Origin of the sequence: Pseudoalteromonas sp. MEBiC 03485 (assembly GCF_004195145.1) — a bacterium.
In the GTDB taxonomy this organism is placed as follows: Bacteria; Pseudomonadota; Gammaproteobacteria; order Enterobacterales; family Alteromonadaceae; genus Pseudoalteromonas; species Pseudoalteromonas apostichopi.
In genome coordinates, this window is the sequence record NZ_SGBT01000001.1 from 3542765 (window position 1) to 3600435 (window position 57671).

The 57671-nt window shown below is 41.0% G+C and carries 60 protein-coding genes and 1 tRNA gene (2 of these 61 running past the window's edge); 14 read left to right on the forward strand and 47 right to left on the reverse strand.

What is annotated here, in order from left to right; translation table 11 throughout:
* The 11 genes from flgJ to EVU92_RS16325 all read right to left on the reverse strand — a co-directional run.
* Positions 1-56, reverse strand: the start of a protein-coding gene (gene flgJ, locus EVU92_RS16275; protein ID WP_130052104.1) for a flagellar assembly peptidoglycan hydrolase FlgJ. 913 nt of this gene lie to the left of the window's left edge; 56 of the gene's 969 nt are visible here — the first part of the coding sequence; the start codon lies at positions 54-56; its stop codon lies beyond the left edge, outside the window.
* 193 nt (positions 57-249) lie between these two features.
* Entirely contained in the window at positions 250-1344 is a 1095-nt protein-coding gene (locus EVU92_RS16280) for a flagellar basal body P-ring protein FlgI (protein ID WP_130052105.1), read from the reverse strand.
* A gap of 12 nt (positions 1345-1356) precedes the next feature.
* Positions 1357-2040 (reverse strand): flagellar basal body L-ring protein FlgH, encoded by a 684-nt coding sequence (gene flgH, locus EVU92_RS16285; protein WP_130052106.1) that lies wholly within the window; start codon positions 2038-2040, stop codon positions 1357-1359.
* Positions 2041-2055: 15 nt separating this feature from the next.
* Complete coding sequence (gene flgG / locus EVU92_RS16290; RefSeq protein ID WP_130052107.1) at positions 2056-2844, reverse strand: flagellar basal-body rod protein FlgG; 789 nt, start codon at positions 2842-2844, stop codon at positions 2056-2058.
* A 21-nt stretch (positions 2845-2865) separates the two neighbouring features.
* Positions 2866-3630: a flagellar basal body rod protein FlgF gene (locus EVU92_RS16295; RefSeq protein ID WP_130052108.1), complete on the reverse strand. Its 765-nt coding sequence runs from the start codon at positions 3628-3630 to the stop codon at positions 2866-2868.
* A gap of 161 nt (positions 3631-3791) precedes the next feature.
* Positions 3792-5144, reverse strand: coding sequence for a flagellar hook protein FlgE (flgE, locus tag EVU92_RS16300; RefSeq protein ID WP_130052109.1), 1353 nt, complete (start codon positions 5142-5144; stop codon positions 3792-3794).
* A 51-nt stretch (positions 5145-5195) separates the two neighbouring features.
* Positions 5196-5876 carry a flagellar hook assembly protein FlgD gene (locus tag EVU92_RS16305; RefSeq protein ID WP_062566777.1) on the reverse strand — a complete coding sequence of 227 codons (681 nt, stop codon included), beginning with the start codon at positions 5874-5876 and terminating at the stop codon, positions 5196-5198.
* Positions 5877-5889: 13 nt separating this feature from the next.
* Positions 5890-6321 carry a flagellar basal body rod protein FlgC gene (gene flgC, locus EVU92_RS16310; protein ID WP_130052110.1) on the reverse strand — a complete coding sequence of 144 codons (432 nt, stop codon included), beginning with the start codon at positions 6319-6321 and terminating at the stop codon, positions 5890-5892.
* Between the two features lie 2 nt (positions 6322-6323).
* Positions 6324-6734: a flagellar basal body rod protein FlgB gene (gene flgB / locus EVU92_RS16315; RefSeq protein ID WP_130052111.1), complete on the reverse strand. Its 411-nt coding sequence runs from the start codon at positions 6732-6734 to the stop codon at positions 6324-6326.
* Positions 6735-6869: 135 nt separating this feature from the next.
* Positions 6870-7700: a protein-glutamate O-methyltransferase CheR gene (locus EVU92_RS16320; protein WP_130052112.1), complete on the reverse strand. Its 831-nt coding sequence runs from the start codon at positions 7698-7700 to the stop codon at positions 6870-6872.
* A gap of 21 nt (positions 7701-7721) precedes the next feature.
* Positions 7722-8654, reverse strand: coding sequence for a chemotaxis protein (locus tag EVU92_RS16325; RefSeq protein ID WP_130052113.1), 933 nt, complete (start codon positions 8652-8654; stop codon positions 7722-7724).
* Between the two features lie 142 nt (positions 8655-8796).
* Here EVU92_RS16325 and flgA point away from each other — a divergent pair, with 142 nt between their 5' ends.
* The 3 genes from flgA to EVU92_RS16340 all read left to right on the forward strand — a co-directional run bounded on the left by flgA (position 8797) and on the right by EVU92_RS16340 (position 10324).
* Positions 8797-9501 (forward strand): flagellar basal body P-ring formation chaperone FlgA, encoded by a 705-nt coding sequence (flgA, locus tag EVU92_RS16330; protein ID WP_130052114.1) that lies wholly within the window; start codon positions 8797-8799, stop codon positions 9499-9501.
* A gap of 78 nt (positions 9502-9579) precedes the next feature.
* The gene (gene flgM / locus EVU92_RS16335) at positions 9580-9900 is read left to right on the forward strand and encodes a flagellar biosynthesis anti-sigma factor FlgM (protein WP_054553314.1); all 321 of its coding nucleotides are present in this window, start codon (positions 9580-9582) and stop codon (positions 9898-9900) included.
* Positions 9893-10324 carry a flagellar protein FlgN gene (locus tag EVU92_RS16340; protein ID WP_130052115.1) on the forward strand — a complete coding sequence of 144 codons (432 nt, stop codon included), beginning with the start codon at positions 9893-9895 and terminating at the stop codon, positions 10322-10324. The genes flgM and EVU92_RS16340 overlap by 8 nt, the downstream gene beginning before the upstream one ends.
* A gap of 113 nt (positions 10325-10437) precedes the next feature.
* Here EVU92_RS16340 and EVU92_RS16345 read toward each other — a convergent pair whose 3' ends face one another.
* On the reverse strand, positions 10438-10896 hold the full coding sequence (locus EVU92_RS16345; RefSeq protein ID WP_130052116.1) for an LPP20 family lipoprotein: 459 nt from the start codon (positions 10894-10896) through the stop codon (positions 10438-10440).
* 109 nt (positions 10897-11005) lie between these two features.
* Here EVU92_RS16345 and EVU92_RS16350 point away from each other — a divergent pair, with 109 nt between their 5' ends.
* Positions 11006-12196, forward strand: coding sequence for a flagellar assembly protein FlgT (locus EVU92_RS16350; protein ID WP_130052117.1), 1191 nt, complete (start codon positions 11006-11008; stop codon positions 12194-12196).
* Here EVU92_RS16350 and EVU92_RS16355 read toward each other — a convergent pair.
* Positions 12179-13078: a LysR substrate-binding domain-containing protein gene (locus EVU92_RS16355; protein ID WP_130052118.1), complete on the reverse strand. Its 900-nt coding sequence runs from the start codon at positions 13076-13078 to the stop codon at positions 12179-12181. The genes EVU92_RS16350 and EVU92_RS16355 overlap by 18 nt on opposite strands.
* 110 nt (positions 13079-13188) lie before the next feature.
* On the opposite strand from EVU92_RS16355, the gene EVU92_RS16360 reads away from it, so the two are divergent.
* The 3 genes from EVU92_RS16360 (at position 13189) to EVU92_RS16370 (ending at position 16837) form a co-directional block, all read left to right on the forward strand.
* Positions 13189-13917 (forward strand): glutathione peroxidase, encoded by a 729-nt coding sequence (locus EVU92_RS16360; protein ID WP_130052119.1) that lies wholly within the window; start codon positions 13189-13191, stop codon positions 13915-13917.
* A 234-nt stretch (positions 13918-14151) separates the two neighbouring features.
* Entirely contained in the window at positions 14152-15585 is a 1434-nt protein-coding gene (gene nhaD, locus EVU92_RS16365) for a sodium:proton antiporter NhaD (protein WP_130052120.1), read from the forward strand.
* 187 nt (positions 15586-15772) lie between these two features.
* Positions 15773-16837, forward strand: coding sequence for a zinc-binding dehydrogenase (locus EVU92_RS16370; RefSeq protein WP_130052121.1), 1065 nt, complete (start codon positions 15773-15775; stop codon positions 16835-16837).
* 27 nt (positions 16838-16864) lie between these two features.
* Here the strand turns inward: EVU92_RS16370 and EVU92_RS16375 are convergent.
* The 12 genes from EVU92_RS16375 to rppH form a co-directional block, all read right to left on the reverse strand.
* Positions 16865-16939, reverse strand: a tRNA-Arg gene (locus EVU92_RS16375).
* A 224-nt stretch (positions 16940-17163) separates the two neighbouring features.
* Entirely contained in the window at positions 17164-17817 is a 654-nt protein-coding gene (locus tag EVU92_RS16380) for a FlgO family outer membrane protein (protein ID WP_130052122.1), read from the reverse strand.
* Between the two features lie 3 nt (positions 17818-17820).
* Complete coding sequence (locus EVU92_RS16385) at positions 17821-18495, reverse strand: FlgO family outer membrane protein (RefSeq protein ID WP_130052123.1); 675 nt, start codon at positions 18493-18495, stop codon at positions 17821-17823.
* 14 nt (positions 18496-18509) lie between these two features.
* The gene (locus EVU92_RS16390; RefSeq protein ID WP_130052124.1) at positions 18510-19103 is read right to left on the reverse strand and encodes a FlgO family outer membrane protein; all 594 of its coding nucleotides are present in this window, start codon (positions 19101-19103) and stop codon (positions 18510-18512) included.
* Positions 19104-19326: 223 nt separating this feature from the next.
* The gene (locus tag EVU92_RS16395) at positions 19327-19731 is read right to left on the reverse strand and encodes an SPOR domain-containing protein (RefSeq protein WP_130052125.1); all 405 of its coding nucleotides are present in this window, start codon (positions 19729-19731) and stop codon (positions 19327-19329) included.
* Positions 19732-19803: 72 nt separating this feature from the next.
* A complete protein-coding gene (locus tag EVU92_RS16400) occupies positions 19804-20367 on the reverse strand; it encodes an SPOR domain-containing protein (RefSeq protein WP_130052126.1) in 564 nt (187 codons plus the stop codon).
* 345 nt (positions 20368-20712) lie between these two features.
* Positions 20713-21594 carry a UTP--glucose-1-phosphate uridylyltransferase GalU gene (gene galU / locus EVU92_RS16405; protein ID WP_130052127.1) on the reverse strand — a complete coding sequence of 294 codons (882 nt, stop codon included), beginning with the start codon at positions 21592-21594 and terminating at the stop codon, positions 20713-20715.
* 26 nt (positions 21595-21620) lie between these two features.
* A complete protein-coding gene (locus EVU92_RS16410; RefSeq protein WP_054562236.1) occupies positions 21621-22472 on the reverse strand; it encodes a thymidylate synthase in 852 nt (283 codons plus the stop codon).
* Between the two features lie 13 nt (positions 22473-22485).
* The gene (gene lgt, locus EVU92_RS16415) at positions 22486-23289 is read right to left on the reverse strand and encodes a prolipoprotein diacylglyceryl transferase (protein ID WP_130052128.1); all 804 of its coding nucleotides are present in this window, start codon (positions 23287-23289) and stop codon (positions 22486-22488) included.
* Positions 23290-23303: 14 nt separating this feature from the next.
* Positions 23304-24113: a sulfite exporter TauE/SafE family protein gene (locus EVU92_RS16420; protein WP_130052129.1), complete on the reverse strand. Its 810-nt coding sequence runs from the start codon at positions 24111-24113 to the stop codon at positions 23304-23306.
* Between the two features lie 338 nt (positions 24114-24451).
* Positions 24452-26728 (reverse strand): phosphoenolpyruvate--protein phosphotransferase, encoded by a 2277-nt coding sequence (gene ptsP, locus EVU92_RS16425; protein ID WP_130052130.1) that lies wholly within the window; start codon positions 26726-26728, stop codon positions 24452-24454.
* A 33-nt stretch (positions 26729-26761) separates the two neighbouring features.
* Positions 26762-27280 (reverse strand): RNA pyrophosphohydrolase, encoded by a 519-nt coding sequence (gene rppH, locus EVU92_RS16430; protein ID WP_054554350.1) that lies wholly within the window; start codon positions 27278-27280, stop codon positions 26762-26764.
* Positions 27281-27820: 540 nt separating this feature from the next.
* On the opposite strand from rppH, the gene mutH reads away from it, so the two are divergent.
* Positions 27821-28492, forward strand: a complete 672-nt coding sequence (gene mutH, locus EVU92_RS16435) for a DNA mismatch repair endonuclease MutH (RefSeq protein WP_130052319.1) — start codon at positions 27821-27823, stop codon at positions 28490-28492.
* Between the two features lie 58 nt (positions 28493-28550).
* Here mutH and eno read toward each other — a convergent pair whose 3' ends face one another.
* The 5 genes from eno to rlmD all read right to left on the reverse strand — a co-directional run bounded on the left by eno (position 28551) and on the right by rlmD (position 36033).
* Positions 28551-29849 carry a phosphopyruvate hydratase gene (gene eno / locus EVU92_RS16440; RefSeq protein ID WP_062566760.1) on the reverse strand — a complete coding sequence of 433 codons (1299 nt, stop codon included), beginning with the start codon at positions 29847-29849 and terminating at the stop codon, positions 28551-28553.
* A 99-nt stretch (positions 29850-29948) separates the two neighbouring features.
* Positions 29949-31583: a CTP synthase gene (locus EVU92_RS16445; RefSeq protein WP_054562242.1), complete on the reverse strand. Its 1635-nt coding sequence runs from the start codon at positions 31581-31583 to the stop codon at positions 29949-29951.
* 157 nt (positions 31584-31740) lie between these two features.
* On the reverse strand, positions 31741-32541 hold the full coding sequence (mazG, locus tag EVU92_RS16450; RefSeq protein WP_130052131.1) for a nucleoside triphosphate pyrophosphohydrolase: 801 nt from the start codon (positions 32539-32541) through the stop codon (positions 31741-31743).
* Positions 32541-34700: a GTP diphosphokinase gene (gene relA / locus EVU92_RS16455; RefSeq protein ID WP_130052132.1), complete on the reverse strand. Its 2160-nt coding sequence runs from the start codon at positions 34698-34700 to the stop codon at positions 32541-32543. Before relA ends, mazG begins: the two co-directional genes overlap by 1 nt.
* Before the next feature lie 7 nt (positions 34701-34707).
* Complete coding sequence (gene rlmD, locus EVU92_RS16460) at positions 34708-36033, reverse strand: 23S rRNA (uracil(1939)-C(5))-methyltransferase RlmD (RefSeq protein WP_130052133.1); 1326 nt, start codon at positions 36031-36033, stop codon at positions 34708-34710.
* Positions 36034-36113: 80 nt separating this feature from the next.
* Between rlmD and barA the strand changes: the two genes are divergently transcribed.
* Genes barA through EVU92_RS16475 form a run of 3 tightly spaced genes read left to right on the forward strand, consistent with a single transcriptional unit; the run spans position 36114 to position 39733 of the window.
* Positions 36114-38882 (forward strand): two-component sensor histidine kinase BarA, encoded by a 2769-nt coding sequence (gene barA / locus EVU92_RS16465; protein WP_130052320.1) that lies wholly within the window; start codon positions 36114-36116, stop codon positions 38880-38882.
* A gap of 35 nt (positions 38883-38917) precedes the next feature.
* Positions 38918-39400 (forward strand): energy transducer TonB, encoded by a 483-nt coding sequence (locus tag EVU92_RS16470; RefSeq protein ID WP_130052134.1) that lies wholly within the window; start codon positions 38918-38920, stop codon positions 39398-39400.
* A gap of 6 nt (positions 39401-39406) precedes the next feature.
* A complete protein-coding gene (locus tag EVU92_RS16475; protein WP_130052135.1) occupies positions 39407-39733 on the forward strand; it encodes a hypothetical protein in 327 nt (108 codons plus the stop codon).
* A gap of 85 nt (positions 39734-39818) precedes the next feature.
* Here the strand turns inward: EVU92_RS16475 and pdxJ are convergent, their stop codons facing one another.
* From pdxJ to rpoE, 10 genes are all read right to left on the reverse strand, one after another.
* Positions 39819-40550 (reverse strand): pyridoxine 5'-phosphate synthase, encoded by a 732-nt coding sequence (pdxJ, locus tag EVU92_RS16480; RefSeq protein ID WP_130052136.1) that lies wholly within the window; start codon positions 40548-40550, stop codon positions 39819-39821.
* A 43-nt stretch (positions 40551-40593) separates the two neighbouring features.
* Positions 40594-41280 carry a DNA repair protein RecO gene (gene recO, locus EVU92_RS16485; protein ID WP_130052137.1) on the reverse strand — a complete coding sequence of 229 codons (687 nt, stop codon included), beginning with the start codon at positions 41278-41280 and terminating at the stop codon, positions 40594-40596.
* Between the two features lie 17 nt (positions 41281-41297).
* A complete protein-coding gene (gene era / locus EVU92_RS16490; RefSeq protein ID WP_130052138.1) occupies positions 41298-42230 on the reverse strand; it encodes a GTPase Era in 933 nt (310 codons plus the stop codon).
* On the reverse strand, positions 42220-42897 hold the full coding sequence (gene rnc, locus EVU92_RS16495; protein WP_130052139.1) for a ribonuclease III: 678 nt from the start codon (positions 42895-42897) through the stop codon (positions 42220-42222). Before rnc ends, era begins: the two co-directional genes overlap by 11 nt.
* A gap of 2 nt (positions 42898-42899) precedes the next feature.
* Positions 42900-43835, reverse strand: coding sequence for a signal peptidase I (lepB, locus tag EVU92_RS16500; RefSeq protein ID WP_062566752.1), 936 nt, complete (start codon positions 43833-43835; stop codon positions 42900-42902).
* A 26-nt stretch (positions 43836-43861) separates the two neighbouring features.
* Positions 43862-45649 (reverse strand): translation elongation factor 4, encoded by a 1788-nt coding sequence (lepA, locus tag EVU92_RS16505; RefSeq protein WP_054554335.1) that lies wholly within the window; start codon positions 45647-45649, stop codon positions 43862-43864.
* 70 nt (positions 45650-45719) lie between these two features.
* Positions 45720-46169 carry a SoxR reducing system RseC family protein gene (locus EVU92_RS16510; protein ID WP_130052140.1) on the reverse strand — a complete coding sequence of 150 codons (450 nt, stop codon included), beginning with the start codon at positions 46167-46169 and terminating at the stop codon, positions 45720-45722.
* Positions 46170-46172: 3 nt separating this feature from the next.
* Complete coding sequence (locus EVU92_RS16515; RefSeq protein WP_130052141.1) at positions 46173-47126, reverse strand: MucB/RseB C-terminal domain-containing protein; 954 nt, start codon at positions 47124-47126, stop codon at positions 46173-46175.
* A 4-nt stretch (positions 47127-47130) separates the two neighbouring features.
* Complete coding sequence (locus EVU92_RS16520; RefSeq protein ID WP_130052142.1) at positions 47131-47757, reverse strand: RseA family anti-sigma factor; 627 nt, start codon at positions 47755-47757, stop codon at positions 47131-47133.
* 1 nt (position 47758) lies between these two features.
* Positions 47759-48340, reverse strand: coding sequence for an RNA polymerase sigma factor RpoE (gene rpoE, locus EVU92_RS16525; RefSeq protein ID WP_036969086.1), 582 nt, complete (start codon positions 48338-48340; stop codon positions 47759-47761).
* 393 nt (positions 48341-48733) lie between these two features.
* Here rpoE and nadB point away from each other — a divergent pair, with 393 nt between their 5' ends.
* Positions 48734-50356: an L-aspartate oxidase gene (gene nadB, locus EVU92_RS16530; protein WP_130052143.1), complete on the forward strand. Its 1623-nt coding sequence runs from the start codon at positions 48734-48736 to the stop codon at positions 50354-50356.
* Here nadB and EVU92_RS16535 read toward each other — a convergent pair.
* A complete protein-coding gene (locus tag EVU92_RS16535) occupies positions 50331-50738 on the reverse strand; it encodes a protein YgfX (protein ID WP_346654651.1) in 408 nt (135 codons plus the stop codon). The genes nadB and EVU92_RS16535 overlap by 26 nt on opposite strands.
* Complete coding sequence (locus EVU92_RS16540) at positions 50731-50982, reverse strand: succinate dehydrogenase assembly factor 2 (RefSeq protein WP_054562257.1); 252 nt, start codon at positions 50980-50982, stop codon at positions 50731-50733. Before EVU92_RS16540 ends, EVU92_RS16535 begins: the two co-directional genes overlap by 8 nt.
* Positions 50983-51102: 120 nt before the next feature.
* Here EVU92_RS16540 and ygfZ point away from each other — a divergent pair, with 120 nt between their 5' ends.
* Positions 51103-52014, forward strand: coding sequence for a tRNA-modifying protein YgfZ (gene ygfZ / locus EVU92_RS16545; protein ID WP_130052145.1), 912 nt, complete (start codon positions 51103-51105; stop codon positions 52012-52014).
* A 12-nt stretch (positions 52015-52026) separates the two neighbouring features.
* Positions 52027-52512 carry a peptidylprolyl isomerase gene (locus tag EVU92_RS16550; protein ID WP_130052146.1) on the forward strand — a complete coding sequence of 162 codons (486 nt, stop codon included), beginning with the start codon at positions 52027-52029 and terminating at the stop codon, positions 52510-52512.
* Positions 52513-52583: 71 nt separating this feature from the next.
* Here EVU92_RS16550 and EVU92_RS16555 read toward each other — a convergent pair whose 3' ends face one another.
* The 5 genes from EVU92_RS16555 to EVU92_RS16575 all read right to left on the reverse strand — a co-directional run.
* Positions 52584-53054, reverse strand: a complete 471-nt coding sequence (locus EVU92_RS16555; RefSeq protein WP_130052147.1) for a hypothetical protein — start codon at positions 53052-53054, stop codon at positions 52584-52586.
* Positions 53055-53068: 14 nt separating this feature from the next.
* Positions 53069-53878 (reverse strand): DUF481 domain-containing protein, encoded by an 810-nt coding sequence (locus EVU92_RS16560; RefSeq protein WP_130052321.1) that lies wholly within the window; start codon positions 53876-53878, stop codon positions 53069-53071.
* A 44-nt stretch (positions 53879-53922) separates the two neighbouring features.
* Positions 53923-54243: an HI1450 family dsDNA-mimic protein gene (locus tag EVU92_RS16565; protein WP_130052148.1), complete on the reverse strand. Its 321-nt coding sequence runs from the start codon at positions 54241-54243 to the stop codon at positions 53923-53925.
* A gap of 117 nt (positions 54244-54360) precedes the next feature.
* The gene (locus EVU92_RS16570) at positions 54361-57474 is read right to left on the reverse strand and encodes a multidrug efflux RND transporter permease subunit (protein ID WP_130052149.1); all 3114 of its coding nucleotides are present in this window, start codon (positions 57472-57474) and stop codon (positions 54361-54363) included.
* A gap of 9 nt (positions 57475-57483) precedes the next feature.
* Positions 57484-57671: the 3' end of an efflux RND transporter periplasmic adaptor subunit gene (locus tag EVU92_RS16575; RefSeq protein WP_240701327.1), read on the reverse strand. 1015 nt of this gene lie beyond the right edge of the window; the window shows 188 of its 1203 coding nt (coding positions 1016-1203); its start codon lies beyond the right edge, outside the window; its stop codon occupies positions 57484-57486.

The window sequence follows — 57671 nt, forward strand, 5'->3', positions numbered from 1 at the left end:
GAGTCTAAGTTACCTAAATCAAAAAAGTTTTGCTTGTCGAGATGATTAGTATCCATCAGCTTTTTGACACAATAGTTAATAATGAAAAATAAAATGCAAAAATTGCGCCAATAAAAAACTTTATAAATGAATAGCTAATAACTGATAGTGGAATGAAGTAACTTCAGAACAAAGATTTGACTGATATCTGTGAGCTAAATGATTTAATAACTACTAGAAACAAAAACGCGCTCGAAAGCGCGCTTTAATTTAAATGATAACCAGTTGCCCGTTTATCGCCCCCGCTTCTTTTAAAGCTTCTAGAATCGCCATTAAATCACCCGGTGCGGCTCCAACCTCATTGATGGCTCGAACGAGATCATCAAGATTAACACCTGGGTTAAATACAAAAGCACGTGAGTCATCTTCATTAACATCAATAATGCTTTGATTTGTGACAGCTGTTTCACCTTCACTTAAGGCATTTGGTTGTGACACATTTTGCTGCTCAGCAATAGTGACCGTCAAACCACCGTGCGTAATAGCCGCAGGCTGCAGCTTCACATTTTTACCAATCACAATTGTACCAGTGCGCGAGTTAACAATAATTTTTGCAGCGGTGTCTGCCGGCTTAAACTCTAAGTTTTCAAGAGTAGACAAATACGCAACACGTTGAGATGCATCACGCGGTGCCAATACACGAACTGAGGCTGCATCGATTGCCTGCGCGCTATCAGGGCCAACTAAATCATTAATTGTTTGCTCTAAGCGTTTTGCCGTTGTGAAATCAGGGCGGTTTAAATTAAATGTAATGTAGTCACCTTGCATAAACGGGCTCTTAATAGCACGCTCTACAATGGCACCGTTTGGAATACGACCTACCGTTGGCGTGTTAATAATGACCCGGCTACCATCAGCTCCTTCAGCACCTAGACCACCAACAACTAAGCTGCCTTGTGCAATCGCGTACGTATTACCATCAACCCCTTTCAAAAAGGTTTGTAATAAGGTACCACCGCGTAAACTACCTGCACTCCCGATAGACGAAACCGTAATATCTATGGTTTGCCCTGGTTTTCTGAATGCCGGTAGCTCTGCATGAACAGCAACGGCTGCAACATTTTTAATTTTAGGTTTTAAGCTATCTGGTAAAGTAATACCAAAGCCATTTAACATGGCTTTAAAGCTCTGTTGAGTAAATCTGCTTTGTTCACCTGTGCCTGGCAAACCTACAACCAAACCATAACCGACTAATTGGTTTGCACGAACACCTTCAACCATAGATACATCTTTGACTCGCTCAGCCTGTGCAGAAAACTGCAGGCTAATTAAGCAAAGAGCGATGATGTATTTAAACCCATTCATGACTTTGTTCCTCTAAAATGGGAAAAGCGAACTACTAAAGAAACGAGACAGCCAACCTGCGCTTTGTGTTTCTTGAATTTGCCCTTTACCTGAATATTGAATTCGCGCATTGGCAATTCGGTTTGATGTTACTGTATTACTAGCTGAAACATCTTCTGGACGAACTAAGCCTTCAAGGCGAATAAACTCTTCGCCAGTGTTCAACGTAAGCCATTTTTCACCGCGAATAACTAAGTTTCCATTGGGTAAAACACGCATCACGTTGACAGAAATATCACCAAATAAGCTGTTTGATTGATTAGACTTTGAGTCACCTTTAAACGATGCCCCCGAGCCAATACCAAATTGAATACTATCACCACCAATGTTAACTGGATTACCTCCCAGACCAATTACTGGATCTAAACTCGCATCCGTTTCTTTATCTGTTTCGGTTTTAGCTGCTTTGGTCGCTTGAGTAGACTCTTGCAATTTAACAGTGATGATATCGCCAGCGCGTAGAGCCTTTTTATCTGAGTACAAGTCATTTGATGAATAACTATCAAACAACGACCCCGTTGGTACCATAGGCTCTGTTGTAGGCTCCGGGTACATAGGCGCATAGTAAGGGTCATCCTGAACCACATGATGATTTTGCGTTGTCATACAACCACCCAGCATTAATGCTGCCGATGTGACTAAGATAATATTACGCATGCTGCCTCCTACCCATTAAAGCTGCTGATTAATGTAACTAAGCATTTCATCAACCGCTGAAATCACTTTTGAATTCATTTCATAAATTCGTTGTGTTTCAATCAAGTTAACGAGCTCTTCTGTCACATTCACGTTAGACGTTTCAAGAGAACCTTGAACCACACTGCCTAAACCATCGATACCTGGGTTACCTTGCACAGGCGCACCACTAACAGCGGTTTCTGTGTATAAGTTTTGCCCCATGGGCTCAAGACCCGATGGATTAATAAAATCACTAATAGTTAGCTGACCAATTACCACATTGTCTGGTTGCCCTGCGATACGAACTGACACTTCACCGTCTTGCGAAACAGTGATTGATTGTGCATCATCTGGAACATTCATTTCAGGCTGCAACGGAAAACCCGCTCCCGATGTCACAATTCGACCATCTTCGTCAGTCGTGAATTGACCATTACGTGAATAGGCAATATTGCCATCAGGTAATTGCACTTCAAAAAAACCAGGACCTGAAATCATCCAATCCAATGAATTTTCTGTGGTAAGCATGTTACCTTGTGAAAAGTTCTTTTGGTTAGCAACCACTTTGGCACCGGCACCTAGCATTAAGCCCGATGGCATTTCAGTGTCTTGTGACGAACGACCACCTGGTTGGTTAATGTTTTGATATAGTAAATCTTCAAATACGGCGCGGCTTTTTTTGTAACCGACCGTGCTGGCATTCGCGAGATTATTTGAGATCACCGAAATATCGGTTTGCTGGGCGTCAAGCCCGGTTTTACTGATCCATAATGCAGGATTCATAACTCTACCCTCTCAGTCATCTTAAACAATGCGTAACAGCTGATCTTGACGCTCATCGAGCTCTTCGGCTGTTTTCATCAATTTAACTTGTAATTCAAATTGGCGTTGATTGCTGATCATGTCGACCATTTCATGCACTGGGTTTACATTCGACATCTCAAGCGTTCCCGACAGTACTTTCACGTTAGGTGAAATATCACAAAAACCACATAGATCATTTACCAACATATCTTCTTTTGGTCGGAATAATCCGTCATTGCCTTTTTCGAGCATGGTGTTATCAGCCTCAATCACTTTCAGCCGATCAACTACTTCTAAAAAGTTAGCAGGCGCACCTTGTGGGCGAACCTGAATAGCGCCATCTTCACTAAACTCAACTTTCTCGATAGGTAACGGCAAAATAATTGGACCACCTTCGCCAATTACTTGACGGCCGTGGCTAGTGATCAACGCGCCATCTGGAGTAATGTTTAATGTGCCAGTTTTGGTGTACGCCTCATTGCCTGATGCATCTTGTACACTCAACCAACCACGGTCACTCATCGCGATATCAAGCTCGCGGCCAGTTTCAACAAAGCCACCCGATTCCATATTAGATCCAGGGCGTTCTTGCATTGCAAACACCCTAGATGGCAAACCTTCACCGAAGGCTTGCATAGAGCGAGCTTGTGCAAAATCAGCTTTAAAGCCAGTGGTGTTAGCATTAGCAAGATTGTTGGCCTTGAGTTCAAGACCTCGCAAACTTTGCTTTGCACCCGACATGGCAATGTAGACCATTTTGTCCATAACATTGACTCACTAAAAATACGATAACTAAGAAATGCAATAAAAGTGCCAAAGTAAAATTGACGCTAAAATAGGAAAGAAAAATGAGGTCGGTAAAATGAAAAAAGGCTGCCAATAGAGGGAGCAGCCTTCGTGTCGGATTTAGCTTAGAGCCGCTAAAATTAACGGATCTGTAGGATATTTTGTTGTAGTGTTGAGTTAACCTCAAGCGCACGTGAATTTGCCTGGAAGTTACGCTGCGCACTGATCAAATCAACAAGTTCACTAGTTAAGTTAACATTCGACTGCTCAAGCGCAGATGAGTTAATTGAACCTAAAGTACCTGAACCTGGTTCGCCAGCAATCGGCTCACCTGATGTTAAACTCTTCTTCCAAGCAGTATTACCTACTTGTTGCAAGCCTTGTGAGTTCGAAAAACGTACCATCGCAACTTGGCCAAGGAAAGAAGTATCACCATTACTGTATGAAGCAACAATTTTACCATCGGTACCAATATCGATACCTGATAGACGACCAACAGTCGCACCATCTTGCTCAAGCGCTTTCACTTCAAAGTTACTTGCATATTGAGTCGGTATTTTATTCGTTGTACCAGCTTCATCGCGCCAGTTAATGTTTACATCATCAGGGAAACTCGCACCATTAGACAGTAAACCAGATATACCGCCTGAAGGTATTGTTAATGGATTAAACGTAGCATCCGTATTTGCAGTCCCATCTGTGCTTTGTGGTAAACCACTTGAGTCAAACTGAAAAGTTGAAATAGGTGTATATGGCGACGCAGTTTGCTCAGTACCATTAGCAGCAAACGGCTTTTCATCAAGTGTTGCAAACACTTGCCATTCATTATCATTACCAGTCACTGCTGCGTCAGTTTTAACAAAGAAGAACTGTAAAATGTGTGGCTCACCTAAAGAATCATACACCGTGGTTGATGTTGAACTGTTGTACGACGCACTTGTCTCTGGGTCAAATGGTGTAACTGCTGGCGTTAATGCACGAGAATCTAAGTTAAACGACGAATAAACATTGGTCGTAGCGCGTGGAGAACCTGATGCATCAGGAATTTGTAGCGCAGAAGATGTGCTTAAACTAACAGAAGTTGTATCACCCGTTGCTTCATCAACAGGGAAACCTTGTAAGTAGTTTCCGCTAGCATCCACAATAAAGTTGTCTTTATTAAGTTTGAACGCACCAGCACGAGTATATGTAAAATCTTGTGCACCTAGGTCATTTGCCATGGCAAAGTAACCTTCACCAGTAATTGCTAAGTCCAGTGAGTTATTAGTGAAAGATAATGAACCTTGGTGGAATTGCTGTGCCACCATTGTTGTTCTTACACCGTCACCATTTTTTGTTTTACCAGAACTAAATACTGATGATGCGTACACATCAGCGAACTCTGCACGAGACTCCTTAAAGCCCGTGGTATTGACGTTAGCAATATTATTTGCTGTAACGTCTAAATCTTTTTGCGCGGCTGCTAAGCCTGTTAATGCAATATTGAAGCTCATAACTCACCTCTAACCTATCTCTTAGCCTAAGCTAACCCAAACCTTTTTTACTTATGCGATTTCAGCTATATCAGTTAGCCTAACCGCACCCTCTTTTGTATTTACGATAATGCCGCTGGCGCCATTAATATTGACACTTTCAATATTCTTAAAGGTCGCCATTGGCATACTGCTGTAGTCTCCATTTACGAAGCCTTCAGCACTAATGTCATACTCACCTTCAGGGAGTACATTGCCATCGTTATCTTTACCATCCCATTCAAAACGAAGAGCACCCGCTGACTGCGAACCTAATTCAATCGTGCGCACTAACTGGCCCGATGAATCGGTTATTCTTAACGTTAAAGACTCAACGGCAGTTTCTGCAACTACCGACCCTTTAGCGAGATTTTCACCATCAAAATCAATCGTGTCAGACTCAAGTAATGCTTGCTTACCAACAAGGGTAGAAGCCTGTAACGCAGAATTTGATGTCATTGAAGCAGTCAGTGATTCAAACTTCTCATTTAAGTTTGAAATACCCTCAGCCATAGTGAAGTTCGTCATCTGCGCAATCATTTGATCATTATCAGCTGGCTTGCTTGGGTCTTGAAACGACAACTGTTGTGTTAAAAGTGAGAAGAAGTCTTCTTGCGTTAAAGTATCATCTTTCTCTTCTGTTTTATTTTGATTGTCTTGCCAACGTAAATTATCTAAATACGTGGATGACGCACTGCTGATGTCGTTACTCATAACTTATCCTCGGTTACCGCTGCCCAAGCAACAGTGTTTTACTTAACATTTGCTTAGCTGCATCAGCAACTTGCACATTTGTTTGGTAAGAGCGAGAGGCAGAAATCATATTTGCCATTTCTTCTACAACATTAACGTTAGGCTTATAGATGTAACCATTTTCATCAGCACTTGGATGGTTTGGGTTATATTCAATTTGCAGAGGCTTATCACTCTCTACAATGCCTAGTACTTTAACGCCAACAGAAGAGCCCTGAGGATTGCTTTGTGATGCTGACGCTTTAGTCAACTCTGCAGCAAAAACAGGATGGCGCGCTCGATACGTCTGATCTTGGCTAGAACTAATCGAATTCGCATTCGAGATATTACTGGCAGTAGTATTTAAGCGGACATTTTGCGCGCTCATACCGGTTGCTGAAATATCAAAAACATTATACAAACTCATGATTAAGCTCCTTGACTACCGAGGGCTTTTTTAAGGCCTTTAATTTTACTACTCATAAATTGCAGGCTTGCCTGATACTCTAATGAGTTCTGTACATACAAGTTTCGTTCCACTTGTATATCAACTGAGTTACCATCACCTGTATCTGCTTGATTTGGCGTACGAAACATTTCTGCATTACCAACAAAACGACTGCCTCCGGCAATATGTTTAGCATCGGTTCTTACCATACTATTGCCACCTTGCTGGTTGCTTTTTGCCGCTTTTAATGCCGAGGCAAAATCGATGTCTTTCGCTTTATAGCCCGGCGTATCAGCATTAGCGATATTTGTCGCTAATAACTCAGCGCGTTGTGAACGGATCAACATCGCATGCGGATGAACTCCAAATGCTTTATCAAAACTGATAGCCATAACCATCTCCAAAAAATTGACTCTGCAGTGAACAATGCAAAAGATAAGCCAAAAATAAGGAGTAAGCTTTATTTGTATAACATACTGAAAAATAGATAAATTTAGCAACCTAAGGACTAGGTTGCTAAGGAGAGTTTACTTTTTTTGATAGATAATACCAGGGTTACAACGAACCATATCAAAGCTGTCACTAAGGCCCGCCATTGATTCAGATGCACCTAAAAATAGATAACCTTTAGGGTTTAAAGCTTGAGCAAATTGCGAAATGATTTTAGCTTTTACTTCTGGTGAGAAGTAAATTAACACATTACGACAAAATATAATGTCAAACTTGCCCATTAAGGCGTATGAATCTAGTAAGTTTAAATGTCTAAAGCTCACCATTTTGCGAATAGGTTCAACAACCTGAGCCATTCCATTACCGCTGTCCTTAAAGAACTTCTGACGTCGTTCCATCGACAAACCACGAGCAAGGGCTAACGAGTCGTACTCAGCGTTCTTACACATATCAAGCATGGTATTAGAAATGTCTGTGCCAATTATTTGCGCTCCCATCTTTAATACGCCAGGGTTTTTAGCCTGAAACTCAGCGACCGACATGGCAATAGAGTATGGCTCCTGCCCTGATGAACTTGCCGCTGACCATATTTTCAATGGTCGACGAACATCTTTAAGTTCAGGGAATAGCTTCGTTTTCAATAGCTCAAATGGGTATTGGTCTCGAAACCAAAGCGTCTCATTGGTGGTCATCGCATCAACCACAGCGGCACGAAGCTGCCTCTCATGAGGACTTAAGGTTTTACTTACCAACTGTGATAAAGACTCGACATTAAAACGTGCCATAAGCGGCGCTAGGCGACTTTTTACTAAGTAAAGTTTGTTATCACCAAGCACGATGCCACATTGTTGTTCTAAGAAAGAGCGGAATTGATCGTATTCGCTTTGTTGTAAATGCTTATTTTCCAAAGTAATACCACCTATAAATAATTAATCACAATGAACCCACTTTTTCACAGCTGTTGCTAATTCATCTGGGTTAAATTTTGCAATAAAATCATCGGCACCTACTTTTTCAATCATTGCTTGGTTAAATACACCACTTAAAGAGGTATGCAAGATCACATGAAGAGGTGATAATTTTGGATCTGCTTTAATTTCGGCGGTTAAGGTATAACCATCCATTTCCGGCATCTCTACGTCAGATATCAATAAGCCAACGCGCTCAGTAATATCATTTTTACAATCAAGCTGAGCAATCTCACGTAAACGTAATAATGCTTCTTTGCCGTTTTTAGCTAACTCAGTTTGTACACCTAACGGTTCAAGCGCACGTTTAACTTGGTTTCGAGCTACCGCTGAATCGTCAGCAATAAAGACAATACGCTCACCTAAATCACGCTGAATTTCACCCTCACCAACCACTTCAGCACTCACTTCAGTGTTAACTGGACAAATTTCGTTTAAGATCTTTTCTACATCAAGTATCTCAACTAACTCATTTTCAATCTCAGTGACCGCTGTTAAGTATGAATAACGTCCCGCACCTGAAGGCGGTGGCATTATTTTTTCCCAGTTCATATTAACGATGCGCTCAACTCCGCCAACTAAGAATCCTTGCACTGAACGGTTGTACTCAGCAATGATGATAAAACTGTCTTTGATATTTTCAATTGCCGGACCACCTACGGCCATCGATAAATCAATAACAGAGATAGTTTGGCCACGAATGTGCGCAACGCCGCGAATATACGCGTTTGATTTTGGCATGTTAGTAAGTGGTGGGCATTGCAAAACCTCTCTTACTTTAAACACGTTGATACCAAAGCGTTGTCGCCCTCTGAGTTTGAATAATAGTAATTCAAGGCGGTTTTGCCCAACCAACTGAGTACGCTGGTTAACTGAGTCTAAAATGCCTGCCATTTCAATCTCCTAAAGATAAACAATCAGAGCTGGAACAATAATTGCCTTCTTTGTGTTAAAGCTACATAAGGTTACGAAGCGTCTGTTTTTTGACGCAAAATATTTATACCTTGTTTTCAACCATAAGCATAGTCGAAACAATATGAGTTTGTTAAAAAAAAGCCGAAGATACAGTGTTTTTTATTTTCTTACTAGCCTGTTGTTTGCAACACAACTGCAGGCAGAAGTTTATAATAACGAGCAACTTCAACAAATCGCTATCGATTTTGTTAGCGAACAGCTCCCTGATCTGGACACCAAACCACAAATAAGTGCTTTACCATTAGATGGTCGCATTCCAGAGAGGTTTTGTGAGTCGCCAATAAACAAAGAGTTACCAACAGAACCTCCTTTTAATCGGCAGGTAACTGTACAACTTAAGTGCCAAGACCTAAATAGTTGGACCCAATACGTCCATGTCCGCATAATTGAGCTCGAACCTGTGGTTGTTGTAACAACCAACCTTGCTCGTGGTGAAGTCATCCGTCCAGAGCATTTACGTGTTGAAATGAAACCAAAGCAGTTTGTTAGAACGCAATACGTACAAGATGAGTCTATACTTATTGGCAGCCGTAGCAAACGTAACTTGCGTGATGGCAGCCCTATTGTAATGCGTCAGGTGTGTATGGTTTGCAAAGGCGATAATGTCACTATTTATGCCTCATTACGCGGTTTAAGAATTAAGACCACTGGGATTGCTTTAGAAGATGGCACGTTAGACGAATTAGTACGTGTAAAAAACAAAAAATCAGGTAAAGTATTAAATGCACGTGTGGATGGGGTCGAGTCTGTACAAGTAAATATTTAATTTTTTATATTTATGCTAAAGTATCCGCTGTGCCCGCCGATATAAAGGCATATGTTGGGTAATGTATAGGTCAAAATTATGGTAAGCAATGTCAATAATGGTCAACAACAGCCTTCTGTGTTGACAAATACCAAGCAAAAGAAGCTTGATTTACAAAAAGATAATGCTAATGCAGCTGCTGCAAAGTCAGCCGCACCTAAAGCAAGTGCAGATTCTGTGAGCTTAACACCTCAAGCTAAACAGCTTAAGTCTTTGCAAGAAAAAGCTGAGCAATCATCTGGCTTTGACAGCAATAAAGTAGCTGAGCTGAAAAAAGCAATCAGCGAAGGTAAATACCAAATTGATGCTGAGAAGTTAGCAAAGAACATTGCTGCATTCGAGTTTGATGTCTATGGCTGATCATAATCATTTAATTGCCAGTAAACTAACACAACAAGTTTCGTGCTTAGAGTCTATTGCTGCGCTGTTAGATGATGAATTGACAGCCATTGCTGCAAAACGTGGCGATGGATTAAAGAGTATTGCCCAACAAAAAATCTCTCTGTTACAACAAATCCAAACAATTGATAAAGAAGTTCATAAGCTTGTTGCGCACAATGATTCGCAAGATGACGAAGTGAGTTCACTTATCAAGCAAGTTAACACTTTACTATCAAGCTGCAAAAAGAAAAACGATGTTAATGCCCATGCAGCCCATCAAGCACAGCTGAGTGTTAAACAACTTAAGGATATTTTAATCGGTGCGCCATCATCGATGACCTACGACCAAGGCGGCAGTGTTATTCAAGGCGATAAGAAAATCGTTCACAACTTGAAAGCCTAAATGCTATTTCATTAAAAAAGCGCGATAACTAAGTTATCGCGCTTTTTTTATGCTTGCAGAATTTGCTGGACTTATGCGGCAAGCCAATAGGTTACAACTAGACTAAGTTGCACCTAATAATATGTTACTTTTTTCACTTGGCGCGGTTTTACTTCGCCGATGTATAAATCGTGCACTCGTTTCATATCGAGCTGTAATTCAGTTGCGTAGGTGTCCCCTACTGCATAGGTTTTAATAACCTGTGCACCTTTGATCACACCTTGTACTTGGCTTTGTAATTGATCATTATGAGCAATGCTGTTTTGCACTGTAGTGCCTGCGGAAATTCTTTGCCCGTAAACTTGCTCAGCAAGCTCGCGGTAAGCTTCAAGCTTTGAGGCTTTAATCGCAAGTAGAGTACGCTGCGATTCATTACTGCCAGGCTGAGCACTTATTGGCGCATAACCCACAGCTTTTAGCACCGGGTAGCTATCTGGCTCAATGTAAGTGTATTCTACATGTTTATCAAAAATACTACTGCAGCCTGTTAATGCTGCGCAGGCAACTAGCCCACCTAATAGAAGTACTCGCATAATTTGCTTCCGCTTAAAACTCTTGTCTACAAATATGCACGTTTAATGCCACTGTGGTACAGTCCTTGCTCATTTAGGTTATTCAATAGTTTTAATGCTAGGTGTCAGCATGAACAATAAAACAATAGCCTGCTTAAAAAGCCTTGGCTTAGCTTTTACAATTTTGTTTTCTAACAATAGTTTAGCGCAATGGTTTGAATCTACAGGCCATGCAGTTGTAAAAAATGGCGATACTAGCCAAGCCAAATCTGCCGCCATTAAAGATGCCATTACTCAGGCGTTAGTGTTTTCTGGCGCTCGAGTAAGCTCTGTACAGACTCTAGTTGACGGGGTTTTGACGCAAGATCAGCTGAAAATAAGTAGCCACGGTGAAATCCAGAAAATAGAATTAATCAGCGAAGATCGTCATAACGACACCTATGCTATTACGCTTCGCTTAGACATCTTTGCTCAAACAGAAGAGTGCCCTGCAAACCAATACACTAAATTTATTGCTGTTACGCAAAGCCAACTTGCCAATCGCGAGCAAGCACGTATGGGCCAAATTTTTGACGTAAACAAAGCAATAAGCGAACACCTATATAATAGCTTAAGCAATACACAAATGGCAGCTAAGCCAACGGCTTATTACAACATGCCGCTAAGGGTAGATCACTTTTTCACTCAGCAATACGATTATAGTAATGCACTACTTGAGGAAATCACTAGCCGAAGTAACTCGCAATATGTGTTACTAAGTCGTATTCGTGATTTGTCGGTCAACCATAAAATTAATAACGACTATGCATTTTGGCAGGATGACAGTTTTAAGCGCGCATATAAAGTTGATTATGTGCTCTTTGATGGCACAACTTACGAAAAACTTTGGCAAAAAAGCTACCAAACAGAAGGCATTTGGCCGTATAAAAAGACTGAGATCATCGATGTTTATAGTGACCGATTTTGGGCAACCGACTATGGCCAAGCTATTAGTGATATAAACCAAACTCTAACCTATGACTTACAAGCAGCCATGGCCTGTTTGCCCACGCAAGGTAAAATACTGCATATCGAAAACGATAGGCTGATTATAAACCTTGGTAAGGCTCATGGTCTCGAGCAAGGGCAAGTTTTAAATATTGCACACCATAATTACCTAACGGATGCACAGGGTAATAAACTTCCGCATAAAATCACGACACTTAATCAGGTAAAAGTGACTCAGCTTTATCAGCAATCAGCGGTTGCCGTGAGTATTGATCAGCAACCTCTGCCTAACATTCAAATTAATGATATTGTTGAATTAGCTGCTAGCGAGTAAATGTCTTTGTAACCCCTTGTGAGCATTTAGCCAATTAGCTAATTGCTCAACACCTGCTATGTGCGGGTAATGTTTGCGTGTTGTAATAACAATTTGCCGTTGCTGGTTAGGTGCAATCGCTAAGTACTTCACTCCTTCACGTGGTGTACATGCAAGCTTAGGAACAAAGGTTACCCCATCATCCATTGCTACCAGCGCGAGTAAGGTTTCTATACTGTTACCTTTATATTGATTCGAGACTTCAACCCCAGCTGAAAAACAAAATTGCTCTGCTTGCTCCTTAAAGCAATGCCCTTCGTTTAACATTAATAAATCACAATCCTGTAATTGAGCTAAAGCGACTTCAGTGTGTTCTGCTAATACGTGTTGCTCTGACACCGCGACCAAAAAATCTTCTTTATAAAGCGGTGAAACATGATAAGGCGCTAAATCGGCTACATCAGCAACAATTGCAATATCAATCTCTCCATTATCAAGGGCCAGCAGCGTTTGTGCTGTTTGCATTTCAGTAAATGAAAATTGGGTTTCACTGAAAGCTTGCTTCATTGATGTTAATAGCGTTGGCAGTAAATAAGGTGCGATGGTAGGAATAATCCCTACATTTATTTTACCTTTTAGTGGATCGTGTGAGCTGGCGGCAATTTCTTTGAGCACTTGCGTTTGCTCAAGAATAAATGTGATCTGTTTAAGTAATTGCTCACCTTGAGCGGTGATTGTGACCTGCTTAGTTGAACGGTCAAAAATAACAACACCCAATTCTTGTTCAAGCTTTTTAACTTGCCCGCTTAGCGTAGGTTGGCTGATATAGCAGGCATCTGCTGCTTTTCTAAAGTGCTTGTACTGTGCAACCGCTTTTACATATTCAAAGTCTTTTAAATTCATAACCGCACCTTTAATAGCTTTTATCTATCATATCAATACAAACAAACGATTGGAACTATCAAAAATTAAACCGCATAATAGCACTCAACAAATCAAGAGGAATCAAAACAATGTTAAACAATATCGAAGGCCAAAAAGTACCAAACGTTACATTTGCAACTCGTGTTGACGAGCAATGGAAATCCGTTACTACTGACGAAATCTTTAAAGATAAAACGGTTGTGCTATTTGCATTACCTGGCGCATTTACACCTACTTGTTCATCAACACATTTACCACGTTATAATGAGCTTGCTGCTGTATTTAAACAAAACGGTGTTGATGACATTGTCTGTATTTCTGTAAACGATACATTCGTGATGAATGCTTGGGCGCAAAACCAAGAAGCCCAAAATATTACCCTACTGCCAGACGGCAACGGTGAGTTTACTGACGGCATGGGTATGTTAGTTGATAAAAACGACTTAGGCTTTGGTAAGCGCAGCTGGCGTTATTCTATGCTTGTAAAAGACGGCGTTATCGAAAAAATGTTTATTGAACCGCAAAAGCCAGGCGACCCATTTGAAGTATCTGACGCTGATACCATGCTTGAATACATTAACCCTGCGCAAATAAAACCAGAGTCAGTGAGCATTATTACGAAACCTAATTGCCCATTCTGTACAAAAGCTAAAGCATTATTAGAAGCAAAGGGTTATGTGTACGAAGAAATTATATTAGGTCAACACGCATCATTAACCAGCTTAAAAGCTATTTCAGGTCGTGAGACAGTACCGCAAGTATTCATAGGCGGTGAGCACATTGGTGGCTCTGACGATTTAGAAAAACACTTTGCATAATTTTCAAGTTGGGGCTGCTGAATGCAGCCCTTATATTATTTAAACACCTACAACCTATTGATTAAAAAACAAATTAACCAACTGGTCTGCTCTCACCATCACCGATATTTATATTCAAAATACCAACATCTTAGTTACCAATTTATTACATAAAGCAAAGAATGAACCTAAAATGTCTGCAGCTACATTTACTTAAACCGTAACGAAATTAAGATGATTTAATTGGAATATAAAATGAAAAAACTAATACAAGGACTGCTCCTTTCCTTGCTATGTTTCGGTGGCCAAGCTCATGCTGCGTCAACTGGTACGATCGATTTACTCACCCACCCTGTTGGCATTATATGCCTTGTTATTTTTATCTTTGCTTATGTGCTCGTCATACTCGAAGAAAAAATTCACTTACGCAAATCAAAACCCGTATTGGTTGCAGCCGGGATTATTTGGACACTTATTGCTTGGCAGTACAGTGCACAAAACTTATCCGATCTGAGCACTAACGCGTTTCGTCACGCCCTGTTAGAATTTTCAGAGTTAATGCTATTTTTGCTCGTTGCGATGACCTACATCAATGCACTAGAAGAGCGCCGTTTATTTGATGGCTTAAGAAGCTGGCTGGTTGCGAGGGGCTTTAGCTACAAGCAATTATTTTGGATAAGCGGTGTACTGGCATTTTGTATTTCACCTGTAGCCGATAACTTAACTACTGCCCTACTTTTATGTGCAGTTGTAATGAAGGTAGCAGCAAATGATAACCGCTTCATTGCTATGTCGTGCGTCAATATTGTAATAGCCGCAAATGCCGGTGGCGCATTCAGCCCATTTGGTGACATCACGACACTGATGGTTTGGCAAGCCGATGTTGTTGCCTTTACCGAGTTCTTTGTTTTATTCCTACCAGCTTTAGTCAGCTATATTATTCCTGCATTTGTTATGTCTTTATTTATCAATAACCGTCACCCGGATACGGCCGATGAAGATATTGAACTTAAACGGGGTGCGCTTCGCATATTGTGCTTATTCTTACTGACTATTTTAACCGCCGTGGTGCTAAAAACAGCCTTTGGTTTACCGCCGGTTGTGGGCATGATGATGGGCCTTGGCTATTTACAGTTTTTTGGCTACTTCTTACGCGTGACACTCCCCGGCTCCCTTGCCAGAAAACGCGCTATGGCAGAGCGCGAAGGTGACAAAGAACGCTTATCTCGCTTAGGTAACGTTGTTCCTTTTGATGTATTTAGCCGTGTATCAAGAGCCGAGTGGGACACGCTCTTGTTCTTCTATGGCATTGTAATTTGTGTTGGTGGCTTAGGGTTTATTGGCTACTTAGCACTGCTTTCTGACTTACTTTATAACAACTGGTCTGCTACCGGTGCGAACATTATTCTTGGTTTAATGTCAGCGGTAGTCGATAACATTCCTGTGATGTTTGCGGTGTTACAAATGATGCCTGATATGTCGCACGGTCAATGGCTGCTTATCACCTTAACAGCAGGTATAGGTGGCAGCCTGTTATCAATTGGCTCTGCGGCAGGGGTTGCACTAATGGGTCAAGCCCGAGGGATCTACACCTTTAATAGCCACTTAAAATGGTCACCGGTTATTTTACTCGGTTACTTTGCAGGTGTATTAACTCACTTATATCTCAATACTGCCTACTTCAGCTAAACCTCTGTAATGTTAAAGTTAAAACCCTAATCGTTTTTAGGGTTTTAACTTTGAACACTCCACAATGAGCGGTTTATAAACAGCAATGTCGCAATAAGCGGTGTTTTTGTCGCAAAAAGTCAAGATTAAGGCAGGTACTTTACTTTAGTCTAATAATTCACAAATAAGGTGAATTGAGGACACACATATGAGCCAAATGAATTCTGTTGCCATGCAAAATGGCAAGTTGCATGTAAAACAAATTGATATTCCCACTCCTGGACCCGGCCAAGTATTAGTAAAAAGCCTAGCTTGCGGTATTTGCGGTTCAGATATTCATATTACACGCCACACCAGTGATGTATTCGATATCTATAAAAACCTTGGCATAATGGCTAATGATGCAGGTGACGACCAAGAAATATTATTAGGTCATGAGTACGCGGCAGAAATCGTCAGCTACGGCCCAAATACCAAAGGCGAACTTGCTAAAGGAACCCGTGTAACCTCAGTGCCAATCTTACTCTCTGCTGGCGGTGCTGGCGTAGGTGTAACTCCAGGGCTGTATGGTGCCTATTCTGAATACTTTATCGTTGATGAAGCTTTGTTGTTACCTATTCCTGATGCAGTTCCATCAGAAGCGGCAGCCATTACAGAACCACTTGCTGTTGGCCTGCATGCAGTGAACCGCGCACAAATGCATAATGATGATGTTGCAATCGTAGTTGGTTGTGGCCCAATTGGCCTTGCCGCGATTGCCGCATTAAAGTTACAAGGCGTAAAACACATCGTTGCCTCTGATCCGCAAGAAAGCAAAAAACAAATTGCCCTTGAATTTGGCGCTACTGAATATGTTAACCCTATGGCGGATGATGAAGTGGCTAAAGCCGCTGTGCTTGCAGGTAGCAACAAGGTAGTTATTTTTGAATGCGCCGGTGTCAGCCGCTTATTAAACGACTACATTTTACGTGCGCCAGCAAAAGCAAAAATCATTGTAACAGGTGTACATACTGCACCACTTAACGTTAATTTTGCCTATGCAACTGTCAAAGAGTTAGACCTTATTTTCTCTTATTACTATCAACCAGAAGAATTTGCTCAATCACTCGAGAACATCGCTTCAGGTAAAATTGCATGGCAAAAAATGCGCACAGGAAAAGTCGGCATCGACGGCGTACAAGGTGCCTTTGATACCTTGTTTAAACCAAACGACCATATCAAAATCATCATTGAACCATGGCGCACAGGTGAGCTTGAAAAAGTAACGGGTTAATTAAGCTTAGGGGGTGCTGAGGTAACTTGGTAGCCCCTACAGGAATCGAACCTGTAACTGCCCCTTAGGAGGGGGCCGTTATATCCATTTAACTAAGAGGCCACTCAAAAGCTGAGGGATTGCTTGTAACTTGTAACTTGTAACTTGTAACTTGTAACTTGTAACTTGTAACTTGTAACTTGTAACTTGTAACTTGTAACTTGTAACTTGTAACTTGTAACTTGTAACTTGTAACTTGTAACTAAAATTATAACGGTCTAAGGCTTTGCTAATCAAGGAGAATAAACCAATCGACTCGAGAATAGCCGATTGGTGTAATGCAAGAGCTAATTAACGCTAGCTGTTGCAGATTGGATTGACTCATTTTTTAGCACAAAATACGGGATCACTTTTTGTGCGCTGGCAATAACAAGTTTTGAGTTTAAATTAATCACTCGCGCATTCACTTCTACACCATTTGGGCGATATATAAGCGTGCCTGTAAGTACATGGCTGGCAATGCGACGCTCGGCTAACTCTTCTATATCACGCGACATCACAAAATCACCACGTGAGGTCACACTAATTACATCCATCGCTTTAAAATCAACAACCCCAAAGCCAAATTTCTGCAGCTGGTGCAGCATTGTTTCCGATAGTTGATTACCAAGTTGAGAGCTGGTTTTTAAGCTTGCATCTAAATCGACAAAAGAAGTAATAGCAATTCCTAACTCACTTTCTTGTTGCATAGTATCAACTAATTCAAGCGCCATTTGCTCGACATAATTGACAACTGTTTTATGATGTTGATATGGCACAAATAGACGATGGTTAGCGTTATCCTGCTGCATGTCGTTTTGTTCAACTGCTTGCAGCATAGCAACGTAATCTAACTGACCATTTGCTGAAGCCTGTGCGTTTTTCGGCTCTGCTGATTGCTCTGGCAGCAATTGGCAGCCGGATAGCGCGAGCGTTAACGATGCTAAGATAAAACCTTTCATAGCTTACTCACTTGCTTGTTTTAGTGTAATACCATCACTACGGTTGGTGCTATCAAGGGCATCAACCACTGATTGCGGGATAAAACCCTGCGCTGACCCTACAACCGCTTTACTTGCTAAGCCAACAATACGGGCATTAACGAGCACACCACTTTGATGATTAACCAAGGTACCTGCCAATACATAATTAAAATTTTGATCTTGGCTTAGCTCTAAATAATCACGACTGAAAACATAGTCACCACTTGGCGTGACACGCATATAATCAGTAGTTTTAAAGTCAATGACAGGTACACCAAATGCGTGCAGTTCATGAATGAAACTTTCGGCAATTTGATTACCTAGCAAATTCGTTGAGTTGTAATCAGCATCAAGGTACACAAAACTTGAAACAGCAACCGGCGTGGTATCGCTAACATATTGCAAATTTTCAACTAAGTCTTGCATGATGCCACGCACATAATGATTAATATTTTTACGCGTTGGTGCAGCGGTAAAAGTGCTGTTGTTCATCACCGCCTTATTAGTTTGGAACACACTGTCGTTACTATGCGGCGCGGCGACTTCTCTTTGCGCAGTTAACTGAGGCTCATTATCATGCTGTGTTGCATCACCTGTTAACATCGAAGAGCAACCAAAGCCTAAAGGCAAACATAAAGTTAAAATTAAACGTTTCATTAAATGAGTTCCTCTTAATATTCGCTTCGATACAACTGGCCATCACGCTGCTGAACTTTTTCAGCTCCCCACATGACATTAATGGGGATCTCGGTGCTTGCTGCTGACACTATTCGCAGATCTTTGGTATTTACCAATCGGGCGTTAACTATGTAGGCATGTTGTTGCCGCGTCAGTGTGCCGGTAATAACAAAGTCAATATTCTGACGTTGACGTAAGGTATTTACATCACGACTAAGTACACTATCGGCCGATTGCTGCAAATTTAAAGTATTTTCTAACCGATACTCGATAGTATGAAAACCAAGCTGAGTAAATTGCGTTAATAAACTTTCTTGAATTTGCTGACTTAAGCCACTGCCCTGATCTTCTGCTAAATCAGTTCCTAAGCCATCAGCCATATAAAAACTGGTAACAGCAATACGAGCATTACCTTTATAAGGGCCTTGAATACGGCTCAACTGACTGCTTAAATCAGCAACGTATTGATGCACCGTATATGGTGCCATTGGCGATTTTGGAGTTTCTCTAGGGGGCGCACTTTGTGGCTCTTCAGTTAAGCTACAACCCACCAACACTAAAAAAACTGAATAAAATAACAGGCGCATAATTGCCATCCTCACTAAACTTAGTAAGTACAAAGCAATAATTATGCCTAAGTATTATTATTTGCTAGATATAGCTAGATAATAGTGAAGCAAGAAACTCTGTGATTAAAGAAAGTAAGCCGCTTTGTAATGGATCTGTTTTAAGTTATTAATCGCTACTCAGACTGAGTATGTGAGGTTGTTAAAACAGGAATAGCAAAGTTAGTTGACGCAAAAGCAGTAGCTACAGTACCTGTCCAACAAAAGGAGCTGTCACACAAGTTTGCCCTAGCTTTTTTACTATTTCACAAAATGCAGTAGCTTGAGTATAGTTTGTAAATGGACCAGCTCTTAGTCCATACACGGTTACGCCTTTGTGCTCACGCTTTTTAAAACGAAAATCCAGGCCATGCAAAACATCAGGGTAGTCTCGCTTTAGCTCTAATACACGGTGACTTACTTTTGTCGGTGTTAAATATAAACCTAATTGCACGCCCGGTTCTACTGCTTTGGCTGCTGCAATAGCTGCGCTTTGTGAATGCGTAAATGGTTGCTCAGGCTGGCTATGCTCTTGGCTCATCATACAGGCTGTTAAAACAGTTAAGCTGATGGCTATCAATAGGTATTTAGAAAAAATAGAAAAATGCATGATTACGTCGATTCTCAAAAACAGGCTTAAAACATAGCAATAAAAATGCCACCTTTAGAATGAACTTTAACCCTAAAAATATATTCGGTTGTCAGTGTAGTTACCAACCCAGCAATCAATTCCTTGCCGCTTAATAGCCTCACAATCGGCTTTGGCATTTTTCAAGTACTTATAACGGCCAAACTTAAGGCGATAATAAGTATGCTCATTTACTTTAGTAACTTCGATATTAAGTATCGGTTTTCCTTGGAAGATATTCGGCGCACGCTTAACCATTTTTTTAAATGAATAGGCAAGGCTTTGTTCTGATTCAACAGACATAAGCTGTAAAGCAAAACTGTAATTGTGCTCAGGAAACTCCGTTTTGTTTGATGACTCAGAGACAGAGTTGAGATCGATATCTTGAATCTGCTTAACATTTTCAACTGATTTATAGTTTATTGCTGCTTTATCTGGGCTCGTTTGAATTAGTACACTAAAAGTATCTGATTGCTTAAACGCTTTGTTAAAAAGGTAAGTAATATTAATATTTTTATTTTTAAGAATAGAAGGCAATGGGTTATTACTACAGCCAGCTACAGCTAGTAACACCATCAGGTATAAACTGTAACGCAAAGACTTTAAGTAACATTTCATAATCAGGATTCTTTAAAGTACCATTAAAATTAGCTTCTTATTAAAAGAAGAGCATATTGTTAGTACTTACCTGTACATCAACACTTAAAAGATAATTTGAGATATAAAACGTAACCACTAACGAATTAACGTTTCGACTATAACCTTTGTGTTAGTTATTTTTGGAAAACAGCCATAAACGAAACTATTCATTTACATTCAATAGTAACAATGCGTTAAGACAAAGGTATATCAGAAAAATCCTTTATTGGGTAATGATCGACAATTGTAAGGTTTATGTAAATAATAAAAAAGTGCCATATAGGCACTTTTATGAAGTAATTTTTGACTAGAAATCTAAATTGCTTATTTTACCAGCGACTTTATGAAGTCTGTAAGCTCACCTTTGAATTCATCACGACGCAGTGCAAACTCAACAATCGCTTTTAAATAACCAATTTTACTGCCGCAGTCATGGCTTTTACCTTTCATTGAGTAGGCATCGACAGTTTCTTTTTCCATTAGCATAGCAATCGCATCTGTTAATTGGATTTCATCGCCTGCGCCTGCAGGAGTTTTTGCAAGTAATGGCCAAATATTTTTGCTCAATACATAACGGCCAACAACAGCAAGATTTGAAGGTGCTTGCTCAATCGGAGGCTTCTCAACCATGTTTAAAATTGCAGCACTTTCACCTTGCTGGATTTTTACATCACCTAAGTCCACTACACCAAATTTATCTACTTCATTTTGCGGAACAGGCTCCACCATAATTTGGCTCTCACCTGTGCTTTCAAAGCGCTGGATCATTTCGGCTAAGTTATCTTTTTTAAGGTCGCTGGCCACATCATCAATGATCACATCCGGTAAGATAACTACAAATGGTTCATTACCTATGATAGGTGCTGCGCAGTTGATAGCATGGCCAAGACCTTTAGCTTCACCCTGACGAACTTGAATAATCGTTACATCTTTCGGGCAGATTGATTGCACTTCTGCAAGTAACTGACGCTTAACACGCTTTTCAAGCGTTGCTTCTAACTCAAAACTGGTATCAAAGTGGTTTTCTATTGAGTTTTTACTTGAATGCGTCACTAAAACAATTTCTTTAATTCCTGCAGAAATTGCTTCATTTACAACGTATTGAATCAGTGGTCGGTCAACAATAGGAAGCATTTCTTTAGGAATTGCTTTTGTCGCAGGTAACATACGCGTGCCAAGACCAGCAACTGGGATCACAGCTTTCATTGATTTCTCCTTAAATTTTATTGTTCTTACACTGAAAACGGATACTTAATTGCATCGTGACACTGATAACCTACTACTTCAAAATCGTCTTTTGTAACCCAGGTTTCAATGTCTTCAAGTGATTTAATGTTTGGGTTTATTTTTAATTCTGGTGACGCGAAAGGCTCACGCTTTAGCTGCACATCACGCATCAACTCAAGTTGGTTTTCGTAAATATGTGCATTGGCTATCTTATGATACGCCTTACCTGGTTTATGTCCGGTAATTTGTGCAACTAAAGCAAGTAGCACAAAACATTGTATCTGATTAAAGTTTAAACCTAGCGGCACATCGCAGCTGCGTTGGTATGAAGTTAAGTATAGAGTATCACCTAACAAAGAAAAGGTGTGCGTGTGCATACAAGGGCGTAAACAGCCTAGCTCAAACTCACCTGGGTTATAAAAAGTGACTATTTCACCGCGATCATCTATGCCTTTAGATAAGTTATCGATAACTTTTTTAAGTTGGTCTAGGTGACTACCGTCAGGGCGCTGCCAGCTGCGGCCTTGAACACCATAGACACGCCCCATATCATCTTCACCACGACGATGTGGGTTTTCAAGCCAAGCTTTGTTTTCGTTTGCGTTTGCATTCCAAGTCATACAGCCGATATCACGAAACTGTGCAGCACTATCGTAACCTCGTAAATAACCAAGTAATTCAGCTATGGCGGCTTTGTAAAAGCTTTTGCGTGTTGTAATTAGCGGAAACTTGTTATTCGCTACATCATACTCAAGATCAGCGTTAATAACGGTTAAACATTTGGTACCTGTGCGTTTATTCTCAACCCACACACCTTCGTCAACTATGCGCTGACATAAATCTAAATACTGTTTCATTGATTAGCTCATATTATGCTTTGCTTGCCACGCTGTGTTGCGGCTTTTTATAGGCCCATATTAACAAACCAAGACCACCAATTACCATCGGCAATGACAGTATTTGCCCCATTGAAATAACGCCTGCGAATAAACCTAAATGGGCATCTGGCTCTCGGAAATATTCAACAATAAATCTAAACACACCATAGCCAAGCAAGAACACCCCAGCAACACTTCCCGCTGGACGAGGCTTTTTAATAAACCATTGTAAAATTAAAAACAGCACCAGACCTTCTAAAAAGGCTTCGTACAGTTGAGATGGATGACGAGGCTCTGGCCCACCAGTAGGGAAGATAAACGCCCAAGGTACGTCAGTTACTCGGCCCCACAGCTCACCATTAATAAAGTTACCAATACGTCCTGCTAATAAACCGAGTGGCACTAATGGCACCACAAAGTCACCTACTTCAAATAATGACTTTTTACGTGTCCAAGCAAATATGGCGATTGCGGTAATCACACCTAAGGTACCGCCATGGAACGACATACCACCTTGGTCAATTCTGAATAAATACAGTGGGTTTTCAATAAAATAACTGAACTGATAAAACAACACATAACCAATACGACCACCGAGTATCACACCGAGCATGCCGTAAAATAACAAGTCGCTTACTTGTTCTTTTGTCCAACCTGAGTTTGGTTTTTCAGCTTGACGATTAGCAAGCCACATTGCTAAAGCAAAACCAATTAAATACATCAAACCGTACCAACGTACGCTGAGCGGGCCTACCGAAAAAATAACCGGATCGATATCTGGAAATTGAAGAGCCATAAAATTAAAAACCTTTAACTAAACACCATTTTAAGCGCAATTATTACAAGTAATAGCGCGAATACTTTTTTTATTGTTGCCACTGGCAAGTAATGCGTGGCTTTGGCACCTATAGGCGCAATTAGCGACGAGGTAACCACAATCCCGACTAAAGCAGGTAAATACACAAATCCGGCAAATCCATCACTGAACGATGTTAATTGCCACCCAGCAGATACATAACCCACCGAGCCAAACAGCGCAATGACAATACCACATGCTGCAGCACAACCAATGGCCTTTTTAATATCAACAGAAAAATAATGCAGTAGCGGCACAATCAGCGCCCCACCACCAATACCTATTAACCCTGACAACGCCCCCATTATGGCACATAAAAAGCCAAGAATAGGTCCTGAAGGAAGCGGCTTTTCACTGGCAGCTTTGGTGCGTGTTGATAACACCATTCTCAAGGCTATAAACACAACGCTCCCAGCAAAAACAAAGCGCAATAGTTGTTCAGGAATAAAGCTTGCTGCAAATCCGCTTATTAATGCACCCAGTCCAACCCCAGTCATGACCCAAGGAGCAATTTCCCACGGTACGTTAGCATTACGATGATGAGCAAGGGCTGAAGATGTCGAGGTAAAAATAATGGATGCTAACGATGTCGCTATCGCGATAACTAATACATGGCTTGGGTCTGCAACATCAAACGAAACCAGTAGCGCACTAAGTACCGGTACGATAATAAGACCGCCACCAATGCCTAATAAACCTGCTAAAAATCCAACCACACAGCCCAAAATTGCGCAGTACACCATTAAAAGTATTACGTCATGCATAGCACACTCATATATTCAATTTGTTATATACATATACTAAACTAATATATATACCCAAACCACCTCAAGATGCGAGTTTCAGTTGGAATTAAAAGCGATTTAGGCAAGACATTGATTGCAAGTAATAGTGGTTCTATTGTTAAAATCAATAACGCAGTATAAATCGCTTTTAAACCAACCCTTTGGGCGCTTCACAGGCACTTACTCTCATCGTTGTTACTTCTTAAAAGGGGATGCCATTCTTGCAAAGTAACGCCTTGATATTAAGCTCCTGTGAAACGCTGAATTTTGCATCTTGAGGTGGCTTGGGTATAGGCGCTTCACAGCACAATTTTCCCTCATGATTGACCTTGGCTTGGGGTGTAAAATAGCTCACCGAGCTGATGTTCAATCATAAAGTTACGCGTTAACCTAAGTACATGTTTTGCAGTGGGTTGTAATAAACACTCGGCAAGTAACTTTTCCATATCGCTAACATTTAAACGTCTAAGCACAAACTTAATTTTACTAATCGAAGAATAGTTCATACTCAAGCTTCGATAACCCATAGCAATAAGCAGTAATGCACCTTCTGGGTCGCCGCCTAACTCACCACATAAACTAAATGGCAGCTCATGCTGCTGACACTCTTGGGCAATTTTTAACAGCACCCGAAGTACACTTGGGTGATAAGGATTAAACAGCTCTGCAACACGCGCATTTGACCGGTCAACTGCAAGCATATACTGAGTTAAATCGTTACTACCCACAGAACAAAAATCGACTTTTTGCGACCACTCTTCAAGCATAAATACGCTCGAAGGAACTTCCAACATTACACCGATTTCTGGTCGTTCAATTGCCTGCTCAGGATATTGCTCACTTAGTTCAAAATAGGCTTGTTCGAGCAGTTTTAATGATTCATCCACTTCTTCTGAGCCACTGATCATCGGCAGCATAATTTTTAGATTACCTAAACCAATATTGGCTTTAAGCATCGCCTTGAGTTGATCTAAAAATAGCTCAGGGTGGTCTAAGGTCACGCGAATACCACGCCAACCTAAAAATGGATTTTCTTCGGTTATATTGAAGTAATCTAAAACTTTATCGCCACCAATATCGAGTGTACGCATCACCACTGGATTGGGGTGATAACTAGTAAGCACTTCACGATACCAATTTTCTTGTTCTGACTGTGAAGGAAACTGACCTTTTTGCATAAACCAAGCTTCAGTACGATAAAGTCCAACGCCATCACAGAAAGGTTTATTGTCATGCTCTATATTTAACTCAAGTCCAGCATTAACTAACAAGCTTATATGTTCGCCATCACATGTAACAGCATCTAAACTTTGCTCTGCAAAAAAGCGATCATTCAATAGCGTTTCTTGGTATTTAAGTTGGCTATATTCTTGATGTAACACTTGCGAAGGTGAAATATATAAACGCCCTGCATAAGCGTCTAGAATCATTGGTTTACCTTCAAATTGCAGTAAAGGTAAATCTTCTATACCCCATATTGCAGGGATCCCCATTGCACGCGTTAAAATTGATGCATGACTGTTTGCAGCTCCATTGACACTCACCACCCCAGCTAAATGACCTTTTGGCACTTCTGCGAGCATGGCTGGTGTGAGTGTACTGGCAATTAAAATAGTCTCTTTAGGATAAGGCTTTGCTGCATGCTCTGTATTGACTAAGTGATGCAAAACCCTCAATCCAATATCTTTAACATCAACTGCACGCTCTTTGATGTATGGGTCTTGCATAGCATTAAACTGTGAAATCAGTTTTTCGATGACTATTTTAAGTGCACTTTTAGCGCTCCAGCCCTGCTGAAGCTGCGCTTCTACATTTTGCCCTAAGCTTTTTGCATCCAGTAACTGTTGGTAAACATCAAACACAGCAAGGGCTTCTTGCGGTATCGAATCACTGAGGGTCATTGATAAAGTGCTAAACTCATTTCTAGTGGCAGCAACCGCTTGAGTAAATAACTTACGTTGAGTGGTGATGTCTTCATCTTTTTGCAACTCAATAGAAGTAAAGTCTAGCTTTGGAATTACTACAAAAGCTTCGCCGATTGCTATACCGGGAGCACCAGAAACACCTTTTAAAACAGAAGTTTGATGAGAAAACTCATCTACCCGTAACAGCTCTTTTATTTCTGCATGGGCTAACTGAGAGGCAAGCTGCGCCGATAAAGTAATTAAAAACGATTCTTCATCAGGGCTAAATACTCGCGCCAGCTTCTGCTGAACAACGATAACACCCAAAACCTTTTTCTGGTGCACCACTGGTACTGACAAAAACGCGTTGTAGCCTTCTTCATTAACTTCGGGTGAGAGTTTGAAACGTGGATGAGACTTTGCAAAAGCAATATTGATAGGCTCTTCGCGCTGCGCAACGAGACCTACAAGACCTTCAGTAAAGCCTATACGAAATTTACCGACCGCATCAGGGTTTAAGCCTTGAGTTGCCATCAGTACAAAATTGTCTTGACTATAATCTGCAAAATAAATCGAGCAGCACTGTGTTTGCATGGCATCTTTTACCATTTGCACAAAACACGCTAGCGCACTAGTTAAGTCCGCCTGTTGCGACACTGCCTCAGCAATTGATCTGAGCGTGGCTAACATGATGCTGCTCCTTTAATTTAAATAAGGTTACCCTTATCGTTTATGTCGCCAATGATCTTTGTGTTGCTCTCGTTTATTAAACGGCATTGCAAACGGGGCAAACTCTTTCATTACTCTACGATATACATCGCGCTTAAACGAAACAACTTGCCTAACCGGATACCAATAACTCACCCATCGCCAATCATCAAATTCAGGGTGATGAGTTTTAAGTAAATTTACATCTTCATCTTTACAACGAAGTTTCAGTAAAAACCATTTTTGTTTTTGCCCAATACACACAGGACTTGAGTCTCTGCGAATTAAACGCTTGGGTAATTTATAGCGTAACCAATGTTTAGAACTTGCGACGATCTCAACGTCTTCAGGAAGCAAGCCCACTTCTTCGTGTAATTCTCTGTACATGGTTTGCTCTGCTGTTTCACCGTCATCAACACCACCTTGGGGAAATTGCCAAGAGTGTTGACCATAGCGACGAGCCCAAAATACTTGTCCCTGATTATTGCAAATTACAATTCCGACATTGGCACGAAAACCTTCGGCATCAATCACCTTAGTGCCTCATTTGTAAGTCGATTTTTATTGATTGTTCCACATAACCTGCGATACAGCAAACACTTTACACCTAAGCCTAAATTAGATTGAAAATTTATTTTTTAACAAACATGTTTAATCAAGGCGTTACGATGTAATTATTATAAAAATACCCTATTTGATTAAAATAACTATTTACAACCGCATTTTTATCACCTTACCCACAGCTTGTGCATAACTTTTGTAAACCATGCCTAAATTGCAAACAAATCCACAATCCACAGTTAAAATATCCACTTTCTCCACAGAAACTGTGGATAAACATGTTTATATATCTGTATTTATACAAACAACTGACTAATTAATGAAATAGAAACAACACACAAAAACAATAATTAAATTAAATATCATATACTTAGACCTGGATATCCAAAAAATTAATTGGTTATTTTTAGCTCACACTTAACGTGCGCAAAAAACACTCAAACACAAAGATATCCACTAAGGCGCACATTTGCTATCATGATCCGGTTAATTAGACAATCAAATAAACGCCTTATGCGACCGATAAAACCCGCTTCTATAAATGAATTAATGCAACGTGTTGATGCTATAGCAGGCCTTACTTTAGGGCAATTAGCCGAGCAATATCATTTTAAAACACCTGAAGACTTGCTACGTGAAAAAGGCTGGACCGGGCAACTTATCGAATATGTGCTTGGCGCAACTGCAGGCTCAAAGCCAACGCCTGATTTTGAAGAATTAGGAATTGAGTTAAAAACTCTGCCCATTTCATTTAAAGGCAAACCACTCGAAACGACGTTTGTTTCTGTAACACCACTACTGAATGTAACTGGGATGAAATGGCAGCAAAGTACGGTTCGTAAAAAGTTGAATCATGTTTTATGGTTACCTATTTTAGGCGAACGCGAAATTCTACCTTTTCACCGCACCATAGGCAGCGGCTTCTTGTGGCAGCCAACGGCCGAGCAAGACGCACTCTTACAACGTGATTGGGAAGAACAAATGGAGCTAATAGCTCTAGGTCGAGTGGATGAGATTTCGGGCCACTTAGGCGATGTTATGCAAATAAGGCCAAAAGCAGCCAATAGCAAAGCGCTGACTGATGCAATTGGCCCTAATGGTCAAATAATACAAACCTTGCCTCGCGGTTTTTATCTAAAAACCAGCTTCACCGGCGAGATCCTAAAACAGCAATTTCAGCTTTAATTAAAATATAAAAAAACCTCCCGAAGGAGGCTTTTAAAGTCTAAATAGTTAAGGCTGATTACTGACCTTTAACTTCTTTAAGACCATTGTAAGGTGCTTTCTCACCTAATACTTCTTCAATGCGAAGTAATTGGTTGTACTTAGCAATACGGTCAGAACGGCTTAATGAACCCGTTTTGATTTGACCTGCCGCAGTACCCACTGCTAAATCAGCAATTGTTGCATCTTCTGTTTCACCTGAACGGTGAGAGATAACAGCTGTGAAGCCAGCATCTTTAGCCATTTTAATAGCTGCAAGCGTTTCAGTTAATGAACCGATTTGGTTGAACTTGATAAGGATTGAGTTAGCAATACCGTTATCAATACCACGCTTTAAGATCTTCGTGTTAGTTACGAACAGATCGTCACCTACTAATTGTACTTTGTCGCCAATTAGTTGTGTTTGGTGTGCGAAACCATCCCAATCAGACTCGTCTAAGCCGTCTTCAATTGAAACAATTGGGTATTGCTCAGTAAGGCCCTTAAGGAAGTGGTTGAATTCTTCAGAAGTGAATTTTTTACCTTCACCTTTAAGGTCGTAGATATTTGCTTCTTTGTCGTAGAACTCTGATGCCGCACAGTCTAGAGCTAGAGTGATATCTTTACCAAGCTCATAACCTGCATTTGCAACAGCTACCTTGATTGCAGCAAGTGCCGCTTCGTTTGATTCAAGGTTAGGAGCAAAACCACCTTCATCACCTACTGATGTAGAGTGACCTTCAGCTTTAAGTACTTTTGCTAAGCTGTGGAATACTTCAGCGCCCATACGTAACGCTTCACGGAAGTTTGTCGCGCCAACTGGCTGGATCATGAACTCTTGAATATCTACAGAGTTATCAGCGTGCTCACCACCATTGATGATGTTCATCATAGGTAATGGCATTGAGTAAACACCTGGTGTGCCGTTTAGATCTGCAATGTGCTCATAAAGCTCTACGCCTTTTGAGTTTGCAGCCGCTTTAGCTGTTGCTAAAGACACAGCTAAGATAGCATTCGCACCTAGTTTCTCTTTGTTTTCAGTACCATCTAAGTCAAGCATAACTTGGTCAACAGCTTTTTGATCAACTGCGTTTTGACCTTTAAGAGCTTCAGCGATTTCGTTATTGATATAGCCTACTGCTTTTAAAACACCTTTACCTAGGTAGCGTGCTTTATCACCATCACGTAATTCAAGCGCTTCGCGAGTACCTGTTGATGCACCAGATGGTGCTGCAGCACGGCCCCATGAACCATCAGCTAAATGTACATCAGCTTCAACAGTTGGGTTACCACGCGAGTCCATGATTTCGCGACCAATCACTTTTACGATTTCTGACATCTTGATTCCTCTTTTCCCGAAAATGGTGAGTTAGTGCCAGCTTTATTGCTGCTGGCTTTTAAAACAAATAAGCCGTGCATATAGCACGGCCTACTTAAATTACGATGACGCTTTTTGGTGAGTGTGTGCTGCTGCAACAAACCCTTCAAATAGCGGGTGACCATCACGTGGTGTTGACGTGAATTCCGGGTGGAATTGCGCGGCAATGAACCAAGGGTGATCTTTATTCTCGATAATTTCGACTAGTTTCTTATCTTCAGATAAGCCTGTGAAACTTAAGCCTGCTTTTTCAAGCTGCTCTACAAAGTGGTTATTCACTTCGTAACGGTGACGGTGACGTTCAACAATTTCGTCACTACCGTATACTTCACTTACTTTAGAGCCAGGTGTTAAGTGACATTTCTGAGCACCTAAACGCATAGTACCACCTAGATCAGATTGCTCATCACGGATTTCAACGTTACCGTCAGCATCTTGCCATTCAGTGATTAAACCAACAACTGGATGTGCTGATTTTGCGTTAAACTCAGTTGAGTTTGCATCTTCAAGGCCTGCAACGTTACGCGCATATTCAATAAGCGCTACTTGCATACCTAAACAAATGCCTAAGTAAGGAACTTTGTTTTCACGTGCATATTTAGCCGCTAAAATCTTACCTTCAACACCACGGCCACCGAAGCCGCCTGGTACTAAGATAGCATCAAGGTGAGAGAGTAACTCTGTACCTTTGCTTTCTAAGTCTTGTGAATCAACATATTCGATGTTCACGGTTAGACGGTTTTTCAGACCTGCGTGCTTTAATGCTTCGTTTACTGATTTATAAGCATCTGGTAGTTCGATGTACTTACCAACCATACCAATCGTCACTTCACCCGTTGGGTTAGACTCTTGATATAACACTTGTTCCCACTCAGATAAATCTGCTTCTGGGCACTCAAGGTAGAAACGACGACATACGAAGTTATCTAGTTCTTGTGATTTAAGTAACGCAGGGATCTTATAGATGCTTTCTACGTCTGGTAATGAAATAACAGCTTTCTCTTCAACATTAGTGAAAAGTGCGATCTTCGCGCGCTCGTTATTTGGAAGTTTACGATCAGAACGACAGATTAAGATATCTGGTTGGATACCAATCGAACGTAATTCTTTTACTGAATGTTGTGTTGGCTTAGTTTTAACTTCACCTGCAGGGCCTAAGAATGGCACTAGCGTTAGGTGGATAAACAATGCGCGCTCACGGCCAATTTCAGTGCCAAGCTGACGAATTGCTTCTAAGAATGGTTGTGACTCGATGTCACCAACTGTACCGCCAATTTCAACGATTGCTACATCGCGACCTTCAGCACCGTCATATACACGTTGCTTAATGTCGTTTGTGATGTGTGGAATAACCTGAATTGTTGCACCAAGGTACTCACCACGACGCTCACGTCGTAATACATCTTCATAAACACGACCTTGTGTGAAGTTGTTGCGGCTAGTCATTTTGGTACGGATGAAACGCTCATAGTGACCTAAGTCAAGGTCAGTCTCTGCACCGTCTTCAGTTACAAATACTTCACCGTGCTGAATTGGGCTCATAGTGCCTGGGTCAACGTTAATGTAAGGATCCAGCTTTAAAATAGTCACGTTAAGACCACGTGCTTCTAAAATAGCGGCTAATGACGCTGCTGCAATACCCTTACCCAACGAAGAAACAACCCCGCCAGTTACGAAGATAAATTTTGTACTCATGCGAACCCTAGAATATCAGGAATTAAAAGGAATAATATAGAATCAAGACGGGGCGAAATTATAGCAAAGGGGCTGCTATCAATCCAGATAAAATTAGCAAATAAGTGCACAAAAAACGAGCTTGGTTACACTGTACCCAAGCTGTATCAAAACAGGCTCACTTGGCCTGCTTTTTAATGGCTTCCCATGCGTTGTCCATTTCTTCGAGACTGGCCGTTTCTAAACTTTGACCACGTTCATCTAAGTAGGCAGCCACTTTTTCAAAGCGTGACGCGAATTTAGCATTGGCACTTCGTAATAATTGCTCAGGATCGCGTTTAATATGACGGGCTACATTTACCGTTGCAAACAGTAAATCGCCAAGCTCTTCTGCACTGTGTTCTGAATAAGGGTCATGAGCCAGCGCTTCTTTTACTTCGTCGACTTCTTCAGCGACTTTATCGAGGGCCCCATGATAACTTGGCCAATCAAAACCTAGGCTTGCTACGCGCTGTTGAATTTTCTTAGCTTTTGAAAGACCTGGCATCGCATCAGGAATATCCTGCCAAAGACTCATTTGAGGTGAAGTAGATTTTTCTGCTCGTTCTTGCGCTTTAATAGCCTGCCACTGCGCCGAAAGCTCTGCGTCCGACAGCTCACCTTGCTTTGCAAAGACATGCGGATGCCGACGAATTAATTTATCGTTTAGTATATTTGCCACATCTGCAAAATCAAATAAGCCCTGCTCTTTAGCAAGTTGGGCATAAAAGATGATTTGAAAAAGTAAATCGCCAAGCTCACTTTTAAGCTCAGTGAGTTCACCTTTTTCAATGCAGTCTGCTACTTCGTAAGCTTCTTCAAGGGTATGCGGCACTATCGATTTAAAGTCTTGTTTTAGATCCCACGGGCACCCAGATTCTGGGTCCCGTAGTTTGGCCATAATTGATAACGACTGCTCAATGGCATGTTTATCACTCATTACGAATGACCACGCTTTGCATCATGTACACCTTCGATTTGGTGTAACTTAGACAATAATCGGTTAGTACTCGATAAGTCATGTACTTCAACCTGCATTGAAAACAGCGCAAGCTGCTTATCTTCAACGGTGTTGACATTCATGTTAAGCACATTCACCTTTTCGTTTGCAAGGACAGAGCTGATATCTCTAATAAGGCCTGAGCGATCTGTGGCTTCTACTTTAATAGTTAGTGAGTAAGAGCCATTTACATCGTCTGACCAACTTACTGATATCACCCGCTCAGGATGTTTATCACGAAGTTTTTCAAACGAATCACAATCCTCACGGTGAACTGCAATCCCACGGCCTTGAGTAATATAGCCAATGATTTCATCGCCCGGCACAGGTCGGCAGCATTTAGCAACATGGCTCATTAAGCTACCTACCCCATCAACAACAATGCCGTTTTTATCACCTGTGACACTTTTTGGTTTTTTAAACTTAATTTGTGGTTCGTCATCATCACGGTCACTAATAAAGTTTAATAATTGGTTTAAGCGAACATCACCTGCGCCTACCGCAACCATCAGGTCATCAATGCCTTTAAGATTGAATCGCTCAATTGCTGGCGCAAGGTCTTTGGTTGTTAAGTCTAGTTTTTGCAGCTCGTTCTCTAATATTTCTTTACCGGCGCTCAAGTTTTTATCGCGATCAAGCTGTTTAAACCAATGATGGATTTTAGAGCGTGCTCGCGATGACTTAATATAACCTAGCGATGGGTTCAACCAATCACGACTTGGGTTAGGTTGCTTTTGGGTTAAAATTTCAACCTGATCACCAGTACTGAGCTGATGAGTAAAGGGCACGATTTTGCCAAACACTTTTGCACCAATACAACGGTGACCAACGTTTGAGTGAATGTAATAAGCAAAATCAAGTGGCGTCGCACCCAGTGGTAAATCGAAAATGTCACCTTTTGGTGTAAACACATAAACTCGGTCTTCAACTACTTGATTTTTGAGCTCTTCAGCTAAGTCACTACCATCAACTACTTCTTCTTGCCATTGTAGTAACTTACGTAACCAACTAATTTTTTGCTCATAGCCAGAACCACGTCCTGGCAATGCACCTTCTTTATACATCCAATGCGCAGCAACACCTAACTCAGCATCTTGATGCATTTCGCTAGTACGAATTTGGATTTCAACGGTTTTACCTTCAGGGCCAAATACCACTGTATGAATTGACTGATAGCCGTTTTGTTTAGGTGTTGCGATGTAATCATCAAATTCTTTATTTAAATGCCGCCAATTGGTATGCACGATACCTAATGCTGCGTAACAATCTTGTAGGCGTTCCACCACAATGCGCATAGCACGAATATCAAACAGCTGATCGAATTCGTAATTCTTCTGCGCCATTTTTTTGTAGATACTGTAGATATGCTTCGGGCGGCCATACACTTCACCCTCAATACCCGCTTCGGCCAAGCGTGCTTTTACTAAAGCAACCATATTTTCCATATAGGCTTCACGAGCAAGTCGCTTATCATCGAGCTGTTTTGCGATATTTTTATAGGTATCGGGGTGCAGGTAACGAAACGAAAGATCTTCAAGTTCCCATTTAAGCTGACCTATTCCTAAGCGGTTAGCAAGGGGTGCAAAAATGTCACGTGTTTCTTTAGCGGCAATTACACGCTCTTCTTCACTGGCGTCTTTAACCTCACGCAAATGGCATACTTGTTCAGCGAGTTTTATCACTACGGCACGCACATCTTCAACCATGGCTAGCAGCATACGGCGGATATTATCAATTTGAACAGTGCCCTTGCCTTGATGGGCTAAGGTGCTGATGGTAGCCATTTGGCTTACACCTGTTAGTAATAACGCAACGTGATCACCAAGCTTGTCGGTCACAGTTTCAATCGAGATTTTTTCGGCTAGGAAATAAGGTGTTAAAAAAGCCGTGGCAAGTGAATCTGCATCTAAATTTAGCTCGGCTAAAATCTCTACCATTTCAATGGCTGTGTTTTCACGTTTTGCATCATCGCAATGCAGACACAATTGGTGAGCTTGCTCTAATAAGGTATGTTTGTCTTCTGTTAGCGCTAACAGCTCGATACGGCTGGCAAAATCACTCGGCTTTGTAAGCTGATGTGACTGTCTAGTGGCTACCATGTGCGCTTTACCTCCTGTGAAATAACGCCATCGTTTCAATATGCCCAGTATGCGGGAACATATTCATAAGCCCAATTTTTTCAATGCTAAAGCCTGCTTGTAAAATAAGTGCACTGTCACGGGCTAAAGTAACAGGATCACAAGAGACGTATAAAATCGTTTTAAACTGAGTAAGTGGTAACTGCTCTAAAATTGCCATTGCGCCAGTACGTGATGGATCAAGCACTAACACATCAAGTTCGGCACTAAACCAAGCAGCTGATTGCATTGATTTTGTTAAATCAAAACAATAAAAATCGGTATTCGACAATGAGTTAGTTTGCGCATTTTGTTTTGCTAATGCAACCGCAGAATCGACCCCTTCAACACCAATAACATATTTAGCATACTTTGCAATCAATAATGAAAAGTTGCCAATACCACAAAATAAATCTAATACCTGCTCATGACCTTGTAAATCAAGCCACTGTTTTGCTTGATGAAGCATAGCTTGGTTCACTTGGGGGTTAACTTGAATAAAGTTTTCAAGGCCAAATTCAAAGCGTAAATCATAAGCTGGTATCTGGTAGTACGGCATTGGATGGTCACTGTGATCAATTTCACCACTGTGTGATTGCCACACAACACGCCAGCTATATTCATCACACGCCGCTACGACAATGGCTTTTAACTCTGCATTAATAGCTTTGGTATGCCTAATAACCACAAAGGCCGCATTATCAGCTTCACATAATTGTAGGTGACTAATACTACTAAGACCTGAATGGCTGTTGATAAGAACATCAAAAACTGAAAAAACGTCTTTAAAAGTACTACTCAGCACATCACAGCTTTCAATGCTCACCAATTGTTTAGACCCTTGAGCTCGATACCCTACGCGCATTTTCTTTGCGGCTTTGTCATGCATTACAGCAATACGCGCAGAGCGACGGTAATGGCGCTCTTCACTAAGCAGAGGTGCTTGCCAATTTAAGTCATCAACTTTGGCAAACTTGCTAAACAGCTGACTAACCGCAGCTTGCTTTTCAACCAATTGTTGTTCTGCATTAAGGTGCTGTAACTGACAACCACCACAAATCTGATAATGCTGACAAAAAGGAGTAACCCTATGCGCTGAGGCTGATAGTACTTTTTTACAATCAGCACTGGCAAAGCGTGCCTTATCTTCAATCAATAACGCTTTTACTTCTTCACCCGGCAAAGCACCATTAACAAAACAGACTTTACTTCCCTGCTTAGCAACGCCTCGTCCTTGATGGTCCATAGCAGTGACATTGAGGGTTAGCATTTTTTGCGAAACGGATTTCTTTTTGGCTTTGAAAATCTGTGCCATTGGGCAACACCTTAATTATTGATAAAGCGGGATTAAGTATATACTCTTAAACAACGATAATAATGATAACAACATTCTTTATGACTAAATTTGGCTTACGTGACTCAGTCTTAATACTTACACTTATACCGACTGTGATCATAGGCTTGTTGCTGGGCGGTTATTTTACAATAAATCGTTACATTGAGCTCGATGAAATTTTATATCAGCAGGGCGTTACTATTATTGAGCCCTTAGCCATTGCTGTTGAACAACCATTACTAAAGCGTGATAAAGCCTTACTAACCCGCTTAGTTAGCCATACTCATAACAAACACTCCCCTGCGATCCAATCAATTGCAATTTTCGATGAAAACAATGAGTTAGTGATTTTTAGTAAATATCAAAGTGAATTCAAAGAAATTGTTAAAAGCAATGTTAACAGTATGGATGGGATTCAAGTACACAACTCTGATCACTATCTAACATTTTCTACCGCCATTATTAATCATAGCCGTCAAGACACGATTTGGAATCATAATAGCTATCAAGCATCACTAGGTAATGTGGTGATCATGCTTAATAAACAACAAGCCATTATCGGCCAGCAACGCGCCTTACTGGTCAGTGGCGTGGTGATACTCATAGCACTAGTACTTGCGAGCGTATTAGCATTTAGGTTGACCCGCATGTTTATTCAACCACTTAATAAGTTAGTACTAGCTACCGACAAATTAATTGAAGGGAAAGTAGATACAGGTCTTGATAAAAAAATGTTTGGTGAGTTTGAGTTATTACGCACAGGCTTAAATACCATTTCAGAAACCATGGTAGTGCAACGTGATGAGATGCAAAAGCATATTGATCAGGCAACCTCTGATTACCGCGAGACCTTAGAACAATACGAAACTCAGAATATTCAGTTAAGTATTGCCAAAAAAGACGCGCAAGACGCTAACCGTGTTAAATCAGACTTTTTAGCCAAAATGAGTCACGAATTACGTACGCCTTTAAATGGTGTAATTGGCTTTACGCGTCAGCTTTATAAAACCCCGCTTAATAAGCATCAAAAAGATTACCTCGATACTATTGAGCTATCTGCAAATAGCTTATTAACGATTATCAGTGACATTTTAGACTTTTCTAAATTAGAAGCCGGTGCCATGGAGCTTGAGTCAATGCAATTCCAGCTCCGTGACAATATTAATGAAGTTATGACCTTGTTAGCACCAAGTGCACACGAAAAACAACTTGAGCTATCGATATTTATCCATCCACAAGTACCTGACAATCTAACTGGCGACCCGACCCGCTTTAAACAAATTTTGATAAATCTTATAAGTAATGCCGTTAAATTTACTGAAAAAGGCTCAATCAAGGTTGATGTTGGCTACCGCTTATTAGATGAAGAGCGCGCCTCTATTTTAGTGTCTGTCACCGATACTGGTGTGGGCATCCCAATGGATAAACAAGATGCCTTGTTTACACCATTTGGCCAAGCAGACTCAAGTATCACCCGTAAATTTGGTGGCACAGGTCTTGGTTTAATCATCACCAAACACATTGTTGAAGCGATGAATGGTCGTATTACCCTGAACTCTGCACCTGGTAATGGCACCTGCTTTACATTCAATGCCGTATTCAGAACGCCAAGTAACTCAATTACTAGTGACTTACCGACCCAATCATTGATTAATAAACGTATTCTTTACCTTGAGCCTCATGAGCATACACATCAAGCAACCTTATCGCTTTTACATGAATGGCAAACTCGCGTTACCGCTTGTATAGATGAAGAAAGCTTCTTAAATGAGATCAATAAAGACTTCAGTTACGATATTTGTATCATTGGTCATACCGCCACAATTGACGATATGCAGCAACTTAAGAGTTATGTAAAAGCAGTGCGCCCAGTCACTGATTATTTATATATTATGCTCAATACGGTCTCGCACAATATGCGCGAAGCCTTTGTGGGTAGTGGCGCAGATGCTTGCTTAAGCAAACCACTTAACCATCGTAAATTATGTGAAGTACTTGCTGCTCCTTATCGTCTTGACCATCCAGTGCATAACATTGAACAAGGCACTGAAAAGTTATTACCTCTAAAAGTACTAGTTGTAGACGATAATGATGCCAACCTAAAGCTTATTTGCACCTTACTTGAAGAACAGATTGAGCTAATTGATACGGCACACAACGGCTCACAAGCCTACAGTCTAAGTAAAAGCCATAAGTATGACTTGATCTTCATGGACATCCAAATGCCAATTATGGATGGTATTACCGCATGTAAACTTATCCGCGAGTCATCTCTCAATGAAGATACGCCAATCATTGCAGTTACTGCTCACGCATTAGCGGGTGAAAAAGAACAGCTGCTTAAAGATGGTTTTAAAGGTTACTTAACTAAGCCTATTGATGAAGATATGCTAAAACAAATAATTAGCGATCATAGCCCACAATCGCCGATTAATCGCGAACGAAGCAAAGCTGCCACAGTTGACTCAGAACCTCCATTTGAAAGTGCCCGCCTTGATTGGCAATTAGCGCTACAACGCGCTGGCGGTAAAGAAGAGTTAGCACTAGAAATGCTCAACATGTTGTTACTCAGTGTACCTGAAACCTTACGCCTACTTAATGAAGCTATAGAAAAAGAAGATTGTGAACATGTACTTAGCATAGTGCACAAATTCCATGGCGCGTGTTGTTACACCGGCGTACCAAAACTAAAATCACTTGCCGAAACACTCGAAACATCACTAAAAAGCGATTGCGATTTAAATTACATTGAACCTGAATTGTTTGAGCTGATTGATGAGCTAAATAATTTGTTAAGTGATGCAGGTATGGTTGAGCCGCAACGATAAAAAGCACTCAAAAAAAGATATAAAGGAGTATATTAATGAAAAACTATCTAATTCTAGCTGGCTGTTTACTTGTGTTTGGCTGTACTTCAACTACAAATAAACCAATGGAACTAGAGTATGCGGATTTAGCTGTTAGCTATGATGAATTAAAAGCAACAAAATGGCAGCAACTTGAGCGTTTTCCTGCCAGATATCCGAAAAAAGCGGTGCTCCAAGCAGCAGAAGGCTGCGCGACCATTGAGTATGTCATTACGCCAAAAAATGAGATTGAAGATATTCGAGTAATAGCCTCTACAAACCCTGTATTTGCCAGTGCGGCAAAAGATGTTATCACTAATTGGCATTGGAATGAGCTTGCGAAAAATATTACTGATAAAGCTGTGAAAACCCAAACCCGCTTTGATTTTTGTTTTGATACACCTGAGCAATCTTGCAAAGCACTCAAGCCTAACTATTCATGCCCTAGTAACGATATTATTTATTCTACGGGTACACGCGTTGTTAAATATACGAGGTAACTTGCTTTGTACTTTATCTTACTTATCGTCTTTAGTGCTATTTCACTCACTTGGTTTTTTCTCCGCTATAAAAAACTAAGTATTGAAGCTAATAATTACGTAAAAACCAATTACACAGAGCAGTGGCAAACATACGAAAGCCAAGCCCGCTTAATGAAAGTAAAACCTAACTCAATTGTGTTTCATTCAATCAAGAAAGGCGAATTGTCGGCAATAGATGATGGTGTTTTAAAAAATTTTAAGAAAAAACATCAGTATTTAGTCGCCCTACTTTGCCTTTCACCTTGGCTAGCTTCATTGCTTGCACAATTGATAGTTTACTTAAGTAAATAAAAAGCGCGGTGGATATCGCATCCATCGCGCTCTCGATTCAAAACTTGCCAGCGCCAATAAAGGGCTGACAGATTAAAGCGTATGTTTACAAACGCGCTTCAATCATCAGGCGCTTCATATCGCTTACTGCTTTTTCTAAGCCATCAATCGCTGCACGCGCAATAATCGCATGACCAATGTTTAATTCGTAAATTTCTGGCATTGCAGCAATTGGTTTTACATTGTGATAATGAAGACCATGACCTGCATTAACAATTAAACCCAAGCTATCGGCATATTGTACGCCATTACGAATACGTTCAAGTTCTGTGTGAAGTTCTTCGTCATTCTCTGCATCGGCATAAGCACCTGTGTGAATTTCAACGTATGGTGCATTACAAGCTTTTGCAGCGTCAAGTTGTGCATTGTCAGCATCAATAAATAACGAAACCTTAATTCCCGCAGCTGTCAGTTTTTCTGTTGCTGCTTTTACCTTTTCAAAATTACCCACAACGTCAAGACCACCCTCAGTAGTTAGCTCTTCACGTTTTTCAGGCACTAAACAAACATAAGCAGGTTTTACTTCAAGGGCGATGCCGATCATTTCATCAGTGACTGCAATTTCAAGATTCATACGTGTTTGAATCGTTTTTGCCATCACATATACGTCACGGTCTTGAATATGACGACGGTCTTCCCGCAAATGGATGGTGATACCATCTGCACCAGCATGCTCTGCAACAGCTGCGGCATGCGCAGGATCTGGGTAACTCGTGCCACGCGCTTGGCGTAAAGTGGCAATGTGATCAACGTTTACACCAAGAAGAATATCTTTCATTTTTTTACCTGTTTAAAACAACGATTCAAGGCTGCTCATCAGCCTACTTAATAAATAACTCACGGCTTTTTAATGGCTTTTTGCCAAGTAAAGGCTTGAGTAAGTATCGACTTAATTGCTTTGCCATATATAACACATCAGGGGCGCTAAAGTCATGAGCTGCTATAGCATTTAATTGCTTACCTGAAAAGCCACTATGGGGGTCGTCATGCAGCAAGAAACCGTATTCAGCAAAGTACTGATAATTTGCTGCATCGTTAATTACATCACCTTCAGCATCAACACTAAAATCTACGCCATATCCAAGCATCTCTAACAGTTGAAACTCATAAGAGCGTAGTACAGCTTGTAGGTTTTTAGTCGTTGATAATTCGTCGAGATGCTTCTTATAAAGATGATAAACACTTTCCATCGGCTCATTGATAGGTACGATACGGTTGGTTAATTCGTTCAAATAAAAACCGCAATAGAGTTGAGTACCCGACAGTACGGTCTGCCCGCCATGGGGCTCAAAACGATTGATGTATTTTAAATCTGACTTACCGCTGTATTGCACGAGCAGAGATTGAAAAGGTTGTAGTTGTGCTTTATGTTTAGTGGCCTGGCGACCACTAATGCGCGCCAGCATTCTCAGCTGACCTACGCCTTCTACCAGCATATCAAGCATTACTTGCGAGTCACTAAAAGGACGTCGGTGCAGCAAGTATGCTGTGTAGAATTCGCTGTCCATGGCGTGTAAGACTTTACTTAGTCTTCACCATAGCCAAGGCTACGTAGCGCACGCTCATCGTCAGCCCAGCCAGACTTCACTTTTACCCAAAGTTCTAAAAAGACTTTGTTATCCAGCATGTCTTCAAGGTCTTTACGAGCTTCACGGCCAATCACTTTCAACTTTTCGCCTTTATTGCCGATCACCATGCGTTTTTGCGTTTCACGCTCAACAAGGATCAAGCCATTAATTTGCCAAACACCGTTTTCTAGCCATTTAAACTGCTCGATTTCAACGGTGACTGAATATGGAAGCTCATCACCCATAAAACGCATCAGCTTTTCACGAATAACTTCTGCCGCCATAAAGCGCATTGAACGGTCTGTTACGTAGTCTTCAGGAAAGTAAAACTCACAAAGCGGTAAACGCTTTTTCACTTCATCTTTGATTAAATCAATATTTTTACCCTGCTTTGCAGAGACTGGAATAATAGCCACAAAATCAAATTTACCACCCAAAAACTGCATGTGCGGAAGCACTAAATCACGGTCTTTAACTTGGTCAATTTTATTCATAACTAATAACACTGGACGACCACTTTGACGTACTTTGTTTAGCACCATCTCATCATCTTCATTCCAGTGTGTGCCTTCAACCACAAAGATTATAAGTTCTACATCGCCAATTGAGCTTGATGCAGCACGATTCATTAATCGGTTAATAGCGCGTTTTTCTTCAACGTGTAAGCCAGGTGTATCCACATAAACAGCTTGGTATTTACCTTCGGTATGAATACCCATGATACGGTGACGTGTAGTTTGTGGCTTACGAGAAGTAATCGACACCTTCTGCTCAACAATATAGTTAAGTAAGGTTGATTTACCTACATTTGGGCGGCCAACAATGGCAACCATCCCGCAGTGCGTGTCTAGCTCTGCAGGTTCTTTGCTAATTAAATCATCAAGATTCATTTTTAAGTATCTTTAAGGCTTTTTCAGCGGCTTTTTGCTCAGCTTTACGACGAGAGCTACCTACTGAGATAATGCTATCCATCCCTTCAACAATACATTCAACCGTGAATGTTTGATTGTGCGCTTGGCCTTTTGTATCTATTACAGTGTAGCCAGGTAACGATAATTTGCGCGCTTGTAAGTATTCTTGAAGTAATGTTTTAGGATCTTTTTGATTTAAGCCCGGCGAAATTGCGTCAAGACGCGACTCGTACCAGCTTAAAATTAACTCACCACATTGTTCAATGTTTGAGTCTAAGAACACTGCCCCAATAATCGCCTCAACGGCATCAGCTAGGGTTGATTCACGGCGAAAACCACCGCTTTTAAGCTCACCTGGACCTAAGCGTAAGTAATCGCCTAAGCCAAATTCAAGGCCGAATTCAGCTAATGTTTGACCACGAACTAAGGTCGAACGCATACGGCTTAAATCACCTTCGCGTGCTTTTGGAAATTTAGTATATAGCGCATTTGCAATCACAAAGCTCAAAATTGAGTCGCCAAGAAACTCTAAGCGCTCGTTATGTTGGCCTTTATGACTACGGTGCGTCATTGCCTGCTCAAGCAAAGCTTGATCAGTAAATGTATAACCTATTCTGTTGTATAACTCTGTTACGTTTTTTTTCATCGTTACTGAATATTACCTAGGCGTTCAAAGCGAACACCAGTTGGAACCCAGCCTGGTAAAAAGTCATCTGGGCCATTTTCAAATTCAAAACTCATCCATATAAAGACGGCTTTACCTACCAAGTTTTCTTTAGGTACAAAGCCCCAAAAGCGACTATCTTGGCTATTATCACGGTTATCACCCATCATGAAATAATGATCGGCAGGAACAACCCACTCGTCTGAGCGTGTACCTGGTTGTTGATAATAACGGCCTTTCATTTCAGGAGCTTGCGGGTTAATCAAAATATTATGATTTACTGTGCTTAGGTTTTCTTCTAAACGCACTAAATTCATAGAACCCTGCTTGAACTCGTCACTATTGAGGATTTCCATATCAATTTTGTTGTATTCATTACACAGCAAATCACCTTGCTGAGTCACACCTTCGGCGCATTTCGGCTGAATATAAAGGTGCTTATTGCGATATACAATTTTATCGCCTGGTAAACCAATCGTACGTTTAATGTAATCCACACGCTCATCTAATGGGTATTTAAATACCACAATATCACCACGTTCAGGTTCATCAACGTCAACTAACTGACTACGCCAAATTGGATCTTTGATGCCATATGAGTACTTCTGTACCAAAATGAAGTCACCCACCAATAAGGTTGGCATCATTGAGCCCGATGGAATTTGAAACGGTTCAAAAATGAAAGAGCGGAAAATAGTAATTGCCGCAATCATTGGAAAAATTGATTTAGCCGTTTCAGTGATACTTGGCTCAGGCGCAATTAATGCAGCAGTTTCTTCGTCTAACTCACCACCTGCCGCGTTTTGAGCAAGGGCAATGCGTTGCTGACGCTTTGGCGCAAACATAAAGTGGTCAATTAACCAAATTAATCCTGAGCCTAGCGTTAACAACACTAAGAAAATAGAAAAGTAACCCGCCATGCATTAATTCCTTTATTTACTTCTAATTATTTACCAACTTTAAGGATAGCTAAGAATGCATCTTGAGGTACTTCAACGTTACCTAGTTGCTTCATTCGCTTTTTACCTTCTTTTTGTTTTTGTAGCAGTTTTTTCTTACGACTTACGTCACCACCGTAACATTTCGCGATTACGTTTTTACGTAATTGCTTAACTGTTGTACGCGCAATAACATGCTGCCCAATCGCTGCTTGAATCGCAATATCAAACTGCTGACGTGGAATTAAGTCTTTCAGTGCTTCAGCTAACTGACGACCACGTGATTGTGCAATATCGCGGTGTACAATAATAGCTAACGCATCAACACGCTCACCATTAATCAATACGTCAACACGTACCATGTCTGAAGCTTGGAAATGTTTAAAGTTATAATCAAGTGATGCAAAACCACGGCTTGTTGATTTTAACTTATCGAAGAAGTCCATTACTACTTCAGCCATCGGTAATTCGTACGTCACCGCAACTTGCTTACCATGGTAGCTCATTTTAGTTTGCATACCACGCTTTTCAACACAAAGCGTAATTACGTTACCTAAAAATTCTTGCGGTACTAATATGTTAGCTTCAACAATTGGCTCACGGATTTCAAGAATATTATTCACCGGCGGTAAGTCAGACGGGTTATCTATCTGTTTAGTTCCGTCTTTAGTCTCTACTTCGTAAATTACTGTTGGTGCAGTTGTAATAAGATCAATGTCGTATTCACGCTCAAGACGCTCTTGGATGATTTCCATGTGAAGCATACCTAAGAAGCCACATCGGAAACCAAAGCCTAGTGCTGTTGAGTTTTCTGGCTCGAAGAATAACGAAGCATCGTTCAAACTCAGTTTATCAAGCGCATCACGGAATGATTCATAGTCATCAGATGAAATTGGGAACATACCTGCGTAAACCTGTGGTTTAATACGCTGGAAGCCTGGTAAGCGCTCTGGAGCTGAGTTACGCTGTAAAGTAATAGTATCACCTACTGGTGCACCATGAATTTCTTTAATACCCGCAATTACGAAGCCAACTTCACCGGTTTTCAAGATGCCCGTGTTAGTTTGCTTTGGTGTAAAAATACCTACTTTATCTGCGATATGAACTTGATCATTCGACATGATCTTAATTTTATCGCCTGAGCGTAATTCACCGTGTTTAATACGTACTAATGATACAACACCTTGGTATGGGTCAAACCATGAGTCAATGATAAGCGCTTGTAGTGGCTTATCTTTGTCGCCTTCTGGTGGCGGGATATCTTTAACAATGATTTCGAGTACTTCTTCAATACCAATACCTGTTTTAGCACTACATTGCACAGCATCTAGGGCATCGATACCAATGATGTCTTCAATTTCTTCTGCTACACGAAGTGGATCAGCTTGTGGTAAGTCGATCTTATTTAGAACTGGAATAACTTCTAAGTCCATTTCAATTGCTGTGTAGCAGTTAGCTAAGGTTTGTGCTTCTACACCTTGACCCGCATCAACAACTAAAAGTGCACCTTCACAGGCTGCAAGTGAGCGTGATACTTCGTATGTGAAGTCAACGTGTCCTGGCGTGTCGATAAAGTTTAACTGGTATGTTTCGCCGTCTTTAGCTTTATAATTTAGCGTTACACTTTGCGCTTTGATGGTAATACCACGCTCACGCTCAATGTCCATTGAATCTAACACCTGCTGCTGCATTTCACGGTCTGTTAAACCACCACAAACTTGGATAAGACGGTCAGAGAGAGTCGATTTACCATGGTCAATATGGGCGATGATCGAAAAATTACGGATATGCTTCATAAACTGGATTCTAAACTTCTATATAAAATGGACTAAGTGTATAAAGCGGCAATTTTACATTTAATTGGCTTTAATCACCATCTATTTGAGTGAAAGGAATAGCAATTGGGTGAATTTTTATTACTTTAATATCATGCTTTAGGCTCTTAACCCTTGATTTAGCTATCACATAGCCCGTTAAGCCACCAATGACGGCTGCTAAAATTTGCCAGCCTTCAGCAAGCGAAAAAGCCGCAAATGCGATTAAAGCAAACCCTAAACTAAACAAAAGTGGTAGCATATAAACAGCCATTGCATGTTTGACCAAGTGGCTATCATCGATTGCCAAGGTTACTTTTTGCCCTACCTGTAGCTCTTTTTCGAATGTATACGGAAAGGTTTTTTTTGCTGTTCCGAACAGCTTAGCAAAGACCTGCGAACCGCAGCGACCATTACAGCCTGCGCAAGCTTGCTTTTGCTCTGCTTCTAAATTCGCTGTCGTGCCTTTAACTGACACGACAGAGAGTGTTTGTTCAATCATAATTTAAAGAGGTCGCGCTACCGACTCTGCTATAGCTTTGGCTGTCATAGCTGGGATATTACCAACAACCGATACATCAAAGCTACCACCATTGTGAACATAGACCGTCGTCGCACCTGATGTTAAAGCACCACTTGCACGTTTACCGGGTAAGGGTCTTTGAATAAAAACAGATACTTCAACAAACCCATCTGAATATAAATAATAGTCAGCAAGTTCATTGTTTAAGTCGAGTTTATGACGGTCTGATTTTAACAGCTTAAAGCCATCAGGGAGCCAGCCAATTTTCCAATCATTCGCTGCGCCGTCGCTATCACTGGCAATATCATTCGTTGAAAGCACAGCAGGAAACTCACGGTTTTGCATTTCAACTAACATCGGCGCAGGTTGCTCTGTAACGCTAATATGAGTTAGTTGTAATTGCTCTAGCATCTCACCTTTGTGATTTACATAGGCTGATTTAAGTAACAACGAAGACTCTGTATCAAGCCAGATCCAATAGTTATATTTATATTCATCTTTAGATTCGATGCGCACTAACTGTGCAGAACGACCAGCAATACGACCTTTTCCGCCAAGAACAAAGTCATAATGAGCACTTAGTCTATCGATGTCTTTAAAAAGCACTTCGGGAATAGGGCCAGCTATAGAGTCTGTTTTGACTGAATAAGGCTCAGAATGCGGTTCAAAATAAGTAACTTGATCATCAACACGCACCATTTCAAGACCAGCACCGTTAAGCAAACTTAAATGCTCAAGTTCGATATCATTTTGTTTTGCATGTAACCATCGATACGGTTCCATCGCTTGGCCTTTTACAACTACAAACGATGCATCAAAATTGCGAGTATGAACGGCCGTAGCCATATCATGTAATAATGTTTTGGCGGGATTTTCGTCGCTAGCAATGGCAGGGGCCGTTAATACCAGCGACAAAATAAAAGTAAAAACTTTCATTTAATTAGTTTTTTTCCTCTTCTGCATTTTCTGCAGTTTGCGATTCTTCTAGAGAATATGCAACACGCGCTTGACGTTGATGTTCAAGAACTAATGCACCAATACGTTGCTGTTGTAATTCACGTAAACCTTGCTGAGCATTCTCTAACGCAGGTTGCTCAGATGAGTAGCTTACCGGAGAAGCCATACCGGTTAACGGTACTGTTTGTAAGGTTGGAATGTCATTTTGTGGTACTTCGGTGTTTTGTGGCAAAGTTTGTACGCCCACAATCGCAAACATAGCAACACTGGCAGCAATTGCCACTTGGGCAAATGGACGACGCCAATTAAATGCTACTACGTTATCTGTGCCTGTTGCCGCCACGATTTCTTCGCTTTTTGGTACCGTTGTTTTATTCGCGAAATCAGCGTATACAGGTTCTTGCTCAAGTGCTTCAGCCACTGCATCTGCAATGTCAAAGTTAAAAGCGTTATTATTTGCCTCAGCACGCATTACATCACCAATCATTGCGTAACGACCAAATGTAGACACATCGTCGTTTGTGATCGCTTGATCAGTTAATTGCTGCTCGCCGTCAAGTAACGCGGATAACTGCTCATTATCCAACTTGTTAACGTCTGCTTTTGTCATACTAAGACTCACCTATTAATGGATTCAATTTATTATCAATCGCCTCACGGGCACGGAAAATACGTGAACGTACCGTTCCCACAGGACAATCCATAACCACGGCTATTTCTTCATAGCTCATACCTTCAATTTCACGAAGGGTAATCGCGGTTTTAAGATCTTCAGGCAAACTATCAATCGTATTAAAAATTACAGCACGTACTTCGTCACTTAATAACAGGTTTTCTGGCGATGCGTTTGAACGCATAGCATCAGCACTGTCATAAAACTCTGCCTCTTCGGCATCAACATCGTTAGCTGGGGGCTTACGGCCCTGAGCAACTAAGTAATTTTTAGCACAATTTACGGCGATACGGTATAACCAAGTATAAAAGGCGCTATCCCCTCTAAAGTTAGGCAATGCACGGTAGGCTTTAATAAAGGCTTCTTGTGCGACATCAGCAACATCACCTTGGTTTGATACATAACGTGAAATCAAACCTGCAATTTTATTCTGATATTTTCTAACTAATAGGTTGAAGGCGTTTTTATCTCCTTGCTGGACCCTTTTAACTAGCGCTAAATCCAAATCCTGCTCGCTCATTCGAGCCGGTACTCCTCTGTTTGATTCTTGCTTGCTATTCATATACTCGCCATTGTTTACACAAACTCTGACTGCACCATGAATATAAAAGTTCAGTTTAAAATGATTTTTTTATAAAATAGCACGCAAATAAATTGAGTCATACCAATCTTATTACACGGAAATCCTAATAACTGCCTAAAAATCAACGGTTATCTATATTAAATTCACAATTCAAAACAGTTAACAATAAACTGTTTATATGACGATAAAACTAATAAGATTGGTATAACGTATTAAAATGACTAATAGTGTTAAAGCAAATATGGTACATATACGTATACCACATAAAAATTTATTTGCTCAAACTTTTGGCACTACTAGCCGAGCATTGTAACCGCAAAGACCACAGACATGAACCAAAATAAACATCACATTACTGATGTCGCTATCATTGGCAGCGGCGCCGCTGGCCTTTCTCTTGCTTTATCTCTAGCTAATCACTGTAAAGTGACAGTACTTAGTAAAGGAGCGTTAACCGAAGGTTCTACCTTATATGCTCAAGGTGGTATTGCAGCAGTATTTGACAAAAAGAATGACAGCATTGAATCTCATGTTGAAGACACGTTGGATGCAGGTGGCGGGTTATGTGACCGCGACGCAGTCCACTACACCGCTAGCAATGCTAAAAAGTGTTTAAAGTGGCTCATTGAACAAGGCGTGCCTTTTGATATGGAATTTGATTCAAAAGGTAAAGAACGTTTCCATTTAACCCGCGAAGGCGGTCACAGCCATCGTCGCATATTACATGCTGCTGATGCTACAGGTCGTGCAGTACAAACGACCTTAATTAGCCAAGTTCAAGCACACCCTAATATCACCCTATTAGAAAACTACAATGCCATTGATTTAATCACTGATAAAAGCCTAGCTAAAAAAGGCAAACATGTTCATGGCTTATATGTTTGGAACTGTGTCGATAAAAAAGTTGAAACAATTAAAGCAAAGTTCGTTTCACTTGCAACAGGTGGTGCAAGTAAAGTGTACTTATATACCTCTAACCCTGATGTATCCAGTGGTGATGGTATCGCTATGGCATGGCGCGCTGGGTGTCGTGTCGCTAATATGGAGTTTAATCAATTCCACCCAACTAGTTTATATCACCCAGAACTGCAAAACTTTTTAATCACAGAAGCAATGCGAGGTGAGGGAGCTTACTTAAAACGCCCTGACGGCACCCGCTTTATGAAAGATTTTGACGAACGCGGAGAACTTGCTCCTCGCGATATCGTTGCTCGCGCTATCGATTTTGAAATGAAACGCCTTGGCGCGAACTGTGTATACCTTGATATTAGTCATAAAGAAAAAGATTTTATCATTGAGCATTTCCCGACTATCTACGCAAAATGCTTAAGTGTTGGTCTCGACATTACCAAAGAAGCCATTCCGGTAGTACCCGCTGCACACTATACCTGCGGTGGTGTTATGACCGACTTCAATGGCCGCACAGATTTAGACAACCTTTATGCGGTTGGCGAAGTAGCTTACACAGGCTTACATGGTGCTAATCGCATGGCCAGTAACTCACTACTTGAATGTATTGTATTTGCTCATGCTGCCGCAAAGGATATTTTAAGCAAAATAGATTCAAGCCCAGCCCTTGAAGCTTTACCACTATGGGATGAAAGTCGTGTAACTAACTCAGACGAAGAAATTGTTATTACCCATAATTGGCATGAGCTAAGATTATTTATGTGGGATTACGTCGGTATTGTCCGTTCTACAAAACGCTTAGAGCGCGCGCTTCACCGAGTAGAGTTACTACAGCAAGAAATTCATGATTACTACGCTAACTTTAGGGTTACAAATAATTTGTTAGAACTTCGAAACTTAGTGCAGGTCGCAGAGCTTATTATTCGCAGCGCACTTGAGCGCAAAGAAAGCCGTGGCCTTCATTACACTATTGATTATCCTGAGCAAAACGAGAATCCCACACCAACAATTTTAACCCCTAAGACGGTTGCTGCACTGCAATAATCGCACGCTTTAACCGCGAATAACTCATTTCATCAACACTGGCTGCATTAATTATCAGCCAGTGTGATTTATAAAACCCCGCCAGCCTTAGCACTACAAAATTAGCAAACACATAACTTTTAGCCATTATCTGGCCTTGAATTTTAAGATTGTCGTTCACGAACCTAAGCTCTGCTTGCTCTAAAATAATAACGCCATTTTCAGGCTGCGCATGTTGGGCTTTTTTAAAACACAGAATGGCTAGAAAAAGACAAGCTAAACACGCCAAAAGCTGAGCAATAACATGCTGGTAAGCAAAGCATAATATGATGGCTATCAAGCAAAAAAAGACCACAAAGGGTTTGTGGTCTGTGGTGTTATTTGTAACGGTAAATCTATACACGAACTCGGTCTAAAATTAACGCGACCATACCGTTTAGCTCTGGGTCCTTACACTCTTCGTGACCCATAAACCATGCGAATAAATCAGGATCATCGCACTCAAGTAAGCGTTGAAAAACAGCTTGCTGTTCTTTTGATAGTGAGTCAAACGCTTCTTCAACGAATGGCATAAATAAAACATCTAGTTCTAACATACCGCGACGGCATGCCCAACGAATACGTTCTTTACTGTGAATTTCAGTCATTTTAAACCTCGTACTTATTTGTCTGCAGTTTACCAAATTGCTATCGAATAAACAGCTATTTAAATTGCTACCCTAACTAAGTTATCATTAGCGCTCATTCATATCGTAAAGAAGGTTTTTATGTCGACTGTTTACGCATGTCCTTTATCTTATTCACTTATCAGCCTGACAGGCAAAGATAAGTTATCTTACCTTCACGGACAAATCACGCAAGATATCAACAAGTTAAGCAATGATAACTTCCTTTGGGCTGGCCACTGTAATGCAAAAGGCAAACTTTGGGGTGTGTTTAGGTTGTTTTCTCACCTTGACAGCTATTACCTGGCAGGTTCAAAGCCTGAGGTAGAACAATCTCTAGTCGAGTTAAAAAAATATGCTGTATTTTCGCAAGTAGAAATTCAGCAATCTGAAAAACAGCTAATTGGCTTATTAGGTGATGACCTAACAGCGGCTTTAGAAACCTTAGCAATTACTTTTGATGATGAGCATAGCGCAGTCGATTTTGCTGACGGTAAAGCCCTCAAGCTTGCAAATAACCGCGTATTACTTATGGTCAATGATGAGTTTAGCTTACCTGATAACGTAATAGCGCTTGAAGATGACGCTCCATGGCAACAAGTAGCTATTGCTGCTGGTGAGCCATCATTAAATAGCGATGCTATTGGTGAATACGTACCGCAAATGGTTAACTTGCAAGCGTTCGGTGGTATCAGTTTCAGAAAAGGCTGCTACACAGGGCAAGAAACCGTAGCCCGTATGAAATACCTAGGCAAAAATAAACGTGCTATGTATATCGTGTCAGGCAAAGCTGAAGGCTTACTTGATGAGCTTGAGCTTGAAACACAAATGGGCGAAAACTGGCGCCGTGCCGGCAAGCTTATCAGCCAAAGTTATAATCAACAAACGCAAACCTTAATGGGTCTGGTTGTGCTTCCTAACGATAATGAAGCAGGCCAAATTTTGCGGGCAAAACACCTCCCTCAGGTAGAGTTATCAATTCAAGCTCTGCCTTACTCTCTCGAAGATGAATAAATAGGAATGACTATGATCGTAGCAGCAAACAAAGTGGTAAAAATGCATTATTCAGTATTGGATAATAACAAAAACACCATCGACAACTCTTTCGATGGTGAGCCACTAGTGTTCATCGTTGGCACAGGTTACTTAATTCCAGGCCTCGAAAATGCGCTATTAGGTAAAGAAGCAGGCGACACATTCAGCGTAACCGTTGAACCAGAGCAAGGCTATGGTGAGCGTCACGATGACCTAATGCAAGCAGTACCAAAATCAATGTTTGAAGGTATGGAAATTGAAGTTGGTATGCAGTTCCGCGCTACGACAGATGCTGGCGACCAATCAGTGATGATCATCGAAATTCAAGACGAAGACGTCATTGTAGATGGTAACCACCCTCTTTCAGGTATTACGCTACATTTTGATGTTGAAGTACTTGAAGTACGCGATGCAACTGAAGAAGAGTTAGCACATGGTCATGTGCACGGTGAAGGTGGTTGTGGTCACAGCCATTAAAATATAGACATAAAAAAAGCGCCTATGGCGCTTTTTTTATGTCTATATACTGCTGTCAAATAGCTGATCATTTACTCTGCTTCTGACGTAGCCTCTTTGCTAATTTCTGGTACAGCTTCGGTAATATGCAATTTAAGTGCAGCAAGTAAACCATCTTGGTCGTTGGTTCCTAAGCGATAGTGAGTACCGTCTTTCATTGCCAGTTCTACAGCACTGAATCCTGATACACTATAAACCCAACCATCATGAGTAATACGAAGGCCTATGCCATGTCGAAATGAGTTACTTACCGCTCGAACAGAATCAATCTCATCAAAAGCTACTGTTTTACCAAATACACCAGGTCCAAATGCCCAGCTTACGGTTTTATCGTTGACCTTGATGGTTAAACCATGGAATAAAAAGGCCACCAGCACCAAAATAGCGCTAAACACCATGAGCGGAATATCTGCACCAATTAAATTCCAAGCTAGGGCGATGAAGCCGCCAATCCAGCCTAATATAACAAAAATAAAAATAGCGTACTGCTTATGTTGATACATAGTGAGGTATTCTCTTAAAAGCTATAAACAAAGGTCGCACTCAGCTCAGAATCGTACTTAAGCTTATCTTCCTCTGGTTTTGAGTTATAGCGATACATATAGGTAAATTTGAGTGAAACATCACCCATGATTTTGCTGATCAATGAGGTTTCTGATTTTAAACGCGAGTTTAACCCTGACAACGATTGCTCATAACTAACGTCTTGATTAAAGCGAGTTCGCGCAGAGACCGTACGCTCCCACTGCAGCGCTAAACGAAGTAGATAACCCGTTTTTGTTTGATCTTCTTCTGTAGCCGTATCTTGATCAGCCACCGATCGATATAAACCAGGGCCAACATCGATATCGACTTTATTCTTACTGCCTTGATAAATGCGATTACCGTAACCAGTCGCTACTGTGCTCTTAAACTCAAGACCACTAAATTTATCTCGCTCGTAGTCACCATAAATGAAAAACGACTCATTTTTCACATTTAACTTATAGTTGCCTTGGCCTGATACAAATATTCGATCAGCTGAGACTTCTTCATCACCGGTTTCTTCATTGCGGTCACGTTTGTATAAAGTATCGAGCTTAAATTGGTTGCGCCATTTTTCAAAATCTTGGTAGAGATTACCTTTGAGTTTGAAACTAGTTGAGTTAGTATTGCCACGACTTACCATAAAGCCAAACTCCATATCTCCATACAGCAACTCGCCTTTATGAATTTTATGAATTTCTTCTTCTGATAATTGTCCGTATTCATGAAAGTCTTCAAACGGATCAACAGCAAAAGCCTGCCAACTGCATACGAGCAGGGCGGGCAAAATAATTCGTTTTATTGAATTAAAACAACTAAAAGTAGAGTCAAACATCGGCTGGAGAGTTATTCGCTATCTTTCCATAGGATGTGGCAAAACGGTGCATCTTTGTCTCGGCTAATTAATATTTTCGCAAATAAAATATCTTGATTGTCGAATTCAAGCCCTACTAAGACTTGCACAAACAGCTCAGGTTCAATTTCTAGTGCAACAAAATCTTGCCACTGCTCGTCAGGCTCACCTTCTTCAATAAAGCCAAGCTCTTCTCTGTGCTCGTTAAAATAAGCAATATCTTGCTCGCTTAAGTTATCAGGCGCTAACTCTAAAAAGATATCATAAGCCTGATGAGTTACTTCTTCTTCACTGTATAAGCGTGGACCAGCCATTCCTTAAACCTCTGCACATGTGTATCGCTTTGAATTCGGCTATGATAACAAACCTCTTTTGAGTTTTACCAAAAAAAAAGCCAGGTTACCCTGACTTTTTTGTAATTTTAAGAATTTTTACTCTGAACTCGCTGTGCCTTTTATTTTTTCACGCATTGATTGCACTAATGTATAAAATAGCGGAACTAACAAGGTGCCAAAGATGGTTGCAGCTAGCATCCCAAATAACACGGTAATACCGAGCGATATACGACTACCTGCCCCTGCGCCACTTGCAAACACCAGCGGTAATACACCAAGCACAAACGAGAGTGCCGTCATTAATACAGCCCTAAAGCGTAATCTTGCAGCGTTAAGAGCCGCTTCAAAAATACTTTTACCTGCCGCGCGCTCTTCCATAGCAAATTCAACAATTAAAATAGCGGTCTTGGTGGATAGACCAATCAGGAGCACTAAACCAACCTGCGCATAGATGTTGTTTTCCATACCAATCACATATAGCGCAAGCATGGCGCCAAATAACGCCAGCGGTACCGCTGCAATTACCGAGAACGGAATTGTCCAACTTTCGTATTGCGCTACTAAGAATAGATAAACAAACACCACCGCTAAGCCAAACAAGATGGGCGCCATATTTCCGGCTTCAATCTCTTGTTTCGATTGCCCAGCCCACTCATAGACATAGCCCGTTGGTAGCTGCTCAGCCAACTCTTGCATTGCTTTAATAGCATCACCACTGGCATAACCCGCTGCTGGCTGTCCGCTAATACTGGCGCTGCGATATAAATTAAAATGGGTCAAACTTGTTGGACCAAGAATTGGCTCAAGTTTAGCTAAAGTGGTGAGCGGCACCATTGCCCCCTCATCATTTCGTACATAGTAGTACTGCAAGTCTGCAGGGTTTTGACGAAAACGGCTTTCCGCCTGCATGATAACGCGGTAAGTACGGCTAAATTGGTTAAAGTCATTAATGTATAACGACCCTAATTGCGCCTGTAAAGTTAAGAAAATATCACTAAGCGCTACCCCTTGAGCTTTTGCCTTATTACGGTCAATTTCAAGAAAATACTGTGGAACGTTCGCTCTAAATGTACTGTAAACATTAGAAAGCTCTGGACGCTGGTTGGCTTCATAAATCAGGCCATTTAACACTTGTGCAAGCTCAGCAGGCTCACGCCCTTCGCTGTCTTGTAATCTAAACTCAAAGCCAGCACTCGTGCCAAGACCCGGTATTGAAGGAGGATTAAATGCCATGATTTGCGCATCTGGCATAGCCCAAAACTGACCCATTAAACGCGTCAGTACCGCGCGTAATCCAAGCTCCGGACTTGTACGCTCTTCCCAATCTTTGAGCACGACGATACCCAAAGCATTATTAGAACCTGCACCACCTAGTAATGAAAAGCCAGATACCGCAATAAAATCGGTTGCGGCAGGTTCATTTTTCACTATATCACCCAGTTTGTGCATCACTTCTTTAGTACGACCGCTTGCTGCGGCATCAGGTAATTGCACATCAACAAAAAGAAATCCTTGGTCTTCTGCTGGAACAAAGCCCGTAGGAACTGTTTTCACCAACCACCCTGCCGCAGCAAAAATAACCACTGCAAACAGCGCCATTCTTGCTGTGCGTTTTAAGATAAATTGAATAACCTTACTGTAGCCACTGGTCGAGCGAGTAATAATATTTTCGAAAGGCGCTAACCATTTAATCGGCTTCATGGCCTTTTCATTTAACAATAAAGCACACAAAGCAGGGCTTAATGTCAGTGCGTTTAAAGAAGAAATGAGTACCGCAAACGAAATAGTCACCGAGAACTGTTTATAAAGCTCCCCTGTTATTCCGGGCATAAAGCCAACAGGCACAAACACCGCAAGCAATACTAAGGTCGTTGCCACTATTGGCCCCGATACCTGCTCCATCGCTTTTGTGACCGCTTCTTTAATTGGCAATTTTTCTTCTTTAAGTATTCGCTCAACGTTTTCAATTACAATAATGGCATCATCCACAACAATACCTATTGCAAGGACTAAACCGAATAAAGTGATCAAGTTGATGGAGTAATCCATCATCATCATAAACGCGAAAGTCCCCACTAACGATACTGGAATAGCAACCGTTGGAATAAGCGTAGCGCGCCAATTTTGTAAGAATAAAAACACGACTAAAATAACCAAGCCGACCGCTTGAACAAGAGTAATAACCACTTCGTCAATAGAACGATTGATGAACTCTGTTGTGTCGTAAGGGATTGAGTACTCAACACCATCCGGTAGCTGTTTAGCAAGCTCTGCCATACGTGCTTTTACATCAGCAGCAACTTGAGTCGCATTCGCTTCTGTCAGCTGATAAATAACAATAAACGCAGTGTCTTGCTGGTTTAGCTTTGCTGTTGTACTGTAACTTGCTGCACCTAATTCAATACGTGCAATATCGTTTAAGCGTACAAAGTTGCCATCTTTGCTTGAGCGAATAATGGTTTGACCAAATTCTTCAGGGGTTTTTAAGCGCCCTTTAGCTTGAATTGAATATTCAAACTGCTGACTCGGTTCAGAAGGCGCAGCACCAAGCTTACCCGCAGCGACTATAGTATTTTGCTCTTGCAACGCAGCTCGAACCTCTGACACCGTTAATCCAAGTGATGCCATCCGATCAGGGCGTAACCACAAGCGCATAGAATAAGTTTGCTCGCCCATTACTTCAGCAGATGCAACTCCATTAATACGCCCTAATGGCTCTGTTAAATAGTTTGTCGCATAATTACTCAAGAAAATTGCGTCGATATTTTCTTGGTTCGAATATAAGTTAATACCCAGTAGCATCGAGCTCGATTTTTTCTTAACCGACACACCTTGGCGTTTCACCTCTTCAGGTAAGCCTGCTTCAGCGAGTGCGACGCGGTTTTGTACGTTAACTTGGGCTATATCTGTGTCTGTTCCGACCTTAAAGTACACGGTTATATTAGCCGTACCGTTATTAGAAGATGTTGATTCGATATACATCATATCTTCAACACCATTAACCTGCTCTTCTATGGGCCTGATCACCGACTCTTCAACTATTTGTGCACTTGCACCTGGGTAACTGGCACTAATTTGAACTTGCGGAGGTGTAATTTGCGGGTACATATTCACTGGCAACAATGCCATTGAAATTAAACCCGCAATAGTAATAACAATCGATATTACCAAGGCAAACTTTGGGCGAGATATAAAAGTTTTACTGATCATATCTCAATCCTAAGAGTTAGCTTTGCTAGAAATAGTGCCAGTTGTCTCATCGACGTTTTTTTCAACCGCTTTCACTTCAACACCTTGGCGAACTTTTTGTAAACCTTCGATTATGACTTTTTCACCAGCTTCTAAGCCTGACTCAACCACCCACATAGCATTAATGCGACGACCAAGTTTGACGATACGCATAGCAA

Bases quoted from the DNA above. Each gene is read 5' to 3' on its own strand.
- EVU92_RS16280 (WP_130052105.1), bottom strand. From the start codon at position 1,344: ATGAATGGGTTTAAATACATCATCGCTCTTTGCTTAATTAGCCTGCAG.
- flgH (WP_130052106.1), bottom strand. From the start codon at position 2,040: ATGCGTAATATTATCTTAGTCACATCGGCAGCATTAATGCTGGGTGGT.
- flgG (WP_130052107.1), bottom strand. From the start codon at position 2,844: ATGAATCCTGCATTATGGATCAGTAAAACCGGGCTTGACGCCCAGCAA.
- EVU92_RS16295 (WP_130052108.1), bottom strand. From the start codon at position 3,630: ATGGACAAAATGGTCTACATTGCCATGTCGGGTGCAAAGCAAAGTTTG.
- flgE (WP_130052109.1), bottom strand. From the start codon at position 5,144: ATGAGCTTCAATATTGCATTAACAGGCTTAGCAGCCGCGCAAAAAGAT.
- EVU92_RS16305 (WP_062566777.1), bottom strand. From the start codon at position 5,876: ATGAGTAACGACATCAGCAGTGCGTCATCCACGTATTTAGATAATTTA.
- flgC (WP_130052110.1), bottom strand. From the start codon at position 6,321: ATGAGTTTGTATAATGTTTTTGATATTTCAGCAACCGGTATGAGCGCG.
- flgB (WP_130052111.1), bottom strand. From the start codon at position 6,734: ATGGCTATCAGTTTTGATAAAGCATTTGGAGTTCATCCGCATGCGATG.
- EVU92_RS16325 (WP_130052113.1), bottom strand. From the start codon at position 8,654: ATGGCAGGCATTTTAGACTCAGTTAACCAGCGTACTCAGTTGGTTGGG.
- flgA (WP_130052114.1), top strand. From the start codon at position 8,797: ATGAGTTTGTTAAAAAAAAGCCGAAGATACAGTGTTTTTTATTTTCTT.
- flgM (WP_054553314.1), top strand. From the start codon at position 9,580: ATGGTAAGCAATGTCAATAATGGTCAACAACAGCCTTCTGTGTTGACA.
- EVU92_RS16340 (WP_130052115.1), top strand. From the start codon at position 9,893: ATGGCTGATCATAATCATTTAATTGCCAGTAAACTAACACAACAAGTT.
- EVU92_RS16345 (WP_130052116.1), bottom strand. From the start codon at position 10,896: ATGCGAGTACTTCTATTAGGTGGGCTAGTTGCCTGCGCAGCATTAACA.
- EVU92_RS16350 (WP_130052117.1), top strand. From the start codon at position 11,006: ATGAACAATAAAACAATAGCCTGCTTAAAAAGCCTTGGCTTAGCTTTT.
- EVU92_RS16355 (WP_130052118.1), bottom strand. From the start codon at position 13,078: ATGAATTTAAAAGACTTTGAATATGTAAAAGCGGTTGCACAGTACAAG.
- EVU92_RS16360 (WP_130052119.1), top strand. From the start codon at position 13,189: ATGTTAAACAATATCGAAGGCCAAAAAGTACCAAACGTTACATTTGCA.
- nhaD (WP_130052120.1), top strand. From the start codon at position 14,152: ATGAAAAAACTAATACAAGGACTGCTCCTTTCCTTGCTATGTTTCGGT.
- EVU92_RS16370 (WP_130052121.1), top strand. From the start codon at position 15,773: ATGAGCCAAATGAATTCTGTTGCCATGCAAAATGGCAAGTTGCATGTA.
- EVU92_RS16380 (WP_130052122.1), bottom strand. From the start codon at position 17,817: ATGAAAGGTTTTATCTTAGCATCGTTAACGCTCGCGCTATCCGGCTGC.
- EVU92_RS16385 (WP_130052123.1), bottom strand. From the start codon at position 18,495: ATGAAACGTTTAATTTTAACTTTATGTTTGCCTTTAGGCTTTGGTTGC.
- EVU92_RS16390 (WP_130052124.1), bottom strand. From the start codon at position 19,103: ATGCGCCTGTTATTTTATTCAGTTTTTTTAGTGTTGGTGGGTTGTAGC.
- EVU92_RS16395 (WP_130052125.1), bottom strand. From the start codon at position 19,731: ATGCATTTTTCTATTTTTTCTAAATACCTATTGATAGCCATCAGCTTA.
- EVU92_RS16400 (WP_130052126.1), bottom strand. From the start codon at position 20,367: ATGAAATGTTACTTAAAGTCTTTGCGTTACAGTTTATACCTGATGGTG.
- galU (WP_130052127.1), bottom strand. From the start codon at position 21,594: ATGAAAGCTGTGATCCCAGTTGCTGGTCTTGGCACGCGTATGTTACCT.
- EVU92_RS16410 (WP_054562236.1), bottom strand. From the start codon at position 22,472: ATGAAACAGTATTTAGATTTATGTCAGCGCATAGTTGACGAAGGTGTG.
- lgt (WP_130052128.1), bottom strand. From the start codon at position 23,289: ATGGCTCTTCAATTTCCAGATATCGATCCGGTTATTTTTTCGGTAGGC.
- EVU92_RS16420 (WP_130052129.1), bottom strand. From the start codon at position 24,113: ATGCATGACGTAATACTTTTAATGGTGTACTGCGCAATTTTGGGCTGT.
- ptsP (WP_130052130.1), bottom strand. From the start codon at position 26,728: ATGTTAGCCACGCTCAGATCAATTGCTGAGGCAGTGTCGCAACAGGCG.
- mutH (WP_130052319.1), top strand. From the start codon at position 27,821: ATGCGACCGATAAAACCCGCTTCTATAAATGAATTAATGCAACGTGTT.
- eno (WP_062566760.1), bottom strand. From the start codon at position 29,849: ATGTCAGAAATCGTAAAAGTGATTGGTCGCGAAATCATGGACTCGCGT.
- EVU92_RS16445 (WP_054562242.1), bottom strand. From the start codon at position 31,583: ATGAGTACAAAATTTATCTTCGTAACTGGCGGGGTTGTTTCTTCGTTG.
- mazG (WP_130052131.1), bottom strand. From the start codon at position 32,541: ATGAGTGATAAACATGCCATTGAGCAGTCGTTATCAATTATGGCCAAA.
- relA (WP_130052132.1), bottom strand. From the start codon at position 34,700: ATGGTAGCCACTAGACAGTCACATCAGCTTACAAAGCCGAGTGATTTT.
- rlmD (WP_130052133.1), bottom strand. From the start codon at position 36,033: ATGGCACAGATTTTCAAAGCCAAAAAGAAATCCGTTTCGCAAAAAATG.
- barA (WP_130052320.1), top strand. From the start codon at position 36,114: ATGACTAAATTTGGCTTACGTGACTCAGTCTTAATACTTACACTTATA.
- EVU92_RS16470 (WP_130052134.1), top strand. From the start codon at position 38,918: ATGAAAAACTATCTAATTCTAGCTGGCTGTTTACTTGTGTTTGGCTGT.
- pdxJ (WP_130052136.1), bottom strand. From the start codon at position 40,550: ATGAAAGATATTCTTCTTGGTGTAAACGTTGATCACATTGCCACTTTA.
- recO (WP_130052137.1), bottom strand. From the start codon at position 41,280: ATGGACAGCGAATTCTACACAGCATACTTGCTGCACCGACGTCCTTTT.
- era (WP_130052138.1), bottom strand. From the start codon at position 42,230: ATGAATCTTGATGATTTAATTAGCAAAGAACCTGCAGAGCTAGACACG.
- rnc (WP_130052139.1), bottom strand. From the start codon at position 42,897: ATGAAAAAAAACGTAACAGAGTTATACAACAGAATAGGTTATACATTT.
- lepB (WP_062566752.1), bottom strand. From the start codon at position 43,835: ATGGCGGGTTACTTTTCTATTTTCTTAGTGTTGTTAACGCTAGGCTCA.
- lepA (WP_054554335.1), bottom strand. From the start codon at position 45,649: ATGAAGCATATCCGTAATTTTTCGATCATCGCCCATATTGACCATGGT.
- EVU92_RS16510 (WP_130052140.1), bottom strand. From the start codon at position 46,169: ATGATTGAACAAACACTCTCTGTCGTGTCAGTTAAAGGCACGACAGCG.
- EVU92_RS16515 (WP_130052141.1), bottom strand. From the start codon at position 47,126: ATGAAAGTTTTTACTTTTATTTTGTCGCTGGTATTAACGGCCCCTGCC.
- EVU92_RS16520 (WP_130052142.1), bottom strand. From the start codon at position 47,757: ATGACAAAAGCAGACGTTAACAAGTTGGATAATGAGCAGTTATCCGCG.
- rpoE (WP_036969086.1), bottom strand. From the start codon at position 48,340: ATGAGCGAGCAGGATTTGGATTTAGCGCTAGTTAAAAGGGTCCAGCAA.
- nadB (WP_130052143.1), top strand. From the start codon at position 48,734: ATGAACCAAAATAAACATCACATTACTGATGTCGCTATCATTGGCAGC.
- EVU92_RS16540 (WP_054562257.1), bottom strand. From the start codon at position 50,982: ATGACTGAAATTCACAGTAAAGAACGTATTCGTTGGGCATGCCGTCGC.
- ygfZ (WP_130052145.1), top strand. From the start codon at position 51,103: ATGTCGACTGTTTACGCATGTCCTTTATCTTATTCACTTATCAGCCTG.
- EVU92_RS16550 (WP_130052146.1), top strand. From the start codon at position 52,027: ATGATCGTAGCAGCAAACAAAGTGGTAAAAATGCATTATTCAGTATTG.
- EVU92_RS16555 (WP_130052147.1), bottom strand. From the start codon at position 53,054: ATGTATCAACATAAGCAGTACGCTATTTTTATTTTTGTTATATTAGGC.
- EVU92_RS16565 (WP_130052148.1), bottom strand. From the start codon at position 54,243: ATGGCTGGTCCACGCTTATACAGTGAAGAAGAAGTAACTCATCAGGCT.
- EVU92_RS16570 (WP_130052149.1), bottom strand. From the start codon at position 57,474: ATGATCAGTAAAACTTTTATATCTCGCCCAAAGTTTGCCTTGGTAATA.